The organism is Rhodococcus yunnanensis NBRC 103083 (assembly GCF_001895005.1).
GTDB classification, from domain to species: domain Bacteria; phylum Actinomycetota; class Actinomycetes; order Mycobacteriales; family Mycobacteriaceae; genus Rhodococcoides; species Rhodococcoides yunnanense.
The window spans coordinates 1-55,769 of record NZ_BCXH01000027.1 but is presented as its reverse complement, the minus strand read 5'-3'; the positions used below and the strand labels follow the sequence as shown (position 1 = coordinate 55,769).

Genomic DNA, 55,769 nt, shown 5'->3' with positions numbered 1-55,769 from the left:
CAGGCGATGGATCCGATCGTGCGATCCAGATCATCGGCCATCTGCGCCCACACACCTGTCAACCGTTCGACGATCCTGGCCACCTCGTCCTCGGTGACCATGTCGGTTCGGTACGAGCACCGCACGCGTATTCCGTCGGGCCCCGGATAGACGGCGAACGAGAGTGGATAATAGGTCGAGTCGTGCAGGTCGCCGTCGACGATCTCGATGTCGTCGCCGAGTCGGGTTCCTCCGTCCTCACCGTCGGTGCCGTGGTTCTGGATGATGAACAGCGTGTCGAACAACTGCGAGAGGCCTACCTCGCGCTGGATCTGCGCCAGCCCGATGTAGAACTCGTCGGCCACGGACGCCGAGCGCAGCTGGAACCGCGTCAGACTCGCTCCGACAGTCGAGCCGGAGTCGATGTCGACGACTACAGGAACCGTGTTGAACAACAGCCCGATGATGCGGTCGCTACCTGCGACGTCGGCGGGACGTCCGGAGACGGTCGTTCCGAAGATTGCCTTCGAGAAGCCGAGTGTGCGGCCGAGATACAGGCCCCATCCGAACTGAAGAAACGAGCCGATCGTCACCCCGGCTCGCTGCGCTGCGCCGTTCAGATCGCGCGCTGGCTGTCCTTGCACGTAGGACAAGTGATCGGCCGCGGGGGCAACGCTGTTCCGTTCCGCGTCGGCGTCCGCATCGAACAGCGTCGGTGACGCGTCCGTGGTGAGATACGACTTCCATTCGGCGAGCGCATGGGCCGCATCGCGGTTGCCCAGCCATTCGAGGTATCGCCAGTACGACACGGCCGGTCCGACGCGCTCGCCCGTATACAGTGCGAACAACTCCGACCACAACAGTCCGAGTGACCACCCGTCGATGACGATGTGCTCGTAGGTGAGTGCGAGCGTGGCGTAACCGCCCGGTTCGACGAGCACGGCCAATCGGATCAGCGGCGGGGACTCGGCGAAGAACGGCGCACCCGACAGCTCCTCCAGTATCGCGTCCACTCCACGGGAGCGAACTTCGTCGACCTCGAACACCTCGAACGGAAGCTCGAATCGATCGGGGACGAATTGCAGGATCCGATCGTCGACATCGGTGAATCCTGCTGTGAGATTGGGGTTTCGCGTCAGCAACTCACCGAAGGCGAGCCGCAACCGCTCTCGGTCGAGAGCACCGCGCAGTCGGGTCGTCGCCTGCGAGCAGTACATGTCGGCGACGCCGGACTCGTTGGCCATGCGGAAATGGAAGTAGAAGCCTTCCTGGAGTGGCGATACCGGCCACACTTCACGAATGAGCCGTCCAAGTCGCAACTCGGTCGCGGCCACAAGGTCGATTTCGGTTGTGGCCGGTTCGATGAACTCGACCGGCAGCACGAGGGACGGAACCCGCGCCAGAGTGTCCCCTGGATTGCCGAGTCCTGTGATCGACGCTGCCAAGTGGTCCGGGTCGATCTGTCCGATCGTCGACGACACCGTCAGCTCACACAGCGCGAACTCGCGCCCACCGGCCGCGCGCAGGTAAGTAAGTTGCACGACGAGTGGGACATCGCTCACTAACGCCCGGGCAGTGCCCGGCCACGTCGACGAATATTCGTCGACGACGACAAGGCCCACCGGATCAGGAAGCTCGTCGAAGACTCCCCTTGTCGCGGCCGAGATATTCTCGAGGAGCTGGTAATCGGCGCTGCCTGCCTCCGGTCCGAGCGCAGCGAACCACTCGGCATACGACGCTCCCGGTTCCGGCCGGTCGTCACGACCGACGAACACCGGGTACCGGTGCGCGAACGAGCCTGGGAACGAACCAGTTTCGGCGGGCCGAGTCGACTGCTGGATCAGTATTGCCGCGCCGTCACCGAGGTCGGCACTCTCGCCGGCGAACTGCGTGAGCCAGTCGACGACGATGCCCACGACCGCGTCGACGGATCTCTCCGTGCGTACGGGCCCGGTGCTCCAGCTGGTCGGTGCGCCGAGTTCGAACTGAATCGAGTCGATCCCCGAGTGGTCCTCGGCGAACTCGAACCAGTAAGGGTCCGCAAGGATTTCCTCGCCCTGCGCTCTGGCCGACAGCCGAGTGCGGAGCGCCACCGGGTCACCGACGTCGAATCGTGCTGTTGTCGCGCTCGGACGTCGAGCTGTCTCTCTGATGGAGGCGACGAGAACGTCGAAGCCGGTATCGTCGATTCCAGGGCCCGTGGTGACGTCGAGAGACGATCCGGAAGGTGCGTACCGCAGAACTCCGGCGACCGGCACAACGGCACTCGCGGCGCCCGAGCCACCTGCCGCCGACAGGGCACGGGCAACGATGTCTGCTGCGCCGAGTGTCGCGCCCGGACCGCTGCCGGACAGGTAACCGAGACTCGCTGCTGCCACGACGTACGCCCGCACCAGATGTACTGCCTCGTCGCGCGAAGCGATTCCGAATCGGTACGTGCGCGGTGTGAACACCGGCTCTTCGAACTCAGCCGAGAAATCCACCGGGCTCGGTGCGAGTACGAGCGCTTCGACGGTCTCGCGGAAGTCCTGAGTCTCCTCGGACGTCGACCGGATGCCGACCGCGCGGACCACCGCGCCGAAGAGGATCCGGTTCACGAGGTCGGTGACGTACGATTCGTCCAGTTCCGACGAGTAGCCCACGGCGATGTCGGCCGACCCAAGTCCGAGGGCAATGCCGCTTCCCACCGGGCCGGCGAGGTTCGTGCCGATGTGCAGCGACCACGGCTCGGTCGAAGTACCGTGACCGCCGATATCGTGGGTGCGTCCGTCTTCCGAGGACACCGTCCATCGCTGGCGGTCATCGCGTACAGCGTCGATCGCCGCGAAATGCAGATCCACAGGCAGCACCGCATCGAACGCTTCGAATCGCACTGTCAGTTCCGAGAACTCACCGGCGGCATCCCCGCGGATCCACGACGACGACGGCACGGCCGCTGCCGCGAGTGCGACACCCAGGTCGATGTCGTTGGGACCTTCGTCGTGGCGGCGGACCTCGTAGCGGACGGTGATGTCCTCCTCGCCGATCGATGCCGACACCCATACCGCTGTGGGGCGCCCGTCGAGTTCTCCGGCCGGCTCAGGGACGGAAGACGTGCCTCGATCGTCGGTCAGGCCGATCTCGATCCACGGAATGTCGGTGCCGGTCGCCCGGTGGACATCCGACCGAGTCAGGCCGCAGTGCTCGGCGGACGCGTCGATCTGAGTCAACACCGCTATCCCGAGTTCCTCGTCGGTGAAGCCGTACGGTTCCAGCACCACCGATCCGCTCGAACCGGTGAAATCGTGCACGTCGACGGAAACCGCAGCTGTCACAGCCGAATCGCCACACGCATGGAGGACCACCGAGCACAGACTTCCGAGGAAGGCCGAGGTGTCGATCGGTCCGTCCGTCCGGCGTGGCAATCGGACGGTGCCCGATCCTGGACGGACCTTCGCTGTCTGCGTGTCCGACACCCGTGCCAGTGTCTTCTCCCAGTAGCCGAGGTCGGCGATGGTACGAGCGACGCCGAGGCGCACGGCCTCCGGTTCCACGTCGAGAGCGACATCGGCATGCACACGGTCGAAGACGACCTGATACCAGGCATATGCATCGCGCAACGTCCCGAGATCGGTTGCTCGGCCGAACTGTTCGGTACCGATGAAGTCGGCCAACTCGGGAAGCTGACGGATGCCGAAGTATGCCGGTGTACCGACATCCCGACTCTCCTCGTCGAGATCCTTCGCCATGGGCTTGTCATCGACGATGTTCCGGAACTCCGACTCGAACAGCAGCGCACAGGATTCGCTGACGTCGAGCACGAGGCCTTCGAGGGTCGTTCCAGGCGCGATGTCGAATCTGCGTACCGCGAGGGTCTCACCGGTGTCGATGCCCGCATCGATCGTGTGCAGTGTGACGCCGAATTCCCTCTCTCCCCGCAGGAGTGCGAAGAGCGACACAGGAACAGGCATGCCTCGATGTTGCGGAAGCAACCCTCCGTGCACATTCACGATCCGAAGTCCGAGCCGAAGAATCTGCTGGCGTAGAACGAACGGGTTGCCGATCGACCAGACGATCCCGTCGGTCGTCGCTTCCGCGATTTCGGCTGCGTGATCGTTCGGGTCGACGACGTCACGATGAACGACGTCCGACGCCCAGGCCGGCACGTCCTCGGCCGGATGCAAGACCAGGTCGACCGTATCGCCCACATCGAGGACATACCGAACCGCCCGCCAGAGCAGTGAACCCGATCCGATGAATATCACTGCAAAATCCTCCATACCTGACGAGCCGAGTACGAGCCGATCCCGTGAGCAGGTTACATTAGCATTACCTAACTAGCTGCACGTGTTCATCGCAGTCACGCCGGAACGACCACCTCCGCCCCTGGCACGCCATCGGTCACGACGCTGACGATTAGGATAGCCTGGCCTGATCCGCAGATGGTAGCCGGCTCCGGCGCCCATCCATCACGTGAAGACACAGAACTGGAGTCAGCATGTTCCGAACACTGGTCAACGGAAAGATCCACCGCGCGCGGGTGACCCAAGCAGATCTGCACTACGTCGGGTCCATCACCATCGACGAAACTCTGATGCGCGCGGCAGATCTCGTCGAGGGAGAAAAGGTGCAGGTAGTCGACGTGACCAACGGTGCGCGCATCGAAACGTACGTGATCACCGGCGATGCCGACTCGGGGGTCATTTGTATCAACGGGGCAGCTGCCCACCTGGTCAACCCGGACGACCTGGTGATAATCATGTCGTACGTCCAGCTCGACAACGCCGAACTCGTCGTACACGAGCCCAAGGTGGTGCACGTCGACGCCGACAACAAGATCGTCGCCATCGGCAGCGATCCCGCCGAACCAGTACCTGGATCCACTGACCAGGTGCTGTCTCGACACGCCAATTCCAACTGACATTCTCTCGCCCGATCGGGCGTCGTCGTCGAGCAACACCGATTGTCCGACGACGACGTCCTGAGCGGGTGGGATCTAGCGGTGCAGACTCCATGCAGCCCACAGACGCGCGTACAGTCCGTTCCGCTCGACGAGCGCGTCGTGCGTCCCCTCTTCGACTATTCTTCCCTTCTCCATCAAGAGAATTCGATCGGCCGTCCGCGCCTGACTCAGCCGATGCGCGACGACGAGAGCAGCACGACCTTTCAGCGCCGCGGCCGCCGAGCGCTCGAGCAAGGACGCGCCTGCACTGCCTGCATCCGCTGTTGCCTCGTCCAAGATCGCGACCGGCGGATCGACGAGAACCAGCCGTGCCAGCGCGAGCTGTTGGGCCTGCATCGAGGTGAGGCGGTACCCCTCGTCGCCGACCTCCGTGTCCAATCCATCCGGTAGCAGATCGAACCATTCTCCTGCCAGCACTGCCCGAAGCGCGGCCTCCATCTGCGAATCGTCGGCATCGGGACAGGCGAGTGCCAGATCCTCGCGGAGCGATCCAGAGAAGACGTGAACTTCCTGGGTCACGAGCAAGATACGTTGCGCGCGCGCGGATTCGGGCGCCTTCGACAGTGGAACCGAGCCGAACAGCACCTCCCCTTCGTCTGGAGACCTCACCCCCGCCAGGACAGCGGCCAGAGTGGTTTTGCCTGCACCCGACGAACCGACCAATGCCACTGTCTCTCCTGGCCGGACGACAATGTCGACATCTCGCAACACAGGTCGACTCGGTGAGTAACCGAAGGTGATCCCCGACGCCGTCAGCGCCCCCTGCTGCGGCAGCTCCAACTCCTCGCTCTTGGACCGCTGGTCCACTGCCGCCTCACCCGCATCGATCACACCCACGATGCGAGCGAGAGATGCCAGAGCCGACTGCAGTTCGTCGATCACCATCAACAACTCGTCGACGGGGGCGAACAACCTGAGAAAGAAGAGCATGGCCGTCGTCGTGGCACCGACCGTCATCGCTTCGTTGCCGACGAGTACGTAGCCGATCACCAAAAGACCTGCCATACCGATCAATTGAGCTGCGGCCAATCGCCCGTAGAAGCGGTTCTGCACGATCCTCGCACGCATGACCCACCGGACGACGGCCCAGGAGTGTGTGCCGATTCCGGTGGACAGGGTTGGGGCCAGGTTGTAGGCGTGCACAGTTCGCAGACCTCGAACTGCACCGAGGACATGTTGCGCGCGCAACCCCATGGCCGCACGCTCCGCGGCATAGATACCTGGGGCATTCCGTAGGTACCAACGGACGGCGAACACGTAGATGGGGAGTATGACGACCAGCGCGCCGAGAAAGCGCCAGTCGAGTGCCGTCAACCCCGCCGCTGTCAACGCAACCGTGAACAGCGACGTCGAGAACGCCGGTACCACAGTGCCGATCGCAGAGGATACTTCGTCTACGTCGTCGGTGGCACGAGAGATCAGATCGCCGCTGCCCGACCGCTCGATACGCTCCAACGGCAACCCGAGACTCGACGTGAACATCCGCTCTCGCAGCCGTGCGAGCACAGTTTCGAACAACGACGACGACAGAACCACACCGAGTGCGGTGAATGCCGCACATGCAAGTGCGGCTACGACCATCGCGACTCCGAGCCTCCAGATTCGCCCGTTGCCGTCTCCGAGGATAACCGCGTCGACCATCGCTCCGAGTGCCCACGGAGCCACGAGACCGAGCGCCGAGCCGACGACCATCGCTGCGACCACGGCCAGCAGAAGCAGACCGTGCCCGCGAAGCGCTGTTCGAACCACCCGCCAGACCGCGGTCGAATCTGCAATCGGCAGAGTGTCGTTCGAACGGTCCGGCAGTGACGGCACAGTAGTGGTCACCGTAGCCTCTCCAGCATCCTCACGCTGTTCTCCAATTCGATATCGAGGGTGACGACCGACGACGCAGCAGCCAGCAACGCAGGTGAGGACGTGAAGACTACGGTCGTCCTACCTTCGCGCGCCCTCACGAGTCGCTCTGCGACAAGAGCTTCGGTCACCGAATCGACCGCCGTCGTCGGATCGAGAAGTACGAGGACTTGCGGGTCGGCAGCAATCGCGCGAGCGAGTGCAACTCGTTGTCGCTGACCGCCGGACAAGAACCGGCCCGCCTCACCGACATCGGATTGCAGTCCGGCCGGAAGCGATTCGACGACGTCCTCGCATGCCGCAGCGAATACAGCGCGCTCGACCGACGCAGCGTCGACAGAGTCGACCGATCCTGCGATGTTCTCGGCAATGGTGCCCTCGAACAGATCGCTCTCGTGCGGAACCACCAACAGAATTCGGCTTCGATCTTCAGGATTCAGCTCGTTCGCGCTCACGTTTCCGACGGTCGCCGTCCCGATCTCCGGTCTCGATCGTCCGCTCAAGATTTCGGTGAGAAGCGCCGTGGTCGCCGCGTCGGCGTCGACGGCGACGAACCGACCCGCTTCGACCTCCCAGTCGGGAATCGAACGTGTTCCGGAATCCTTTGTCATGGTCACCCGAAGTCCGAATTCGGTGGGGACTTCCGCGCTCGCTCCGCGCTCGATCACGGCACGCGCCTGCAGAACGCTGAGCACACGCTGGGCCGAGGCCATCGCCTCTGCCCACAGCTCACCGGACACCGTGAAGGCCTGTAGCGGACCCATGACGAACTGCGTGACGCCGACGACGGCGATCAACTGTCCGACGGTCACACTCCCGCTGAGCGCCATCATGCCCGCCGCAACCGCGACCCCGGCGATGAAGAGACCGGACACCGTTTCCATTGCCGCCAGATATCCGGCTCGAGCAACGTTTGCCTCGAGCGTCCCATTCAATGCGCGTTCGCTCGCAACGAGATAGCGTCTGCCGGCTCTTCCCTCGGCGCCGAGTCCCTTCACGATTCGGAAGCCGCCGACGAGATCGGCCGCGGTGCCTGCCGCCTCACCTGCGACCTGCTGCTGTTCCATACTGCGACGACGCAAGGGCGCCGCCGCGCGATCCATCACCCACAACATGACCGGTGTCGCCAAGAGAATCGCCAGGCCGAGTGGCCACGAGATGTAGAGAAGAATGAGCGCGGAGAACAACACGGCGAACAACTCGCCGACGGGATACACCACGATCGCGACAGCGGCAGCGAGTTGACGTGCATCGGACGTGGCGATACTCAGCAACATTCCGGGTTGGCGTTGCTCGCCGCCCAGTCCTTTCGGATCAAGTATTCGGTCGGTGACCTTGGTGCGAATCTGGTGCTGGACCGCATTCATCCCCAGGAATCCGACACGCGAGCCGAACCTGAACGCAAGCGTCATCACCGCGTAGTCGACTGCGAGCACACCGATCCACAGAACGAGTTCGCCCGCATCGTGCGCTGCGATCGCGCGATCGATCGCAATACCCATCACTAGGGGAACGAGCGCCGCACACAATTGGTAGACGATCAGCAGTGACCCACCCGGGACGGAATATCTCGTCGACGCGAACATCGTTCGAAGGGTCAATTGGCGAGCCGTCATCGAGTCTGTGATCTGAAAGGGCTTGCCGGTCATCGGTGTTGCAGGCGCCTCGAAGAAGACCGGCAACCGCATGTAGTACTCCTCAGTTCGTCAGTACGGCGTGGCGCATCGATCGTGTCACTACCGACTCGACGAGCTCACCGGAGCGTACGGCAATATTCGACAGCAATGACGAGGTCAGTCCGTGCGAATGCTCCGTCCCGCCTTGGAGATAGATCCCACCTTTCACCATGTGGTTCGTTCGCAGACGGTAGTCCCGCTCGACCTCGGGAGTACCGTCGGGTCGGAACACGCAGTCGTCCGCCAGGCCGCCGAGGATCGCGTGCAGATCGAGCGGGCGGAATCCGGTCGCGTACACCACTGCATCGCAGATCAGGCGCTCGCGCCGGCCAGTCGGCCGATGCAGTACCGACACCTCGACGCCACGGTCCGCTTCCAGCGGAGTGGACAGTTCGGACGCGCCGTGCACGAACAATCTGCGCTTGCCCGCCACTCGCTCACCGTACTCGCGGCTGTACAGCTCTTCGATGAGAGCAAGGTCGACAGCCGAGTAGTTCGTGCTTCGGTGATATGCGATCAGTTGCTCACGCAAACGCGGAGAGGACGAATAGAAGTCCTCGACGGCCTCCGGGTCGAAAACCCGGTTGGCATAGGGACTGTCGTCTGCCGGACTGTATCCGTATTTTCCGAATACGCCGTGTACTTCGGCATCGGGGTAACGCTGGTGCAAATGCGAGACCACTTCGGCGGCACTCTGGCCTGCTCCGACGACCACGAATTTGCCGTGTTGCGGCTCCGGTAGCGCCGCGAGGTGATCAAGAATTCGGTGATTGTGAAAAACGCGGTCGGTCGGCAGCACTCCGAGCGGCAAGGTCGGCGACAATCCTCCCGCGAGGACGATGTTACGTGCGCGCAGTGTCCGCCACGCCCCGTCGGCCGATGCTACGACGACCTCGAAGTAATCACCTTTCCACGCGATCTCTGTCGCGGTGTACCCGTACAGCACGTCGGCGTCGACCTTGTCGGCCGCCCAGGTCAAATAGTCGTGAAACTCGACTCGGGAGGGGAAGAAGGTTTGCAGGTTGATGAAGTGCGTGAGTCGCTCTTGCTGCGAAAGGTACTCGATGAACGTGTATTCGCTACGCGTGTTGCGTTGTGTTGCCAGGTCTTTCAGAAACGAGATCTGCATCGTGGCACCAGGCAACAGCATTCCAGGATGCCATCTGAACTCGGGCTGCTTCTCCACGAACACCGAAGTGATCCGGTCGTCGGCCGCAACACCTACGTTTCGCTCTTGCAACGCGATCGCAAGTCCTAGATTGGACGGTCCGTAGCCGACACCAAGGATGTCCACTATGTCGGCAACGTCGTTCACCTTTGGCACCAGCAGTCCCCTTGTCGGTTGGATTGAATGTAGCCTAACCTATCTCCGGTGCACAGCTAAGCAAAGCCCTACCTCTGACGGCAAGAGACCTCGAAGCGAAGGACACGATGATCACTCCCCAGCGCACGGCGTCGAACCTCGATGTCCCGGTGAACCTTCGAGAGCACGGTCGATTCGTACTGTCGCGTCCGCACGGCACGGTTTCGGCCATGGGCTCGCGTGCGCAGTACGAAGATTCGACCGAAGCCGCACACGCACTTCGCTCCGGTAGCGCGTCCACGGTTGTCGGCGCACTGCCGTTCGCCCTCGACGAGCGCTGCGCGCTCTACTCGCCCGACACCGTGAGCTTCTCGCCCAGTCACTGGACTCCCCCGCATGCGCCGATCGCTCTTCCCGACTTCGAGGTGTCTCTACCGCCGGACGCAGACCATGTGAACCGGGTGGCGGCAGCGGTGAACATCCTTCGCGACAGTCACTCCGAGCTACAGAAGGTGGTCATGGCACGGACAATCGAACTGTCCGCGCGCAAGGCGGTAGACCCGCTGTCGGTACTCGCTTCACTCGTTTCCGGAAACCCCTCGGGCGACGGCTACCACGTCGACCTGTCCGCAGCCGGGGGTTCGTACGTCGGGAAAACTTTGGTCGGTTCGAGTCCGGAAGTGTTGATTCGTCGACATGGACGCGCCGTGACCTGCTATCCGCTTGCAGGTTCGGCACCTCGTCACCCGGATGCGCAACAGGATCGGACGAACGGCAGGGTGCTGTCGGAGTCCGCGAAAGATCTTCGCGAGCACATGTTCGTCGTCGACGCGATACGGGAGGCACTCGAACCTCTGTGCGCAGTGCTCACCGTTCCGAACGCGCCTTCGCTGACCAGCACCCCTCAACTCTGGCACCTGGGAACTCCGATTCGCGGGGAACTGGCAAGCACGGAAACGACCGCGCTCGATCTTGCGCGCGCTCTGCATCCGACACCCGCCGTATGCGGTACACCCACCGCCACCGCGTATCGGACGATCGACGCACTCGAAGGCGAACGCGGCTTCTACGCAGGCACCGTCGGATGGTGCTCGTCCGACGGAGACGGCGAGTGGATAGTTGCGATCCGCTGTGTCGAGATCAGCGCGGACCGTCACCGAGTCACGGCGTATGCAGGCGGGGGGATCATTGCGGAATCGGACCCGGAAAGCGAGCTACGAGAGACGGTTGCGAAGTTCGGAACAGTTATCACCGCACTCCGTGCTTCACTGTGAGATCCGGCGCGATCGTTGTTCGCCGACTCACCTCCACAAGGCACAAGCTGCGAACCATCCCATGACGAAAGGCGTTACGTGTCGACACACAACGCAATCCTGATCGTTCATCCGGTCGCCACCCGAAACGGATTACTCTGTGTCCCGGGTAGAGTCGATCGATCCCCCGATGTGTACACCCGTCGAGCGCGGGGGCTAGCACGATGACCGCTCCCGTCGCACTCGTCGTCGGGGCAGGGAAAGGCATCGGACGTGCTGTCGCACACACACTTGCGCGTTCCGACCGCACGGTCGCCCTCGTCGACGCGGACGAAATCAGCTTGTCGCGAACCGCACAGGAGATCGATGGCTCGGTGTCGAGGGTTCTCGACGTTCGTGACGAACTCGAAGTAGCGCGCGTCGTAGCCGAAATCGAGTCCTCCGTCGGCCCCATCGAGAACCTGGCCTACGTGGCAGGCATTCTCCACACGGACGACGTTCTGGACTCGTCGACAGAAGACTGGCGAAACATGTTCGACGTCAATCTCTTCGGATTGTTGCACGTCGTGCGGTGTGTGGGATCTGCGATGCGTGAGCGCAGGTCCGGTTCGATCGTGACCGTGGGCTCGAACGCGGCCGGGATCCCTCGGATGTCGATGGGGGCATACGGTTCCTCGAAAGCCGCGTCGACGATGCTCACGCGCGTATTGGGACTCGAACTGGCGCAGTACGGCGTCCGGGTCAACGTCGTCGCGCCAGGATCGACCGACACCGACATGCAGAGGTCCCTGTGGCCGGACCCCACCGACGACGCAGGTGCGGGGTCCGCGATCGCAGGAGAGCTCTCGACATTCAAGACCGGGATTCCGCTGGGCCGGATAGCAACTCCGCAGGACATTGCCGACGCCGTCGAGTTTCTGTTGTCGGATCGCGCGCGGCACATCACGATGCAATCGCTGTACGTCGACGGCGGAGCAACCCTGCACACATGAGGAAGACCTATGAATCGTAAAGTGATCGAACGCGCCTCCCTCGTTCCGAGTCCGCGCATTCCCTCGGATTTCGCCGATCGGTATGTCGCGGCAGGCTACTGGACCGAAGAAACGTTCCAGCATTTCCTCGGTCGTCGCGCCGAGACATTTTCCGACTCCATCGCTGTGGTCGACGGCGATACTCGATTGAGCTACCGCGAGGTTTCCGATCGTGCCGACCGGTTCGCGGCGGGATTGGCCGAGCGCGGACTCCGCCCAGGCGATCGGGTCGTCGTCCAACTGCCGAATATCGCGGAATACGTAGTGGTGATCTTCGGAATCTTCCGACTCGGTGCTGTACCGGTGTTCGCACTCCCTGCCCACCGCCGAACCGAAATGAATCAGTTCGTCGACGCCGCAGATGCCTGCGCCTACGTCATCGCGGACATCGGCGGCGGGTTCGACTACCGCACACTGGCGCGGGAAGTGGTCGCAGCGTCGGATCGTCCGCCGCTTGTGATCGTGATCGGAGACCCCGAAGAATTCGTTGCGTTCGACGACGTTGCGTTCGACGACGTTGCGTCCGAAGCCGTCGACGTGCCCGATGTCGCAGCCGACAGCGTCGCGTTCCTTCAACTCTCCGGCGGGACAACCGGCGCTCCGAAACTCATTCCTCGCACACACGCCGACTACCTGTACTCGGTACGTGGATCAGCCGACATCTGTGAGTGTGACAAGAACACGAGAATACTCGTCGTACTGCCTGCTGCACACAACTTTCCGATGAGTTCACCGGGGATACTCGGGGTTCTGCACGCCGGTGGCACGGTGGTCATGGCTCCGGATCCGACACCGTCAACTGCCTTCGAGATCATCGAACGCGAGCGCATCACCATGGTTTCGCTCGTTCCACCGCTCGTGCTGGCATGGATGAACGCTCCGTCACGGCATGCTCACGATCTTTCCTCGTTGCAGGTCCTCCAAGCCGGCGGCGCCAAGTTCTCCTCCGAGGCTGCTCGCCGCGTCAGGACCGAACTCGGTTGCACCCTGCAACAGGTGTTCGGCATGGCCGAAGGTCTGGTCAACTACACCAGGCTCGACGATCCCGAGGACGTCATAGTCACCACACAGGGTCGACCGATCAGCCCGGACGACGAAATCCGGGTGGTCGACGACAACGGCGACGAGGTTTCTCCCGGCAGCACCGGTCATCTGCTCACGCGTGGACCGTACACAATCCGCGGATACTACAACGCACCCGAGCACAACGCGACCGCGTTCACACCCGACGGCTTCTATCGGACCGGGGACATCGTGCGAGTTGTCGAGGGCGGGTACATCATTGTCGAGGGCCGCGCCAAAGACCAGATCAACCGCGGCGGCGAGAAAGTTGCGGCCGAAGAAGTCGAAAACCATCTCCTGGCACACGAATCGGTCGTCGATGCGGCGGTCGTGTCGCAGCCGGACCAGTACATGGGCGAGCGCACGTGCGCGTTCGTGATCACACACGGCACCCGACCATCAAAGATCGCGCTGAAGAAGTTCGTGCGAGAGCGCGGGCTCGCGAGCTACAAGGTGCCCGATTCGATCGTATTCGTCGATGAATTCCCAGTGACCGGAGTCGGCAAGATCAGCAAGAACGCTCTTCGACGCGCACTCGAAAAGACATTGGTGGACTGAGGCTCGCGCACACCGGCACGAGGAATCACCGTCGCGCGCGCGGAATGACCAGTGGAGTATGCGATTCCGGATCCTCGATGATCCGGCACGGCAGCCCGAACACCGACTCGACCAGCTCGGCGGTGATGACCTCGCTCGGCTTGCCTTCTGTGACCACCTTTCCGTCCTTCATAGCGATGATGTGGTCGGCGTAGCGGCAGGCATGGTTCAGATCGTGGAGCACGGCGACCATCGTGCTGCCCTGCTCGCGGTTGAGCTGTGAACACAGCTCGAGCAGGTCGATCTGATGCGCGATGTCGAGGAACGTCGTCGGCTCGTCCAGCAGCATCAACGGCGTCTGCTGCGCGAGCACCATTGCCACCCACACGCGTTGACGCTGACCGCCGGACAACTCGTCGACCAACCGACCCGAGAGTTCGGTGACGCCGGTCGCGTTCAGTGCGAACACCACCGCGGCCTCGTCCTCTCTCGACCACTGTCTGATCAGCTTCTGATGCGGATAACGGCCACGCGCAACCAGATCGGCGACGGAAATGCCGTCCGGCGCTATCGAAGTCTGCGGCAACAGGCCGAGCCGACGAGCCACTTCTTTCGACGGGTAGGACGAGATCGCCTTGCCGTCGAGCAACACAGCGCCGACCTCCGGCTTCAGTAGCCGTGACAGCGCGCGCAGCAGAGTCGATTTTCCGCAGGCATTGGGCCCAACGATGACGGTGAACTTCCCGTCGGGAATCTCGACGGACAGCCCCTCGCTGATAATGCGCTTGTCGTAACCGATGGTCACGTTGTCTGCATGCAGACGCGACTTGGTCACCACGATCTCCGAAACCTGAGTCACTGCTTTCTACCTTCCCTTGCCAACAACCATACGAAATATGCGCCACCGATCGACACCGTCACCACCCCGACAGGCAATTGGGTGGGCGCGAACACCCGTTGCGCCACCCAATCGCTCACCACGAGCAAGAACGCACCCATGACCGCCGACGGGATCAACGCGACGCCCGCAGTCTTGGTCAACCGCCGCACCAACTGTGGTGCCGCGAGTGAAATGAACGAGATCGGTCCCGCCGCAGCGGTCACCAACGCCGTCAGCGCGACGCCGAGCACCATCAGAATCAACCGAGTCGGCTCGGCGCGGATGCCGAGTGCCTTGGCTGCGTCGTCGCCCATCTCCAACATCGGAAGCCGCTTGGCGACGACGGCAAGCATCGGCGTGATGACGACGAGGACGATCAACACGGGACCGACCTGCGCCCAACTCAATCCGTTGAGACTGCCCGCGCCCCACACCGCCGCAGCCATCGCGTCGGCCAGATCGGCCTTGATGATCAGCCATGTGTTCACCGACGCGAGGATGGCACTGATCGCAATGCCGACGATGATGAGCCGGAACCCCTGCACACCACGTTTGAACGCGAGCAGATACACCACTGCGGCAGTACAGATTCCGCCGATCAATGCACCGGCACCGGTCTGATAGTACCCACCACCGAGAGTCAGGATCACGATGAGCGCGCCGGTGTATGCACCGGTGTCGAAGCCGATTATGTCCGGGCTGCCCAACGGGTTTCGGGTCAGCGACTGAAAAATCGCACCCGAGACCCCCAACGCGGCACCGAGCAGCAACGCGAGCGCAACACGCGGGAAGCGCCACTCCATGACGACCAGTTCGGTGAACCTCGGTGCATCGGAGAACACCGCCTTCAGCACGTCGCCCGGCGGAATGTAGTAGTCACCGGTACCGAGCGCGATCACCGCCACGAACAGCGAGAGCACCACGAGAATCGTGCAGACCACCACGGTCCGAACATCGATCCGGCCGTTGATTCTGTCCTCGGCCAGACGGAGGATGCGAATCTTGCGCCCGAAGTCGACCTCCGAATCGCTCACGTTCGAATCACGCTCGTTCGAATCACGCTCGTTCGAATCACCCCGCATCGGATCCAACAGAGTCACAGCTCATCCCGATTCACTCCGCAGGCTGCGCTCACAGGCCCTCCCGATTCACTCCGCAGGCTGCGCTCACAGGCCACTCACTTTCTTACGGCGGACCAGCAGAATCAGCACGGGCGCACCGACGAAGGCGGTCACGATACCCACTTGCAGTTCACCGGGTCTGATCACGATGCGGCCGACGATGTCGGACAACAGCAACAAGCACGGTGCGGCGGCGACGGTGTACAGCAGAATCCATCGCTGATCCGGTCCGACGAACCAGCGGACCATATGCGGAATCATCAGCCCCACGAAGCCGATCGGGCCTGCCGCGGCAGTGGCAGCACCCGCCAGCAACGTGACCGCGACGACGCCGATAGCGCGCGTGTGCTTGACCTTCGCGCCGAGGGACTGCGCCAGATCGTCACCGAGCGCGATAGCGTTGAGTGGGCGGGCGATGACGATCGCAAGAATCAAGCCGGCGATAACGAATGGCGCGATGGCAAAGGAGATGTCGAGTCCGCGACCGGCCAGTGAACCAGCACCCCAGAATCGCATCTTGTCGAATGCTTCAGGATTGAGCAGCAGCATGCCCGAGGTGATGCCGCCGAGCACCGCGGCCAGCGCGATACCGGCCAAGGTCAATCGAATGGGCGTGGCACCTGCTCGCCCCATCGACCCGAGGACGTACACCGCGACGGTGGCCAGAACTGCACCGATGAATGCGAACCAGATGTAGGACCAGATTCCGGTGAATCCGAGCAGACCCACGGCGAGCGCAACGAAGAATGCGGCACCGGCGTTCACGCCGAGAATGCCCGGATCTGCGAGCGGGTTTCGGGTCATCGCTTGAATCAGAGCGCCGCTGACACCGAGTGCGATGCCCACGATCAGACCCAGAACCGTTCGGGGCACCCGCAGTTCACGGATGATGACCGCGTTGTTGGAATCGTCGTAGGCGAACAGTCCGTTCCACACCTCGCCCAGCGGTATGTACTTGGTCCCGACAGCGATGCTCAACAGGAATATCGCGGCCAACAGTCCGAGAAGGACCACCAGACCGAGCGTGCGACGAGCATTCGTCTCGGCCAGCCCACCCGGTGCTGCCGACCTCTCCGACCGATCGACCGCAGACTCGTCGAGAGCTGTGGCATCAGTTGGACCGTTCGCTACCGTCGTCACCCGTGTACTCCCGAAATCGAAGCTGGTCCGAGCAGTGCAGCTGCTCGAATTAGGTACACCTTACACAGGTAACCCTATGACGTTGACACACCCGGTCAGCGCACGACGGCGTCGCGGTATCGCTCGTCGGTTCGAGCGAAGAACTCGTGCTTACCCTCGGCGACGACCGATCCCTGGTCGAGAACGACGACGCGATTCACAACGCTGAGCAGAGACGGACTGCTGGTGACGATCACGGTGGTGTGATGCCGCCCGCTCCCGTGTCGGAGGTCCGCAATTCCCTGTGCGATTGCATGTTCGGTGACGGCGTCGACGGCTGTCGTCGGATCGTGCAACACCAGAACCGGAGGCTCGGCGGCCAACGCGCGCGCCAACGCCAGTCGCTGACGCTGTCCCCCGGACAGGCTCGCTCCGCGGTCGGTGACGGCGTGATCGAGGCCGCCGGGATGAGCGGCGACGACGTCGTCCGACGCCGAATGGCGCAGCGCCCGATCCACCAGCCCGCCCCGGTCCTCCGCTACTCCGATCGTGACGTTCGATCCGACGGTGCCTGCGAACAAGTCGTGCCTGTGCGGCTCCACCAACACCGCCGAACGAGCGCTGTTCAGATCGATGTCGCTGATGGGGACCCCATCGAGCAAGAACTCGCCCTCGTAGTCGGACGGTGACAACTGGCCGGAGATGATCTCGACGAGTGCGTCGCCGTCCTGCGGCGAGTAGGACACGACACCGACGAGTTCGCCGGGCTTGATCTCGAGGTCGAAGTCTCGAAGACTCCGATGGCCGATGCCACGCAGCGTCACGGTCGGCAGCGACGCGACCGCACTCTCTCCCGAACCGACCAGTACATCGGCGTCGAGCACGAGCGCGAGGCGGTCCGCCGAACCTCGGGCCATCGCGAGTGTCTTGGGCGCGAGTGCAAGGGAGCTCAGTGGCTCGATGATGAACTGCGACAGCCCGACCACCGCGATCAGTTCACCGATGGTGATGTCGCCGCGTAACGCCAGCCATCCTGCACCGCCCGCTACGGCGACGGCGAGCAGCGCGCTGAGCATCGTCGATCCGGTCTGGTAGAGGCCCATCGTCTTCGCGACACGGAGACTGTCCGACAGGGCTTTCCGACTCACCACGCGGTAACGCTCGGACGCTGCGTTCTCGGCTCCGATGCCGCGGAGTGGTCTGATGCCGCTGACGAGGTCGGTGGCCATGCCCGATGCCCGCGCAGTGGACGCCTGTGCCGCTTCGACTTTGCGCGCGATCAGCGGACCGGTCGTCTGAAGGACCGCGAGAATGACGGGAGTACCGACGAGGACTGCGAGACCGAGTGGAACGTCGATGACGAGAAGGGAAATTGCCGCCGTCGTGGTGGCGACGAGCGCACCGGCGACCCAGGGCACTATTTCGAGAGACACCGCGGCCTGATCGGCATCGGAGGTGGAGACGGTGAGGACCTCACCGGACCTGAGATCGGTTCTGATCCCACCCGGATGAAGCACCTTCGCCACCGTTTCCACCCGAAGCAGGTGCGCTTCCTGGAGAACGGATGCCTCGATGAGCCGCGCTCCGTGCCGCCACCCGACGGTGATGACGACGAAGACGCCCGCGAGAGAAAGCAGTGTCAACAACAACGAGTTCACGCTGCCCGTGGACACTGCCCGGTCGACGACAACACCGATCATGACCGGAACCATCGTCTCGGCGACCTGATAGAAGCCGTTCAGCACGGTGCCCGCGGCAAGGGTTCGGGAGTTCCGCCTCAGCGCACGTCGGATGAGCACGCTGCCGGTGCGTTTCGGATGGGACTTCCCGAACACTTCTTCCTCCAATGGATCGATGCACTATTTGCTCTGCGGGGGCTACTGCGCGGGAGGGGGTTGGCTACTGCGGGGCTGTGGATACGTGGCGTCCCTGCCACGCGTTCCATAGTTCTGCATACCGTCCACCAGAAGCGATCAGTTCGAGATGTGTTCCGTCTTCGAGGATCCGACCGTGCTCCAGGACCACGATTCGGTCTGCCGACGCCGCCTGGGTGAGGCGGTGCGCGACGACGAGTGCCGTACGTCCATCCATCGCAGCACGCGCAGACCGTTCCAGATCCCGCGCGCCCGCGCTGCCTGCCTCGGCCGTCGCCTCGTCCAGGATGACGACGGGCGGGTCGGCGAGCACGAGTCGGGCCAGTGCCAGTTGCTGACTCTGGGCCGCGGTGAGCGTCGTTCCGCCCTCACCGATGACGGTGTCGATACCCTCCGGAAGCAGTGACACCCAGCTCTCGGCGCCGACGACGCTCAATGCGGCCAGTGTTTCGTCCACCGTGGAGTCCGGCCTCGCCAGCCGAACGTCGTCGAGAAGAGTTCCGGCGAAGACGTGCACTTCCTGAGTCACGATCGCGATGTGACGGCGCAGGCTCGTCTCGTCGAGCTCGGACAAAGCGTGTTCACCGACGGATACTCGTCCGGCGGCGGGCCGGATCGAACCCGCTGCAATGGCGGCCAGTGTCGACTTCCCTGCTCCGGTAGAACCGACGAGTGCGACGGTATGGCCGGCATCGATGTGCAGATCGATGTCCTGCAGCACTGGAGTGAGGCCGTCGTAGCTGTGGCCGACGCCGTGCACGACGAGAGCGTGCCCCGTCGAACTCACCGGCACAGCCCTTTTCGACGCATCACCGGGCATCGTCACCACGCCGACCAACCTGGCGAGGGAGGCGCCTGCGGACTGCACCTCGTCGAAGGTGAACAGAATTGCCCCGAGCGGGTTGAACAACCGATGGAACAGCAGAGCTGCAGCCGTCGTCGCCCCGACGGTGACGGCATCGTTTCGCACCAGGACGAATCCGACGGCCAGAATCAGTGCAAGACCGAAGAACTCGGCACGATTCTCACGGCCGACGAACCTGGTGAAGAGCCTGAACACCGTCAGGCCGAGGTCACGCGCGCGGGCGGATGCTGCATCGATCTCGCCGACATGGCGGGATTCGAGACGGTAGGCCCGCACCGTGCGCGAGCCGTGCAGACTGCTGATCAGGGATTCGGCACGTTCGCCCATTGCCACTCGCTGTTCGGCGTAGAGCGGCGCGGAGCGCGGCAGATACCACCGCAATGCGACGACGTACAGCGGTAACGCCGCCAGTCCCGTAAGTCCGAGACGCCAGTCGAGCCCCGCCATCGCGAACAGACTGAGCACGACGAGTATCAACGCCGACACGATCTGCGGCACCACGTCGCTCACTGCCTTCGAGATGACCTCGACGTCGTCACCGACGCGCGAGAGCAGATCACCCTTGCCGACCTTCTCCAGCTTGGCCGTCGGCAAAAGCAGCGCACGCCGTACGGTCGCCTCCCGCAGATCCGCGAGGACGGTCTCGCCGAGACGTGAGATCAGTACCGTGGACAGACCGGTGAAGATCGAACCGACGACTGCCGCCGATGCGATCGCGGCGATCACCCAGACGATCGTCGAGACCGGCGCACCGTCCATCACTCGGTCGACAAGACTGCCGAGCACGTAGATGGGCACCAGCGCCATTGCGCCGCTGACCACTGCCGTCAGCACCGTCAGTGCCGTCGCACCTCTGCGTGTGCCCAACTCGCCGCGGAGCCATTGCCAGGTGCGCGACGCATCGGCGATGGGGAGAAGTTCAGGCTTCGACTCGGTTACAGGGGAGTTCACGTCGGTCATGCTATGCCCTGCCCCACACTGTGTTCGGCGCTCACGTCGGACGACGGGCGGTAACGAATCGCGCCGAGAGGACGAAAATCGCCCTCACTTCAGAATGCCCGCAATGAGGAAAGCCTGCCGGTCCAATTCCGACCGCGGCGGCGACGTCGGGCGACCCCGCAACCCGAACCCGTCCCCTGTCGTTCGAGGGATCACGTGCAGATGCACATGGAAGATCTCCTGCCCCGCGACCTCACCGTCGGCCAGGAAGAAATTCACTCCGGCCACGCGCGGATCACTCGCCCGCAGCGCGGCCGCCACCTTCTGCCCGACGACGAAAATCTGCGCGCCCGTCTCCGGATCGAGTTCGGCGAGACTGCGCGCCCGAAGCCTCGGAACGACGAGGACATGCCCCTGCGTGAACGGCCGAATGTCCATGAACGCAACCACTGACGCGTCCTCGTACACCATGCTCGATTCGGCGTTCCCGGCAATGATTTCGGCGAAGATCGTGTACGGATTCATATCGATCGAGTCTAGGACGACTGAAACTGCGGCGACGGTGAGCCGCGACTAGAGTTCTGCCATGGGAATGCTAGGCGGGGTTCTGTTCGACATCGACGGCGTTCTGGTCACGTCGTGGAAGCCCGTGCCAGGAGCCGCGGAGACGCTCGACTACCTCGACAGCAAGGACATCGCGCGCGCGTTCCTCACCAACACCACGTCGAAGACCCGAGCGCAGATCGCCGAGGCGCTCACGAATGTCGGAATGCCCGTGCACGCCGACGAGATCGTCACTGCGGCATCACTCACCGCGGACCATCTCCGCGAGACGTATCCCGGTGCCCGCACGGTGATCGTGAACAACGGTGACATCACCGTCGACATGCCCGGCATCGAGTTCGTCGACGAGGATGCAGGCGATCCGGACGTCGTCGTCGTCGGCGGGGCCGGCCCGGAGTTCACCCACGAACGCCTCAGCCGTGTCTACGACTGGCTGTGCCGCGGGATCCCCGTCGTTGCGATGCATCGCAGTCTCATGTGGACCACCGGCGCCGGTCTCCGAATCGACACCGGCATGTACCTGGCCGGCATGGAGAAAGCATCGGGGCACAGGGCCAAAGCCGTCGGGAAGCCTGCGCCGTTGGGTTTTCAGACGGCCGCCGAACGCATGGGCGTCGACCCGGTGGATGTCGTCATGGTCGGCGACGACCTGGACAACGACGTGCTCGCTGCCCAGGTCGTCGGGATGACGGGTGTGTTGGTGCGGACCGGAAAGTTCCAGCAGGACACCCTCGATCGTCGGGCGAAACAGGAGTTCGGTCTCCAGCCCAATCATGTGATCGCCTCGGTCGCCGACCTTCCGGATCTGCTGCGCTCACGCCCGTAGCCGGACTTACAGAATCGGCGACGGGGTGTACTTCGCTCCGGCGGGGAACTGACTGAGCAATGTCTCGACCTCGGCGACGACGGACGCGACCTGAGATTCGGCGGAACCGATGAACACCGACTTGTCGGCCAACGCGGCGTCGAGCCCGGCGCGGTCGAGCGGAATCCGGTCGTCGGCGGCGAGACGATCGAGCAGGTCGGGCTCCTGGCCCTTCTCCCGCATCGCGAGTGCGACGGCGACGGCGTGTTCCTTGATCGCCTCGTGTGCGGTCTCGCGCCCGACGCCTGCACGGACCGACGCCATCAGAACCTTCGTCGTCGCCAGGAACGGCAGGTACCGCTCCAGTTCCTTGGCGATGACGGCCGGGTACGCACCGAACTCGGCGAGCACGGTCAGGAACGTCTCGATCATGCCGTCGATGGCGAAGAACGCATCAGGCAACGCAACGCGCCGCACGACCGAGCAGAAGACGTCGCCCTCGTTCCACTGCGCGCCCGCGAGTTCCGCGCCCATCGACGCGTAGCCGCGCAGCACGACCTGCAGTCCGTTGACACGTTCGCAGGAGCGGGTGTTCATCTTGTGCGGCATGGCCGACGATCCGACCTGACCCGGCTGGAATCCCTCGGTGACGAGCTCGTGGCCCGCCATCAGACGGACGGTGTGCGCGAACGACGACGGTCCCGCTCCGACCTGAACCAGCGCGGACAGCACGTCGTGGTCGAGCGAGCGCGGGTAAACCTGGCCGACGCTGGTGAGCACGTGACGGAACCCGAGGTGGTCGGCGACGAGACGTTCGAGCGCGGTCAGCTTCGACGCATCACCGCCGAACAGGTCGAGCATGTCCTGCGAGGTTCCCATCGGGCCCTTGATGCCGCGCAGTGGGTACCGCGCGATGAGTTCCTGTACGCGCGTCAGTGCGATGAGCAGCTCGTCTGCGGCAGAGGCGAATCGCTTGCCGAGCGTGGTGGCCTGCGCGGCTACGTTGTGGCTGCGTCCTGCCATGACGATGGAGGAGTACTCGGCTGCACGCTCGGCCAGCCGCGCCGCGACTGCGACACCGTGCGAGTGCACGTGTTCGAGTGAGCGAAGTATCTGCAGCTGCTCGACGTTCTCGGTGAGGTCGCGACTCGTCAGGCCCTTGTGGATGTGCTCGTGGCCCGCGAGCGCATTGAACTCTTCGATGCGCGCTTTGACGTCGTGACGGGTGACGCGCTCACGGTCTGCGATGGACGCCAGATCGACCTGGTCGACGACGCGTTCGTAGTCGGCGATCGCGGCCGAGGGCACGTCGACGCCCAACGAGGACTGCGCTTTGAGAACGGCGATCCACAACTGCCGTTCGAGAACGATCTTGTGTTCCGGAGACCACAGGGCCACCAGTTCTGGACTTGCGTAACGGGTGGCGAGGACATTCGGAATGGTCACGGAGGCCCAGTCTACCGATGGCTCGTCACTGGCCCGCAGGCGCGACCACGTCGATGACCTCGAGGAGCATGCTGCGTGCCATGGCCCGCGGTTCGGGGTCGACCTCACCCAGCGCGCCGACGACGGCACCGTCGACGACCGCCACGAGGCGTCGCAGCTGCTGTTCGCGGACGACGCGGCCGGACCGTCGCAGTACGTCGGTCAGCAGATCGTCGATCTGTGCCCGCAGCCGCAACTGGACCTCGCGGAGTTCGGGGTGCCGGGCGGATGCGATGAATCGCTCGTACCGCGCGATCAACCGCTCGCGTCCCTCCTCGGCACCGTCCTCGGGACCGATGAGGAGATCGACGATGAGTTCCACGGTCGATTCGACACCGCAGTCCAGGTTGCCCAGTTCGCCGATCCGGCCACGCATCACTTCGAGTTCACGGTGTCCGAGCACTTCGACCGCACACGCGATCAGGTCGGCGAGGGACTGGAAGTAGTACGTCGTCGACGCCAGCGGCAGCCCTGCTCTCGTGGCGACGGCGCGGTGCCGGACCGCGTCGAACCCACCTTCGACGAGTAGGTCCGCAGCGGCACACGACAACGCGTGTCGGCGGCGCACTCCCTTCGGAGTCGCACCCGACACCCTGTGCGGCGTTCCGGCGGGTACTGCGGACATTCGAGTCATCGTGCCAGTCCGCGCTGTCGCGTTCGACTGAAACGCGGCATTCACGGTGTGGAATCGTGAAGATCATGCAACTTCGAACCATCGACCTCCGCTCGGACACCGTCACCCGCCCGGACGCTGCCATGCGAGCTGCCATGGCCGACGCAGAAGTCGGCGACGACGTGCTCGATCGGGACCCGACCATGGCCGCGCTCGAGGAACGTGTCGCGTCGATGTTGGGGTACGACGCGGCGCTGTGGGTGCCCAGTGGATCGATGTCGAACGTGATCGCGTTGATGCTTCATCTTCGGCGCGGTGACGCGTTTCTCGCACCCGATCATGCGCACGTCCTCGGCTCGGAACTCGGGACGGCGGCGTGGCTCGCGCAGGGAATGCCGCGGCCGCTCCCCCACGACGGCGGCCCCGGACGACCGTCGGCAACGGCGATCCGCGACGCGGCCGGAGCCCCCGGCCCGTACTTCACGTTGAACACGACGCTGCTGTGTCTGGAGAACACGCACAACTTCGCCGGCGGAACCGTGTTCGGCGTCGCCGAGTGGAACGAACTGCTCGGTGCCGCGCGGGAGAAGGGGCTGCTCGTCCATCTCGACGGCGCCCGGGTGTGGAATGCGGCAGCATCACTCGGCGTCGCGCCGGGCGAGCTCACCCGCGGCGCAGATACCGTCTCGGTCTGCCTGAGCAAAGGCCTCGGCGCACCCGTCGGATCGGTTCTGGTCTCGGATTCCGATCGCATCACCGAGGCCAGGCGTGTGCGCAAGATGCTCGGCGGCGGCGTCCGGCAGGGCGGGGTGCTGGCCGCGGCCGGCCTGCTCGCACTCGACAATGTCGACTCGCTGGCAAGCGATCACGCCACCGCACGTCTGCTGGCGGACGGCTTGCGCGAGCGCGGCTGGACCGTGGCGGAGCCGGAGACCAACATCGTCCTCGCCGACGGCCCTCTCGGGGTCGAGGAGTTGGCTCGTCTCGGAGTTGCGGCGGTCTCCGTCGTCGGCAAGGTGCGTTTCGTGACGCACCGCGACGTGTCCGAGACCGATGTGCGCGAGGTGTTGGCGCGCATGTGAGTCAGCGCTTCAACTCCGGCGCAAGGCGCTCGAGGGCCGCGTGCATGTCGGCGGTCGCACCGGCGAAGGAGAAGCGCACGGTGTGATGGCCGTGGACGGTGTCGAAGTCGACGCCGGGAGCAAGGGCGACACCGGTGGTCGCCAGGACCTGCTCGCACCACGCCCGTGAGTCCTGCGTCAGGTGCCCGATGTCGGCGTACGCATAGAACGCGCCGTCGGCGGGTGCCAGATCGGTGACGCCCAGATCGGCCAACCCGTCGAGCAGGATCCGGCGGTTGACGCCGTAGCGACGCACATGGCCGTCCAGCTCGGCGCGCGATTCTGCGGTGAATGCTGCGATCGCCGCTACCTGCGAGATCGCGGGCGGGCACACGGTCATGTTCGACGCCAGGCGTTCGACGGCGCGGTGCAGATATGCCGGCAGCAGCATCCAGCCGAGTCGCCAGCCCGTCATCGAGAAGTATTTCGACACCGACCCGATCACCACCGATTCACGCGAGGTCTCCCACGCGCTCGACGTGCGCACGTCGCCGTAGGAGATGCCGTGGTAGATCTCGTCGGAGATCAGCAGCGTGCCGTGCGACTCGCACCAGCGCGCGATGGCGGCGAGCTCGGCGGCGTCGATGATGGTGCCGGTCGGGTTGGCGGGGCTGGCGACGATCAGGCCTTTCGGGGCCTCGGGGAGAGCGTCGAGCATCGCCACCGTCGGCTGGAATCGAGACTCGGCTCCGCAATCGAGTTCGACGACGCGGCACCCCAGTGCGGTCAGGGTGTTCCGGTACGCCGGGTAGCCGGGTCGAGCCATGACGACGGTGTCGCCGACGTCGAAGGCTGCTAGAAACAGCAGCGTGAACGCGCCGGACGAGCCGGTGGTGACGACGACGTCGTCCGCATGGACCGGCACCGCGGCCTCGTGTGCGTGGTACGCCGCGATGGCTTCTCGCAGCGGGAGGATTCCGAGGGTCTCGGTGTATCCGAGCAGGTGCGCGTCGAGTGCATCCCGTGTCGCCTGCAGTACGGGGATCGGCGCCGACGTCGACGGCTGCCCTGCCGCGAGCGAGAGCACGTCACCGTGCGTCCGGGTCCGCACGGCAGCGGCTTTGAACACGTCCATCACGTGAAACGGCTCGATCTCGGATCTCTTGGATGCTGCCCTGCTCGGCTGTGTGACCACTCTCCGAGGTTATCCGGCGCGGAAGTGGCTGTATCCGACGACAGGTGGCCTGCAGCAGGAACGGGCCGCACCGGAGTCGACGGCACCACTCAGAGTGAAATGCGGCCCTCGAGCGCGGCAAGACCGATGTCGGTGCGGAAGTGACTGCCCGGCAGCCTGATTGCGTCGATTTTCGCGTAGGCATCCGAGCGAGCCGCCGCGAGATCCGCTCCGGTGCCGACGACGCTGAGTACGCGTCCGCCCGCCGATACGACGGCGCCGTCCTTCACCGCGGTACCTGCGTGCAGAACGCCGTCGGCGTCGGCACCGGTGATCGCGTCGCCGGTGCGCGGACGACCCGGGTAGTTCTCGGCGGCGAGAACGACGGTCACTGCGGCGCCGTCCTTCCACTGCAGCGGCGCCAACGATCCGAGTGTTCCGGTGGCGACCGCGTTCAGCGCCTCCCCGATCGGCGAATCGAGCAACGACAGCACGGCCTGCGTCTCGGGATCACCGAAGCGACAGTTGAATTCGACGACCGCGGGCCCGTCGGCGCCGATGGCCAACCCCGCGTACAGCAGACCCGAGAACGGGCAGCCGCGCGCGACCATCTCGGCCGCGACGGGCTCGACGACGTCGGAGACGATCTGCTGCACCACGTCGGCGGGGAGCCACGGCAACGGGGTGTAGGCACCCATGCCGCCGGTGTTCGGTCCGGTGTCGCCGTCGCCGACACGCTTGTGGTCCTGCGCGGGCAGCAGCGGCACGACGGTCGTGCCGTCGACGAGGCAGAACAGCGACACCTCGGGTCCGTCGAGGAACGATTCGAGCAGCACCGGGTGCCCGGTTTCGAGGAGTTCGGCCGCATGGTCGCGCGCGACGAGACGATCGGTGGTGACCACTACGCCCTTGCCCGCTGCGAGCCCGTCGTCCTTGACGACCCAGTTCGGGCCGAAACGATCGAGTGCTTCGTCGAGCCTGGCCGGCGAGTCCACGATCTCGCTGTGTGCGGTGCGCACACCGGCGGCTGCCATGACGTCCTTGGCGAATGCCTTGGAACCCTCGATGCGGGCGGCGGCAGCGGAGGGACCGAACGTCGCGATGCCTGCGGCGCGGAGTGTGTCGGCGACACCGAGCACGAGCGGAACCTCGGGTCCGATGACGACCAGGTCGGCGTGCACCGTGCGAGCGAGGTCGGTGACGGCCTCACCCGAGGCCACGTCGACGGCATGCTGCTCGGCGAGCTGTGCCGTGCCTGCGTTGCCCGGCGCGACCAGCAGCGCGCTGACGTTCGGGTCCTTGCTCAACGCAAGGAGGAGGGCGTGCTCACGAGCACCGGAACCTATGACGAGTACGCGCACAGTGCATCAGACTATCGGGTGCGGTCGCAGGCCCCCTCCTGGCCCGAGGTCCGCACGCGCGCCGAGGGTGTCGAAGCCCACATCTGGTACGACCGTCTTGGATTGCAGGTGTCATGACAGTTCATCCCGCGCGCGTGCGGTAACCGAACACGGCGGCGGCAGCGGCCAGTACGGCAGCAAGCGTCAGGCACAGTACCGGGAATCCTGCGGGTGCGAGGGCGGCTGCCAGCAGCGGTGCGGTGCAGGCGCCGATGCCGATCAGAAACCCGTACCCGGCCATGGCGACGCCGCGGTCCGAGTCGGCGGCAGCACTGACGGTCGCGACGACGGACGGCACGGCCAGCCCGAGGCCGATCATGAACACTGCCGACCACACCGCGACGGTGAGGACGGAGGTCGCTGTCGCCACGAGCGCGACGCCTGCGCTCGCGGTGGCCAGCGCGAGCAGTCCTACTCGCGCCGATCCCCACCGTCGGATCAACGGTCCCCCGAAGATGCCCAGCAGAATGCCGGGGATGCCGACCAAGCGCAGAAGGTAGAGATCGAGTAGATCCCCGGTACCGAGCACCTGTTCACTCGAAATGCTGATGCCCGAGTACAGGCCGACGAAAGCCAACAGCAGCGTCACCGCCGCCAGGTACGACGCCGATATCGCCGGAATTCGGACAAGCCGTGCCGCAGAACGCAGTTGCTCGGCCGACGAGCGCGCAGCGACGGTGTTCCTCGCCCGAGGCAGGCGAAGCACCAGCACGGCGACGACGACCAACGGCACGGCGGATGCGGTGAACACCACACCGATTCCGACGCTGCGTACCCCCGCGAGCCCGAGCCCCTGTCCTGCTATCCCGGCGAGGAGGAAGCAGCCGGAGACGATCGCGAGACCGATCGGGCGCAGGCGCGGCTCCAGCACCTCGCCGAGGTAGGCAAGCGCGACAGCCGCGAACGCCGCGGTGAAGAATCCGCCCACTCCCCTGGCCAGGAACAGCACCAGCGCCGAGCCCGCGTGTCCCGCGGTGAGCGCGGCACCTGCCGCACCGACGAGGCCCACAGCCATCACGGACCGGCGATCGCGTCGGTCCGAGTACGGCCCGAAGAACAGATTCCCGAGCCCGAATGCGAGCCCGAAGGTGGCCAGCATCCACGCGGTGGTGGCGTCGGACATGCCGTATCGCTCACGGAGCCGAGGCGACATCGGAATGACCAGGTACAGCTGCATCAACGCACTGACGGCGCCGCATGCCAGCACGACGATCAGCCCGATGCCGACGGCGGCTCGCGGTGGTGACGTCGTCTTCTCGGTCATCACGAGCGGTCCACCTCCGGCAATTCCACGACGACCTTTCCGAATACTCTCGCCTCGTGCGTCGCGGCGATCGCGGCGAGAGGGAACCGATGAGTGGGCAACACCGAGAGTTCCGCGGTGATCTTTTCTCGAATCGGGTCAGAAATCTGCCGCTGCCTTGCGCGCCAGGTCCTTGTGCTGAGCGAAGTCTTCTTCCGGTGTAGCGGTGAGGACGGTCGGGGCGAATCGCAGAACCGACACGTCGGTGATTCCGACGAACCGTAGCCAGTCGTCGAAGAAAGTGGTGGCGAAGTCCGCTCCGAACTCGATCGGAACACCGGGGGCGTACACGCCGCTGGTGTACGTGACGAAAGCTCGTTTGCCGGTGACGAGTCCCGAGTAGCCTGCGGCCGGGTCGAATCCGAACGCCCAACCCGGCTGTGTGACGATGTCGATCCACTGCTTGAGCACGTACGGAACGCCTGCGTTCCACATCGGAACGTTGAAGACGTACGCGTCGGCTGCCGCGAACCGGTCGAAGACGGCGCGCGCGGCATCCCATGCCTCGACCTGTTCCGGTGTCTGTTCCTGGCCCCCGAACACTGCCATCTTGGCTTCGGCTGCGACAGAGCCGAACTCGGGGAGCGTATCGGCGAACAGGTGCCACGTGTCGACCTCGACTGCCGGGTCACGCTCGGCGAGAGCACCCAGAAAGGTTTCGGCGATGGCCAATGATTGGGAGCCCGGCCGCGCGGATGCGTTCACATGCAGAAACTTGGTCATTGTTGCTCTCCTGACGTACGAATCGTGACGCGATAAGCTCGCACCACAAGAACTTGCTCGACTCGGGGTTCGGTTTCAATACGGCACTTTCGAGTGCCCAGGGAACCTCGAGGTGCCGGACATATCGGTTCCGGAACGGAATTCGACAACACCGAAGGACGCGAGAAACCATGACCATGACGGCGGATCAGTACCGTGAACAGGCAAAGAAGCAGTACAGCGTGTACCTGGAACAGTGCCCGGCGCACCAACTTCTCGACACGTTGTCCAACAAATGGGTCTCTCTCGTGCTCTGCGCGCTGTCCGACGGCGCTCACCGACACAGCGAGTTGCGTCGAGTCATCGCAGGCGTGAGCCAGAAGATGCTCACCGCGACCCTGCGCACCCTGGAGCGGGACGGCATCATCGATCGTCAGGTGCTCTCAGCGTTTCCCCAGCACGTGGAGTATCGGTTGACTCCGCTCGGCGCCAGTCTGCTGCCTGTGGTGTACGGGATGAAGAATTGGGCCGAACAGAACATGTCCGACGTCATCGAGCACCGAAACCGCTTCGACACCGACTCTTTCGGTCAGTGAGACTCTTTCGATCGGTAAGGCTGGTGGTCTCGGCAACGGGATACCGGGGCCCTGGTCAGCTTTGCCGCGGCGCCCGAGAGGAGGTACGGCGTCTCGTTGACCGAGCAGGAGATGGTGGAAGCCGAAACCTTCTCCCGCATAGCAACTCTGGTCAACGAGAGCGCCGATTCCCGATCGGTTACCCGGTGAGGTCGTACAGTGTGACGCCGTCGACCGTGGTGGCGGCGTAGTTCGCGGTGACCCATTCCGAGATCTCGGCCGAGGTGCCTGAATTGCTACCGCCCATTCCTCCGCTCGCGATGAAGTAGTGGATCCGGCCCTGCTCGACGTACTCCTGGAACTCCTCCAACGTCGGTGACGGATCGGTACCGTTGAATCCGCCGATGGCCATGACCGGCTCCTCGGTGGCGAGCTGGTAGCCCGATGCACTGTTCGATCCGATTGCCGCGGCCACCCACGTGTAGGACTCGGCGTCGGCGTCGAGCAGCGAGGTGATCTCCGCGGTCGGGGTGCTGCCACTGAGCAACCCGCCCGCTGCGCCGCCCATACCGTCCGTGCCGCCCATTCCGTCTGTACCGCGCGTGCCACCCTGACCACCTGCGCGGCCGTCGGAAGCCGGCATCTGACCGGCGCCGTCCCGCATGCCACCGGGCATGCCACCGCGGCCGCCGCCGAATCCGCCCATTCCGGTCGACGGGCCTGCCGTCACGATGGATCCGGTGTGCGGGGTGTCGATGGTGTTCACCGCGTATGCGGTCGGCCCGGCGAGGCCTGCGAACATCACGGCGAGAATCGACGCGGCAGCGAGCTTTCCACGAGTCATCGCAGGCACCAGCAGAAGCACTGCGCCGATCACGCCGACAACCAGGATCGCCCAGCGGAGCCACGGCACGAAGTCGGCGCTGCGGCCCAACAGAATCCACGCCATCGCCGTTGCGGCAAGGGTTGCGACCGCCAGGGCGATCCGGACTGGGAATCGGTCGCGGTGACGCCACGCCAGGACGCTTCCCGCGCCGACCAGTGCAGCGATCGCCGGCGCCAAGGCCACCGTGTAGTAGGAGTGGAAGATGCCTGCCATGAAGCTGAATGTCAGGCCGGTGACCAGCAGCCACAGTCCCCACACGCCGAGTGCGGCTCGCTGCGGATCGGTACGGCGCGCCCGGCCGCGGAGTACCGTTCCGAGCACGAGAAGAATCAGCGCCGACGGAATCAGCCAGGCGATCTGGCCGCCCTGGGACGAGTCGAACATGCGGGTGATGCCGGTTTCTCCCCACATGCCGCCGCCTGCGCCGCCTGCACCCGCACCTGCACCTGCACCTGCACCGCCCGGGGTGACGCTTCCGGTCTCGTCGCCGCTGAGTCGACCGAGCCCGTTGTAGCCGAGTGTGAGTTCCAGAATGGAGTTGTTCTGCGAGCCACCGATCCACGGCCGCGACGACGCAGGCCAGAGTTCGACGACCACCAGCCACCAGCCGGCGGAGACGATCGCCGCGCCGAGTGCGGCGATCAGTTGAAGGAACCGCTTGACGAACTTCGGCGGGCCGGCATACAGGTACATCAGCGCGATCGGCGGAATGACGAGCATGACCTGCAGCTGCTTGGTCAGGAACCCGAAGCCGACGAACACTCCGGTGAGTACCAGCCAGCGCGTGCGGCCGTCCTCGACCGCGCGCATCGAGGCCCAGACGGCCGCGATCATCAGCAGCACGAGGAGCGCATCGGGGTTGTTGAAGCGGAACATCAGTGCCGCGACGGGAGTGACGGCCAACGCGAGCCCGGCGAGGAGCCCTGCTGCCGAACCGAATTGACGCCTGATCGTCGCCCACAGCAACGCGACGGACCCGACGCCGAGCAGTGCCTGCGGTATCAGCATCGCCCATGAGCTGAGCCCGAATATCCGCACCGACAGCGACATCAGCCACAGCGACATCGGGGGCTTGTCCACCGTGATCGAGTTGGCGGCATCCGACGAGCCGAAGAAGAATGCCTTCCAGGACACCGAACCGGCTTGCACTGCAGCGGAATAGAACGAGTTGGCCCATCCGGAGGCGCCGACGCCCCAGATGTAGGCGACGGCGGTGCCGATCAGAAGTGCAGCGAGCCCGATCCATTCCCACCGCGTGCTGGTCTTCTCGATCGGTGCGTCGACGGGACGTTCCATCAATGTCGTCACTGCTGCACGTCCTCGGTGCTACGAAACACCCAGCGAAGGGCGACGAATCGGCAGACCGTGGCCACGAGGTTCGCGACCACGAGCACGGCGAGTTCGACGTGCCGGGACACATCGGGCGCCGCGGCATGCAGAATGGCGAGCGATCCACTGGTGAGCGCAAGCGCAACTCCGAAGACCACGAGCCCTTGCATCTGATGCTTGCCTGCGCCCTCGGACCCTCGCACACCGAAGGTGAACGCGCGGTTCGCCGCCGTGTTCAGCACTGCGGTGATGAGCAGACCCATGAAGTTGGCTGCCTGCGCACCGATCAGGGGATGCGCGATCAGATACAGCAGAGCGTAGGCCAGTGTGCTCGCGACTCCGATGATGCCGAATCGCATCATCTGTCCGACCATTCCGTGCGGCACTCCGGCCACGAGCGGCTCCCGTCCGAGGCTCTTACGGAGAGCCGCTACCGGCAGCGCGCCGGTGGCGAGCGCGCGACCGACGCGCCAGCACCCCTGTAGGTCCTTCACTGCGGTGTCGACGATGTTGACGCTGCTGTCAGGGTCGTCGACCCAGTCGACGGGGACCTCGTGGATACGAAGCCCGACTTTCTCGGCGATGACGAGGAGTTCGGTGTCGAAGAACCATCCGGTGTCCTGTACGAGCGGAAGAAGTTGACGGGCAACGTCGGTGCGCATTGCTTTGAAGCCGCACTGGGCGTCGGAGAATTTCGCGCGCAGCGAGGTACGCAGAATCAGATTGTAACTGCGCGAGATGAATTCACGCTTGGCTCCGCGCACGACACGGGATGCACGGTTGAGGCGCGAGCCGATCGCGAGATCGGAGTGTCCCGACAACAGCGGGGCGATCAGCGGCATCAGCGCATTCAGGTCCGTGGAGAGGTCGACGTCCATGTACGCGACGACGTCGGCATCGGAGGCGAGCCACACCGCTTTGAGTGCGCGTCCTCGGCCCTTCTCCTCCAGGTGGTGAACTCGCACACCGTCGATCTCGTCGGCCAGACGATGCGCGACGGCCAGTGTGCCGTCGGTGCTGGCGTTGTCGGCGATGGTGATCTGCGCCCGGAAAGGGATGTTCTCGTCGAGGTGCGCATGCAGGCGCCGGATGCACTGTTCGAGATCCGCCTCCTCGTTGTAGACGGGAATGACCACCTCGAGCGTGGCCGTCGCGCTGTTGCCCTGCCCCGAGCCGGGCTCACGGCCGTCTGCTCGTAGTAGCGAGTTCGATGTCATGTGTTCGAGATTCGACCCCTCCCCTGCGACCACCCTGCATCCGAGCTGGCAGTTTCCTGGGGGCCCTCTCGTGGGGCCTATTCTGGGGCGATGGCATCCGTGTTCAGCAAGATCATCAGCGGCGACATCCCGGGACGATTCGTGTGGGAGGACGACGACGTCGTGGCATTTCTGACCATCGCGCCGGTCACCCAGGGCCACACGCTGATCGTTCCGCGCGAGGAGATCGACCAGTGGCAGGACGTCGACGGCGCGGTTTTCGCGCAGCTGACGTCGGTGGCACAGAAGGTCGGCCAGGCTGTGATCAAAGGTTTCGACGCACCACGCGCCGGCTTCCTGATCGCGGGCCTGGAAGTGCCGCACCTGCACCTACACGTGTTCCCGGCGTACGAGATGGGCAACTTCGACATCTCCGGCGCCAATCCGAGCCCGTCGCCGGAGTCTCAGGACGAGGCGGCGTCGAAGATCAAGGCCGCGCTGACCGAACTGGGTTACGGCGCGAACGTTCCTACCTGATCGGCTCCAGCAGCCGCCGCGGCGAGCGCAGTGCCTTCGACACCAGATTCGGACGCACTGTCTCGCCGATTCCCGGCCCGGGTCGCATCAGCACGTCGTGCGCCGTGGGCGCATAACCACACTCGGCGCACATGCCGCCCACGGTCAGCAGGGTTCCGCACTTCTCGTGCAGGAATTCTCGACGCGGCCCACCCGGTGCCGGAGCGTGTCTGCCGCCCCACGTGCTCAGCGCGAAGATCGCGGGCCAGAGCTCGATCAGCGCATCCGTCGGCACGTACTCGTCGCGGCCTCCCCGTGGCTCACGGTGCAGGAGACCCTCGTCGACCAGGCTCGACAATCGCTGCGTCAGAACTGCCTTGGACATCTCCAGGTGGGCATGGAAGTCGGAGAATCGACGAACGCCGAACAGCGAGTCGCGGATGATGAGCAGGGTCCACCGCTCGCCGATCAGTTCGAGCGCACGCGCGAGCGAGCAGTCCTGCGCCGCGTAATCCACACCCAGTGCCATGTCCACACCCTACCCGAACGGTCTGTTGACCGAACCAATTCGGGGCGTTACAGTTCGGTCACCGAACCGAAGGGCTCCCATGACCATCACCGAACCCGCGCTTGCTCAGCGACGGGCGCTGACGATCGCAGCGCTCGGCACGCTCCTGACGCTCGTCGCGTTCACGGCACCGTTGGCCACGATCAACCCCACGGCTGCAACGCTCGGCAGTGACGCCGCCGGTAAGACATGGATTCTCAGCTCGATGAGCATCGGCCTCGCCGCCGCGTTGCTGACCACAGGAACCATCGCCGACGACTTCGGCAGGCGACGCACCTTCGTCGTCGGCGCCGTGATTCTGGCGCTCGGATCGGTTGCGTGTGCCGTCTCTCCGAACACACTGGTGTTCGTACTGGCCCGCGTCGTGCAGGGACTCGGCGGTGCCGCGGTTGTCGCGTCGAGCCTCGGCATCATCGCGCACACCCACCCCGCCGGTCCGTCCCGAGCCAGGGCCAGCGGCATCTGGGGTGCGAGCGTCGGCGCCGGAATCGCACTCGGCCCGCTGGTCGCCGCAGGTCTCGACCGGATCGCGACGTGGCGCGATGCCTACTGGCTCATGGCCGTGGCCACGGTGGTGTTGGCCGCAGTTGCGCACCGACGCGTCGAGGAATCGCGGATCGAGACCCCACGCGGTCTCGATCCGCTGGGCGCACTGCTGTTGGCGACCGGCGTCAGCGCACTGCTCGCCGCACTCGTGGAAGGCAGGCAAGGGTGGGTGCAGCCGGTTCCGATCACCCTGTTCGCCGTGTCGGCACTGCTGCTGGTGGCGTTCGGCGTCACCGAACTGCGCACTCGCTCGGCAATGCTCGATCTGCGTCTGCTCACCCAACCCGCGTTCGTCGCAGCGACCACAGCGGCATTGGCCGCAGGCGCGGGCATCATCGCACTGATGTCGTTCATGTCGGGGTTTCTGGGCAACGCCTTCGGCATCGATGCCCTGGGCGCTGCCGTGCTGTTGTTCGTCTGGTCCGGCAGTTCGGTCGTCACGGCGCTTCTCGCGCGGCACATCCCCGCACAGATGACGGGCAGCGTGCAGTTGGCCGTCGGGCTGATCGGCGTCGCTGTCGGGCAGCTGGGCCTGCTGGGTCTGTCCGAGACGTCGACGTGGGTCAGATTGGTGCCCGGCCTTCTGGTCGCCGGAATCGCCAGCGGGGTTCTCAACGCCGCATTGGGCCGAGAGGCCGTCGCGAGCGTCCCCGCAGGCCGAGCCGGCATGGGCAGCGGCGCCAACAACACAGCGCGCTACGTCGGCTCCGCGATCGGAGTGACGGTGGTGGCCGTCGTCGCGATCCCGACCGGAAGCCCGACGGACGCCGCTCTTGTCGCCGGCTGGAACACCGCGGTCCTGTTCACTGCGGCAGTATCGGTCGTCGGGGCTCTTGTGGTCCTCGCCTGCCGCACTCGAACCGCTAGAGGTTCCGCGGGAGTTCGACCCTGAAGGTCGCACCTTCGCCGGGGACGCTGTCGACCGTGACCGAGCCGCCGTGCGCGGCGACCAACGCGGCGACGATCGACAGCCCGAGTCCGCTGCCGCCGCTTTCGCGGGTACGCGAGGAATCCGCGCGGTAGAAACGTTCGAAGACGTGCTCGGATTCCTCCGCCGACAACCCGGGGCCGGTGTCTCGAACCTCCAGCAACACCGACGTGTCGGTGGTTCCGACGCAGATCACGATGGATGCGTCCGGTGGCGTGTGCCGAATTGCGTTGCCCACCAGGTTCCCCAGCACCTGCCGCAGCCTGGCGTCGTCGCCGAGCACTTCGGGTATACCGGGTCCCTGCCGCACCTCGAGCGAGATTTTACGTTCCGGGGCAACAGCGTTGGCGTCGTGCACGGCGTCGGCAGCGATGGCGAGCACATCGACGGACTTGGCTTCGAGGGGACGCTGCGCGTCGAGGCGTGCCAGCATCAGCAGGTCTTCGACCAGCAGGCCCATGCGCGCCGATTCACCTTCGATTCGGTTCATCAACAACGTGATGTCGGTCATCGCGCCCTGACGATAGAGCTCGGCGAACCCCCTGATGGTCGTCAGCGGCGTGCGCAGCTCGTGGCTGGCGTCGGCGACGAACCGTCGCATCTTGTTCTCCGACGCCCGTGCCGCCTCCTCGGACGCCTCGCTGGCTGCGAATGCGCGTTGAATCTGCGACAGCATGCCGTTCAACGCGGCCGAGAGTTTTCCCACTTCGGTGCGCTCGCTGCGTTCGGGGATTCGCTCGTGCAGATCACCGGCAGCGATGGCTGCGGCCGTCTCCTCGACCTGAACCAGCGGTCTCAGGCTACGGCGCACCACGAAATAGGTGAGTATCGCCAGAACGCCGAGAACCAGTGCACCGATGACCAATTGAAGAACGATCAGCTTGTCGACGGTGATCTCGGTCTGCGTCAGACTCTGCGCGACGACGGTGGTGCCATCGGAGTTGGTGACGATCAGTACCCGCCATCGGGTGTCTCCGCCGTCGACCGAGCCCACAGTGACAGGGCGCGAGCCGTCGACGCCGTCGACATCGGGCTCGTCCGAACCCGCGTCCTCCTCGAAATTGACCACGCCGGAGGCCTTCACGGATTTGACGTAGAAGTCGGTGGGCGGTCGCCGCGACTCGTTCGGCGGTGGCAGTGCCCCGTTCTTCGGCTCGGCCCACCCGTGCGAGGCGTCGATCAGGCTTCGATCGAGCCGCTGGACGAGCGAACTCTCGAGCGCCGACGTCACCGCGACTCCCGACGCGAGCAGTCCGGCAGCGACCAGTACGAGAAGCGCCGCGACGAGTGTGAACCGCAGCGGGACATCCCGAAGTCTTGGCAGGGCTTTCACCGTGGTTGGCGCATGACGTAACCGACACCCCGCAAGGTGTGAATGAGCCGGGTGTCTCCGGTGTCGACCTTCCGACGGAGATACGAGACGTAGGATTCCACGACGCCGACCTCACCGCCGAAATCGTAGTGCCAGACATGATCGAGGATCCGTGGTTTGCTCAGCACGGTTCCCGCGTTGACCATGAAGTAGCGGAGCAGCGTGAACTCGGTGGGCGACAGCGCTACCGGCTCGCCCGCCTTCCACACCTCGTGAGTGTCGTCGTCGAGTTCGATGTCCGCGAACGAAATTCGTGAGGGTGCGGTGTCCTCGGTCTTGCCCGATCGACGCAGGATGACGCGCAGGCGCGCCACGACTTCCTCGAGACTGAACGGCTTGGTGACGTAGTCGTCGGCGCCCAGTGTCAGGCCGGAGACCTTGTCCTCCACCGAATCACGCGCGGTGAGGAACAACGCGGGTGCATCGACGCCGTCGGCGCGCAGTCGTCGCAGGAGTCCGAAGCCGTCCATTCCCGGCATCATGACATCGAGAATCACTGCCTCGGGCCGGAACGTCCTGGCCTTGTCGAGGCCTTCGGGCCCGGACGACGCCGTCTGCACCTCGAAGCCCTGGAAACGCAGGCTGACCGACAGGAGTTCGAGAATGGTCGGCTCGTCGTCGACTACCAATACGCGTGCCTCAGGAGTTTCGCTCACCGATACATCATGTACCGGGCACCTGCTTGCTTGCTGCACTCTTGCTGTGAGGTTCCTGGGAACGGTAAGTGGTACCCTGGTACCAGTCTCCATGACTAGCGGACGAGCGCACCGTACCCGGCCAGCGACAAGACGGTGCATGGGAGTGTTTTCTCATGGCGTGGGTCATTCTTGTCATCTCCGGCGTTCTCGAAGCAATCTGGGCCACTGCGCTCGGTAAATCCGAGGGTTTCTCGCGCCCGATCCCGACGATCGTCTTCGGCGTCGCTCTCGTCGCCAGCATGGGCGGGCTGGCGTATGCGATGCGCTCACTCCCCACCGGCACGGCATACGCGGTCTGGGTCGGCATCGGCGCCGCACTCACCGTCACCTACGCGATGGTCACCGGGGACGAGCCGGCGTCGTGGATCAAGGTCGCCCTGCTCATGGGCATCGTCGGCTGCGTGGTCGGATTGAAGGTGCTGCACTGAACTGCTCGGCGCAGGCAGGACCCCAGCGGTTAGAGTGAGACCATGAACTGGGTGTCCGCGATCACACTGCCGGTGCGCGTCGGGATCGCCGCGGCGGAAACGGCGCTCTCGGTCACCGAGATCGCGCTGTCCACGACGCGTCTGGCGCTGGATTCGGGTGCCGCCAATCCCCGCGGCGGCACGCTGCAGCTGCTCACGCAGCTCGGGCAGCTGACGTCGGACGACCGGGCACTCGGCAACGCCCTGCGCGAGGGAGGGCCGCTCGACCGGCTGCTCGCACCGGGTGGACCCGTCGACCGCATCACCGCCACCGATGGCCCCCTCGACCGACTGCTCGCCGAGGACGGCCCACTCGAACGACTACTGGCCGAGGGCGGTTTGCTCGACCGCATCACCGCCGTCGACGGCCCGCTCGAACGGCTCACGGCCACCGACGGGCCGCTCGAGCTTCTGACCCGCAAGGACGGGATCATCGAACGCGCCATCGAGGAGGGTGGCCTGCTCGAGCAGTTGCTGTCCGAGGGCGGCGCGATCGAACGACTCACGGCCAAGGGCGGCCCGCTGGATCAGCTGGTCAGCTTGTCCGAGACGCTGTCGTCACTTGCACCGAACCTGGAACGGATGGGTGTCAGCATCGACATCCTGCAGGACACCGTCGAAATACTCGCTGCCGCGGTCAATCCGCTGGGCGAGCTCGTCGGCCGCCTGCCCAATCGTTGGCTCAAAGGGAAGCAGACGGTCCACGAGCTTCACTGAGGTGTTCGCCGAAGAAGTCGAACACTCTCCCGAAGGCATCCTCGGCTTGTTCACCGCGCCAGCCCATGCCGGTGACGCGAACGAAGGCCCCTTTTGCCCCCGAGGGAACCGCATTGGCAAAACCATGGCTTGCCCCGGCATAGGTCTTCACGTCGTGCGGAATCCCTTTGTCGGACAGCACCTGCTCGATCTTCTTGCCAGCACCGATCAGCATGGGGTCGCTCTTACCGTAGGACGCGACGATCGGGCACGCACCCTCGAGCACCTCGTCGACGCGCTTGGGAGTGATTCCGTAGAACGGCGCGCTGGCATCGAACCCCTTGGGCGAGAGCAACAGTGCGAACCCGCCGCCCATGCAGAAGCCGACGATGCCGACCTTCCCCGTCACGTTGTCCTGCCGCGCCAGGAAGTCACGTGCGGCAAGCAGATCGTCGATCGCGACGCCGCTCTGACCTGCAAGCGATCGGAACACGCCGATGACGCATTTGCTGCCTCCGCGGGAGTACAGATCCGGTGCCAGCGCCACGTATCCCTTGGCGGCGAACCGTCGAGCGATGGCACGTGTGTCGTCACTGAGCCCGAAGGCGTCGTGCACGATGACCACACCCGGCCCCGATCCGTCCGGGGATTCCAGTACTGCATCGATCGGTCCAGTGGGCGTGTCCACCTGAATGTCGGCCATGGCCGATCACCTTAGACCAGTAATCCCCGATCGGCGAGGCTCCGGAACAGGTCGGAGACGCCGTAGGTCCACGGCTCGCAATCGTCGCTCGTACGTACCCGGTTGACGAGTCCGCCGAGTCGGGGCGAGCTGATGACCACCAGATCATCGGGCCGATGGGTGAAGCCGTGCCCGGGTTCGCCGCGGTCCTGAACCGGAGCGAACATCGTGCCGAGGAAGAGCACGGCGCCGTCCGGGTACTGGTGATGCGTACCCATCAGCTGCGCCACCAGGTCCACGGGGTCACGGCTGATCTCGGACATGGACGACGCGGCCGTCAGTTCGAAACCGTCGGTTCCGCTGACGTGCAGGTCGACCGTCAGCGCCCGCACCGAGTCCAGGTCGAACGTCGAGTCGAACAGACGGATGAACGGTCCGATCGCCGCGGAGGCATTGTTGTCCTTGGCCTTGGTCAGCAGCAGCGCCGACCGACCCTCGAAGTCACGGAGATTGACGTCGTTGCCGAGGCAGGCCCCCACGATCCGAGCGGTCGACGAGATGAGCAGTACCACCTCGGGCTCGGGGTTGTTCCACTTCGAACGCGGATGAAGGCCGACGTCGACCGCGGTACCGACCGATGCCATCGGGGAGGTCTTGGTGAATATCTCCGCGTCCGGTCCGAGGCCGACTTCCAGATATTGACTCCACGCCCCCTTCGCGAGCAGCAACTCCTTGAGGCGCACGGTGTCCGGCGACCCCGGTACCAGCGCGGACAGGTCGGTGCCGATCCGGTCGGCCAACACTGCGCGAAAGTGCGCCGCCTCGGTGGCGTCGCCGCCGCACTGTTCCTCGATGACGCGCTCGATCATCGAGACCGCGAACGTGACACCGGCTGCTTTGACGGCTTGCACGTCGATGGGGCTCAGCAGCCACGGGATGGTGGTGTCGCGATTCTCGGGTGGCGTATTGGCCAGAATCGCGGCGAGTGAACCGAGATCGACTCCCTCGCAGAACGAGACGAAGCGGGCCGGGTCGGCAGTCTCTGCCAGATCCCGCACCGTGGGTACGTCGTGCGTGATGTCGATGACGCGTTCGTCACGGACGGTCACCACGCACGGGCCCGTCGAGGTCATGACACGGCCGACCAGGATGGCCTGCTCATGGTCGTCGGGCAGCACGTCGTCGACGGTGGGTGGCCACGTGACAGTCATCGGGACAGCTCCATTTTCGAGACAGATTTCGAGGCGGTGAAGTGGGCGTTGATATCTCGGGTAAGTCGTTCGGTGTCTCGATGGCCGAACAGGCACGCGCGGACAGCATCGGCCGCATCGTGCTGGAACGCGATGGCGTTGTCGTGCCGTGGGCGAATCCAGGCATCGTTCATGGTGGCGCGAGTGTTGCGGAAGAACCCGTGCGACGACGCGTCGACCGGTTCACTGTCCCACGCGTCGATGTGGGCCGGCTGGCCTGCATTGTCGAAGACGAAGCCTTGCTGGGTCACCGAATTCATGAACCACCGGACGTGATCGAGTAGTTCGGCCGAGGGGGTGCGCCTGCTGCTGAAGGCGATGCCGGTGCCGCCGAGTACGGATCCGCGCCTGCCTGCCCTGCCCGCAGGTGCATCGCCGAACAGCAACGGACGCACAGTCTTCGAGTAGTTCACGTATCCGTAGATGTGCGGGCAGTACTGCGGTCCGCCGTCCTGCGCCATCTGCTCGAGTACGGTGATCGGATTGTGAGTCTCCGTGGTGCCACGGCCATCCGGCACGAAGTGGCGCAGAATCTCCACCGCGTTGTCGACGTCCTCGGCGCCCAGAAACCCTCCTGCCGCCGCGTGCCCTGGATCTGCACCCTCCGACAACGCGATACCGCACAGTGTGAGAAACAAGTGCGGTCCCGACGTCGGGAGCGTGCACTCGACGTCCGCCGAGAGCGCTACTGCGTCGATCCACGTGTCGGGCAGCTCGATTCCCTTGTCCTTGCGCACGGACACCTGGGTCGCCGCATCGAGCGGAAGCGCCCACGTCCGACCGTTCATGACGTACGACGCCGCGGTCGGTCCGACGGCGTCGGAACTCCAGCGCCGGAGTTCTTCGGCGTCGTACAGATCGTCGAGCGGACGCAGCGCGCCGTGCGCGAGTGCCTCACCGATGTGCGGATGATCGAGAACGACGAGGTCGTACTGCTCGGCGGTTCGACCGATGGGCGCGGCCTCGAACCCTTCGAGAGACTGGATCTCCCACACCAGGTCGCACCCGGGAGCGTCGTCACTGTCGAGTGCGGCACGCAGCGCCTGATATCCGCGGGGATGATCCCAGGTCAGCCCCGTCCATGTCGTCACTGCATCAGCTCCTGTGGAAGCGACGTCACCGGCATGTTCTGGTACGCGATCGGCCGGACGAAACGTGATGCAGCTGCGGTTCCGACGGATGTGGTCGTCGGCGCGGTCGTTGCAGGCCAGGGGCCGCCGTGCTGCTGCGCGTCACTGACCGTCACTCCTGTGGGCCACTGGTTCCAGATGACGCGTCCGGCTATCCGGCCGAGGACATCGACTGCGTCGGTGGCGAACTCGTCCAACTGTTCCCCGCCCTGCACTGTGGCGGTGAGCACGCCGTCGAAGAGCCGGAGAACGTCGAGTGCTTGGGCGGAATCGCGATATTCCACCACCACGGATGCAGGACCGAACATCTCGGTGGTGACGATGCGGGAATTGCCGAGCACATCTTCGGCACTGCAGGTGAGCACGTGCGCGGACGGGGCGTCGTCACCGGCCGGTCCGACGGCGGCGACCGTGACCTCGGGATGTCCCGACACCTCACGGACAGCGCGTTCATAACCGTCGGCGATGCGTTCGTTGAGCATCGGATCGACCGCGGGGACGGTGAGCCGAGCCACGAAGTCGGCCGCGTCGGGAACCAGGATCACACCCGGTTGGGTGCAGAACTGGCCGGACCCCATCGTGAACGATGCCGCGAACCCCGTGGCGATGTCGTCGGCTCGCGCTGCCCAACCGGCTTCGGTGACGACAACGGGATTCGTGCTGCCCAGTTCACCGTAGAACGGGATGGGATCGGGACGCGCGACCGCGAGGTCGAACAATGCCCGTCCCCCGGCTTCGGACCCGGTGAATCCCACCGCCTTGATTCGACGGTCCTGCACCGCAGCCGTTCCGGCGTCCTGGCCCTCGATCGAGGTGAAGAGCCCGTCGGGGGCGCCTGCGTCGTGCAACTGCTGCACGACGATCTCGGCTGTCCGCCTGGATAATTCGAGGTGTCCGCTGTGCGCTTTGACGACCACCGAGCACCCGGCGGCGAGAGCGCTGACGGTGTCGCCGCCCACGGTGGAGAAGGCGAACGGGAAGTTGCTCGCGGCGAATACCAGAACCGGACCGATCGGGACGTATCCGCGCCGAATGTCGGGCCGCGCGCCCATGGGCCACGCCGGATCCTCCAGGTCGATTCGGGTGTCGAACAGCGTGCCGTCGTCGAGCCTGTCCGCGAACAACCGCGCTTGGAAGCTGGTTCGCACCAGTTCGTTTCGCAGTCGTCCTTCGGTCAGGTGAGTTTCACGACGGGCGATCGCAACCAGTTCGTCGGCGGCACCATCCAACCCGTCGGCGATCGCTCGCAGCCATGCTGCCCGTTGTGCCGGTGTCGCGGTGCGGCTGCGCTCGAAAGCGTGGTGGGACGCGGCAAGCGCTGTCTCGACTGGATCGTGGATATCGGACACTAGAGTGTGGCTCCTTCGGTCGACAGCGATAGTGTGTCTGCAGGCAAGAACTGTCGCGCCTGACGCGTCGAATCCGGTGTACTGCTTGGTCACCAAACCGATGTCGCGCCGTCGATGTTCGGACAGTTCGACCACCTCGGACCTCGCTCGGATCGTGGTACCCGCCGATACGGGGCGGGGAAACCGGATTCGGTCGTACCCGTATGCGACGGCTCTGCGGTTGTACTCCACCGTGAGCCCGACGACGACACCGAAGGTCAACACACCGTGTGCGATGACTCCGCCGAACAACGGCGTCGCGAAATCTGCGTCGGTGTGGGCCGGATGGTGATCACCGGTCAGGTGCGCGAAGGTATCGATGTCCTCGGCCGTGATGGTTCTCGTGCCGGATTCTGCTATTTCACCGACCTGGTACTCCTCGAAGTAACGGTCGAACAACCGTATCGGCTCGTCTGCGGTCTCTGTCATGTCACCCTGCCTTCAGCACAGTGGGATCGGCGGAATCGGCACCGAGGGCCGTGAGGTGGTTGAAGCGATCGTCGTTCGCCTGATCCGAGTCGATTCGGTAGTTCTTCGACAGATACACCGACACGAAGGCGACGACGGCCATCACCACCATCCAGAGGGCAACCGGCCACCACGTGCCTGTCCCCACGTACATCGCCGTGGCGATGAGCGGCGCCGTTCCGCCGAGGAGCGCACCACTGACCTCACGTGCGAACGCCACTCCCGAGTAGCGGGTCGAGGGCGGAAACAGTTCGGTGAGAAATGCTGCCTGTGAGGCGTAGCAGGTCGCAACCGCGCCGACGAAGCACACGACGAGAGCGAAGATGATCAAGGCTGGATTGCCGGTGCTGATCAGCAAGAACATCGGGAAGGCCCAGACCATCCCGAAGGCGGAACCGAACATGAACAGTTTTCGACGCCCGATCCTGTCCCCGAGACGACCGAACAGCGGCATGAAGGCAGCCCCGCTCACGAGTACGACGACGTTGATACCGAGAGCCACCATCGCCGCCATGCCGAGATTGTTGGTCAGGTAGCTCAGCGCCCAGACCTGGGGGATGTACGAGAAACCGGACAGCATGAAGTTCGAGCCGAGGGCCACCGCAAGGCGCCCCTTGTCCGTCTTGAACAGTTCGAGGAGAGGAATCTTCTTCTCGTCGTCCTTCGCCTTCTCGAAGCTCTCGGTTTCCTCGACCTGACGACGGATGTACAGGCTGATGACAAGCATGACCAGGCTCAGCAGGAACGGTATACGCCAACCCCAGTCCAAGAAGTGGTCACCGGTGAGCCACAGGGCGGCTTGGAAAGTGGCCAGGCCCATCGCGGAGCCGATCCACACTCCCGCGCCCGACCAGGAGGCGTAGAAACCTCGGTGTCCACTCGGCGCGGACTCGGAGGACAACACGATAGCGCCCGCGTACTCGGCGCCGGCGCCGAGACCCTGCACGATTCTCAGCAGCACGAGCAGCATGGGCGCCACGATTCCGATGGAGTCGTAGCTCGGTAGCAGGCCGATCAGGGCGGTGGAGACACCCATGATTCCCAGTGTCACGATCATGACGGGTTTACGGCCGATCTTGTCACCGAGATGGCCGAAGACGACGCCACCGAACGGCCGCGCCGCATAACCGACGGCGAAGGTGGCGAACGACGCCATCAATCCTGTCGAGGCGTCGCCGTCGACGAAGAAGTACTTGTTGAAGACGAGGGCCGCGGCCGCGCCGTACAGCGCGAAGTCGTACCACTCGACGAGACTGCCGATGGCGGCTGCGGCTGCAGCGCGCCTGGCTTTCGGCGCGCCATTCACCTGTGTTGCACTCATGTCCTGGATTCTCTCTGTCCTGGAATCTATCGAGGGAGTTGTGGTGCTCGGGATCGAGCAGGTCTAGCCGGCGAGGCTCCGATTGCAGTACACTGCGCCGTTCGATTCGAGCTCGTCGATCTCGGTCGTGCTCAGACCCAGCTCGGCGAGGATCTCCACCGAGTGCTGACCGTTCAGAGGCGCAGGCCGGTAGACCTCCTGCGGCTGAGTCGCCATCCGGAAGGCGAAGCCGGGTGTGGTGACCCGACCTTCGGTCGGGTGGTCGTATTCGACGAACGAGTCGTTGTGCTGCACCTGGGGATCGGCACGGAGCTGCTCGTAGTCGTAGACCGGTCCGACCCAGACGCCGACGGCCGCCAATGCCTCCAACCAGTGCGCTGTGGTGTTCGTCGCCAGATGACCGGTGACGAGTGCCGAGATCTCGTTGCGGTGCGTGAATCCGTCGCGTTCGGCATCGAAGGCGAGGAAGCTGTCGTCTTCGAACACCTTCGCCAGAGCATCCATCTCGGCAAAGGAGAGCGCGATGTAGTCGTCGCTCGTCGGGAAAACACCATACGGTGCGCGAATGTAGCTGTGCGCGTGGATCTCCCGGCTCGGGGTCTGCGGTACGCCGCCCACGGTCGAGACGCTCAGCTCCTGCATCTGCGCGGCGATGATCGAATCCAACATGTTCACCTCGACCAGTTGGCCTTCACCGGTGCGCTGACGGTGGAACAGTGCGGCGAGCGCACCCTCGAACGCCGAGTATGCGGCAAACGCGTCGACCAGGAAGAACGGCGCCGGACGGGGCGCCTCCCCCTCGCGGCGCGAGCTGGCGAGACCTCCGCTCATGGCCTGGAGAATCACGTCCTGCCCCGGCCTGGTCGCGTACGGTCCGGTCTCGCCGTACCCGGACATGGATACGTAGATCAGATCCGGTTTGATGGCACGCAACGTCTCGTAATCGACACCGAGCCGTCCTGCCACTCCGGGTCGATAGTTCTGCAATACGACGTCCGCAGTCTCGACCAACCGCTCGAGCACCTCGCGCCCCTGGGGGGACTTCAGATCGAGTGACAGCGACCGCTTGTTCCGGTTCAGCGACAGAAAGGATGCGTTGACCTGGTTGCCGGTCGCACCACCTGCGGCAACGTGGCGGTGCCACTCGCCGGTGACGGGTTCGACCTTGATCACGTCTGCGCCGAGGTCTGCCAACTTCTGACTGGCGAACGGCCCGGCCATCGCAATCGAGACGTCGACAACCCGAATTCCTTCCAGCACCTTCATGTGGCTCATTCCAATCTGTTGCACCCGTTACGAATGGGGCGGTATGTGACTCAGGCAACGTTTCAGCGTTCCGGAGCCGATGTTAGCGCTATCGGTAGCGCTAACGCAACAGTCGTGAACACACAGTCATGAACACACAGTCGAGCTCACGAGCGGGTCCGGCTTGTAGGTAAGCTTGCGCAACATCGGAGCACGGAAGGGAATGACCAGGTTGACCACGGACGGGCGCTCTCGACGTACCCGAGCTCGATCCGCAACGCGTTCGGTGACGATGCAGGACGTCGGCGTCGTTGCCGGAGTGTCCGCACAGACGGTCTCGCGTGCGCTCAGCTCCCCCGAGCAGGTGTCGAAGGAGACGCTCGAGCGAGTGCTGGAGGCGGTCAAGAGCACCGGTTACCTACCGAACCTGGCAGCCAGCCATCTTGCGTCCAATCGCAGTCGCACGATTGCGGCGATCCTGCCCGTGATCTCGACTTCGGTGTTCTCCGATACGCTGCGCGCCGCGTCGACCAAACTCGACCCGGCCGGGTTCCAACTCATCGTCGGGTACACCGATTACAGCGAGAACCGCGAGGAAGAACTCATTCGCGGGTTCATTCAACGACGTCCCGACGCGTTCTTGATCGTCGGCACACTGCACACACCCGAGACCTTGAGGCTGCTTCGCGCGTACGGCGCACCGGTCGTCGAAACATGGGACTGGAACGACGAACCCATCGACACCCTGGTCGGATTCTCCAACCGCCGTGCCGCCCATGACCTCGTCGGCTACCTGGTGGACAAGGGACACCGGAGGATCGTGTTCGCGGGGGTGATCACGCCGGGCGACTCACGCGCGGTCGAACGACTCGAGGGCTTCACCGACGCAGTGCGCGAGCTGCTCGCCGACGAACCGGTCAGAACCGTCGACCTGCCCGGCCATCCGATCGAGATGGACACGGGCACAGAGCTTCTCGATCTGGCTCTGCACAGGTACCCCGAGGCGACCGCCATCATGTTCACCACCGACGTCTTCGCCGCCGCAGCGGTACTCGCAGCTCATCGCCGCGGCGTGGACGTACCGGGGTCGTTGGCGATCACCGGATTCGGTGACTTCGAGATGTCCCGACACCTGAACCCGTCGCTCACCACGGTCAACATCGACAACGAGGCAATCGGGGCCTGCGCAGGCGAGCTACTGCTGAATCGCCTGGCAGGAAACCCGATCGCCGAACGGACCGTGGATGTGGGCTACAAGATAGTTGCGCGTCAGAGCGCGTAGCCGATCTCAGGCCTTGCGCAGACTCCGCGCAATCACGAGTCGCTGAATCTGGTTGGTGCCTTCGAAGATCTGCGTGATCTTGGCGTCGCGCATGTACCGCTCGACCCGGAAGTCGCGGGTGTAGCCGTAACCGCCGAAGACCTGGACGGCGTCGGTGGTCACCTTCATCGCGGCATCGGTGGCAACCAGTTTGGCGACCGATGCGTTGCGCGAGTAGTCGAGGCCGAGATCACGCCTGCGCGCGGCGTCGATGTAGGTAGCGCGTGCGGAATCCACCGCGGCAGCCATGTCGGCGAGCAGGAATCCGAGACCCTGGTGATCGACGATCTTCTTGCCGAACGTCGTGCGCTCGTTCGCATAGGCGACCGCGTCGTCGAGCGCAGCCTGGGCGATACCGACCGCAACGGCCGCGATGCCGAGCCGACCCGAATCGAGTGCACTGAACGCGATCTGCAGGCCCTGGCCTTCGGTGCCGAGGCGGCGCTCGGCGGAGACGAATGCGTTGTCGTAGTTCGCCGATGTGGTGGGAACGGCGTGCAGCCCCATCTTCTCCTCGGGCTTGCCGAACGACAGACCCTCCTGATCCTTGGGCACCAGGAAGCAGGAGATACCTTTCGACCCCTCGCCGGTTCGGGCGAACAAGTTGTAGAAATCGGCGATACCGCCGTGCGTGATCCAGGCTTTCGCACCGTTGACGACGTAACCGTCGTCCTTGGGTGTCGCTTTGCAGCTCAGCGCTGCGGCGTCGGATCCGGCCTGCGGTTCGGACAGGCTGTATGCCCCGATCAGGCTGCCACCGAGCATGTCGGGGAGCCATCGCTGCTTCTGCTCCTCGGTACCGAACGCGAGCAGCGGCGAGCACGCGAGGCTGTGGACGCTGACGGCGACCGCCACAGCGGCCCACCTGGACGCCAGTTCTTCGAGAACCTGCAGGTACACCTCGTACGGCTGTCCGCCGCCGCCCCATTCCTCGGGGAACGGCAGGCTCAGCAGACCTGCCTCACCGAGAGTGCCGAAGACACCGTCGGGATACTTCTCGGCCTTCTCGTGCTCGTCGACGATCGGGTCGAGCACCTTGTCCGCGACGTCGCGGGTGAGCTGGATGAGGTCACGAGCTTCTTCGGTGGGAAGCAAACGATCGACTGGCACTTCGGACTCCTCGCAGTACTGGCGGACTCTTTACAGTACTATTACACGAATGACCGCAGCTCACGCCACGGCCCGTCGCGCCCAACTGTTCGACCAACTCGTCGACCTGTTCCTGTCCGAGGGTTTTGCACACCTGACCCTCGACGACATCGCTGCGCGGCTGCGGTGCAGCAAGTCCACCCTGTACACGTTGGCCGGCAGCAAGGAACAGTTGGTGCGATCGGCCACCGTGCACTTCTTCCGCGGTGCGACCGACCGCGTCGAGGAATCCATCGACGGTGTTCACGGTTTCGCCGAACGTCTCACCGCCTACCTGTCCGCGGTCGGCGTCGCGCTTGCCCCGGCGTCGCGTCGGTTCATGGACGACCTGGCCGCGTTCGCCCCAGCCCGCGAGGTGTACGAGCAGAACACCGCATTCGCGGCCAAGCGCGTACAACAACTGATCGACGACGGCACCTCCACCGGTGAGGTTCGCAGCCTCCACGCAGCATTCGCCGCCGATGTCGCCGCGTCGACGATGGCACGAATCCAGAGCAGGGAGGTCGCGCAGCGCACCGGCCTCGACGATTCCCAGGCCTACGCCGAACTGGCGGCGCTGTTGACCGCTGGTATCACCGGCGCGCAATCCTCAGCTGCAGCTCGATCAACACTCGGTCGTCGGGATCTCCCAGATTCGTCCCGAGAATATCCTCGACCCGTTTGATTCTGTACCGCAACGTGTTCGGATGTACCCGAAGGTCGGCGGCCGCTGCTCGGACATCGCCGAAGTGCGCCAGGTACGCCTCCAGACTCTCCGTCATCACGCCATCGTTCTTGGCGTCGTAACGTTGCAGAAGCGCAATCCGCGGGTCGATCAACTGCTCGTGATTGCCGACGAGTTCGACGATCTCACCGAGGAGCACCGACGTCCGCGACTCGGCGAGGGTGGTCACACGGTTCTCACCCGTCGTGCGATCCAGAACTCGGTCGACCTCGAAACGCGCTGCAGCAGTGTCGGACAACGTCCTGATCGAGGCGGCCACGGCGGCTCGAAGAGCAATGCCCGTCCCACTCTCGACGCGTGTGATCACCTCACGTGTCCAGGATTCGACGGCGTTCCCCGAGGACGAACCAGGAAACAGTACATACACTCGGTCGCCGATCGTCGTCGCCAGTGACGATCTGTGAAATGCACTGGCGTGCAATCGAAGAGACGACGACAGCCCCACGATCACACGATCGCCGATCGCTGCGAACCCGACGACGGCCACGGGGCCCGACGCCGAGATCGACAGCGATGCAGCCAACGACGGCACGTCCACCCCGCCCCCGCGCGCCCCGAGGAGACGTTGAATCTGTACTGCCTCGTTGTTCGGGGCATCACGGATACGTTTGACGAGCCTCGCCGCAACCGCTGCAGCGCCGCGAAGCACCCGATCCGCGTCGGGCGAAATCGGTTGTTGCCCTTGCTGTATCCAGATGGACCCGACCGTCGTCGCAGCCCCGGTATCGTCGGGAATGGTCCTGATGCCGACGACGAGCCGCCGTCGGATTCCCAGATCGTCGTCGGCAGGCACTTCGACGACGTCGTCGCTTCGTCGGATACGGTCGAAAACGCCCCACTCGCGCAGACGATCGAGATACTCACGCGGGCCTTCGCGCCCGAGAATCGACAGGGTGCGCAGTTCGTCGGCAGAGTCGTCGGAGGCCGAATACGCCAGCACGTGCGACCACTCGTCCTCGATGCTGACCATCCCCTTGGTCAACGACGCGACGGTGTGGGCGAGACCGTACAGATCGGTGTCCTCACCAGCGGGTTCAGGATCGAGCTGCTGTTTCGAGTGGTCGAGCACGCTGCGGATCATCGACAGCAGCCGCTCCCACCGCGCTTGGGCGTGCACCGACAACAAAGCGATCCCACTCTGCCTGGCCGCATGCTGCATCGCCGACGATGTGTCCGCCCATTTGGCCATCACCGCTCGCGGCCGATTCTCGACGCTGCGCAGCGCCAGCGCTTCCAGCCACGCCACGATCTCGGATTCCGGAACCCCCACCACGAGACACAGGTCCGCGTCCGGTGCGGCATACGCGGCAAGGTCGTCGGAGTCGATCAACGTGACGGACCGGATCCGCACGGGGAACGCAGGGACCACGACCAACTCGACAAAGGCGCCGTGCAGCGCGGCATGAATTGCCGAGAGCGCCACACCTTCGTTCATCCGAACAAGTAGAGCACAGATTCTTTGGCCGATAGGAAGAATACTCATTCCTTCCATCCGACTTGACTGGACAGCACTGGAACGCGGCTGAAAAAGGAGGATCACCATGGACGCCATCACCTCGGTACCTGCCCCGACCAACGAAACCGTCAACACATACGCCCCCGGCAGCCCCGAGAGGGCACGCCTGCGGCTCCAGCTCGACGCACTGCAGTCCACACCGACCGAGATCCAGCAGGTCATCGGTGGCGTGCACCGGTCGGGTTCAGGTCCTCGGGAGAATGTCGTCGAGCCGCACCGTCACTCGTCGGTGATCGGTAGTTTCGCCGCTGCGACGCACGACGACGTTCGCGCTGCCATCGATGCCGCATCTGCTGCTGCTCCCGGGTGGCGGGACCTGTCGTTCGACGACCGAGCTGCGGTCTTTCTGCGTGCCGCCGACCTGCTGTCGGGGCCGTGGCGCGAGAAGATCGCTGCCGCCACGATGCTCGGCCAGTCGAAGTCGGTGTATCAGGCCGAGATCGATGCGCCGTGCGAACTCATCGACTTCTGGCGCTTCAATGTCTCGTTCGCGCGTCAGATCCTCGGAGACCAGCCGGTCTCGTCCCCCGGCGTCTGGAACCGCGTCGAGTATCGGCCACTCGAAGGGTTCGTCTACGCGATCACTCCGTTCAACTTCACCGCCATCGCAGGCAACCTCCCCACCGCGCCTGCTTTGATGGGCAACACTGTTCTGTGGAAGCCGTCGCCGACACAGTCCGTCGCGGCCTATCTGACGCTGCAACTTCTCGAAGCGGCAGGTCTGCCGCCCGGCGTCATCAATCTTGTGTTGGGCGACGGTCCAGTCGTGTCCGAGGTCGCGCTGGCCGACAGGCGTTTGGCGGGAATACATTTCACCGGTTCGACGGCCACCTTCCAGCGTCTGTGGCGTGAGGTCGGCAACAACATCTCCGGTTACGACGCCTATCCACGGCTCGTCGGCGAGACCGGTGGCAAGGACTTCGTCGTCGCCCACAGTTCGGCTGATCCTGAGGTGCTGACAACGGCGATGATCCGCGGAGCCTTCGACTATCAAGGCCAGAAATGTTCGGCGGCGTCGCGCGCGTTCGTCCCGAAATCTGTGTGGGCCAAGATGGGTGACAGTTTCATCGAGCAGGTATCGGAGCTGAAATACGGCGACGTGACCGACCTGTCCAACTACGGCGGTGCCGTCATCGACCGTCGCGCCTTCGACCGCAATGCGGCTGCGCTCGATCGCGCCAAGTCGACCCCGTCCCTCACCATCGCCACCGGTGGGTCCTGCGACGACTCCGAGGGCTACTTCGTTTCCCCCACAGTTCTTCTCGGCGACGACCCGACCGACGAGGCCTTCGGCACGGAGTACTTCGGCCCCATCCTCGCCGTGCACGTGTACGACGACTCGGCGATTGGCTCCTACTCGGACATTCTGCACCGGATCGACACCGGGTCACAGTATGCGCTGACCGGTGCGGTCATCGCCGACGACCGGGCGGCTGTGGACCAGGCCCACAGGGCGCTGCGGTTCGCGGCGGGCAACTTCTACGTCAACGACAAGCCCAGCGGTGCCGTCGTCGGGCAGCAGCCGTTCGGCGGAGCCCGGGCTTCGGGAACCAACGACAAGGCCGGTTCCCCGCAGAACCTGTTGCGGTGGGCGTCGACTCGTACCGTCAAGGAGACGTTCGTGCCTCCGACGTCGCATCGGTACCCGCACCAGGACGGCGAGGGTACGCAGTGATGCGTCCTGCGTTGCTGGCGGCCGCGCGGTCACCTCGGTTGGAGGCGACCGTGAGCAGGATGCGGATCACCAGGCAGCTGGTCGATCGTTTCGTCGCAGGAGAATCCGAGCCCGACGCCGTGGCCGCGGTGCGCGGGTTGCTGGAATCCGGGCGCTTCGTTTCGGTCGATTATCTCGGTGAGGACACCACGGACGTAGCACGGGCGACGGCAACGGTCGATGCGTATCTGTCTCTGCTGCAGGCGTATACGGGGATTTCTTCGGTACCACATTCGCTGGAAGTGTCGGTGAAGTTGTCGGCACTGGGCCAGGGCATCGATCAGGCGTTGGCCCTGGAGAATGCGCGAACCATTTGCGCCGCCGCCGAGAAGGCAGGTGTGTGGGTCACGGTCGACGCCGAGGATCATACGACGACCGGTTCCACGCTGGCGATCGTCCGTGAGTTGCGCCAGGAGTTTCCGGACCTGGGTACGGTACTGCAGGCTTACCTGAGGCGGACCGAGGACGATTGCAGGGAATTCTCCGGACCCCGATCGCGAATTCGATTGTGCAAGGGGGCATACAGCGAACCGGCATCGGTGGCGTTTCAGAAGCCGGCGGATGTGTCGGATTCCTATGTCCGCTGCCTCCGTGTCCTCATGGAGGGTGAGGGGTATCCGATGGTCGCATCTCACGATCCCGACATGATCGATGCGGCGAGGCGTTTCGCCGAGGCCACGGGTCGGGATGTGGACAGTTACGAGTTCCAGATGCTGTATGGGATACGCGACCGGGAACAAATTCGGCTTGTCGGCAGCGGCGTGCACGTACGCGTCTATGTGCCCTACGGCAGTCAGTGGTACGGCTATTTCATGCGCCGCCTCGCGGAACGCCCGGCGAATCTGATGTTCTTCGTTCGATCACTCGTATCGAGGAGTTGATCGGGTGCCTCCCTGATGTTGTTCCGCTAGAACGGTGGTTTCTCGTTGCGGGCGCGGTGCCAGCGGGCGAGGTTGTGTTCCCGGAACCGGCGCCGGATGATCCGCACCTTCGTGCGGGCAGCCTCGGACGCGGCGGCATGCATATCCGCCAGTGTCGGGGATTCGGCCTCGGTGGGCATGTTCTTCTCCCACCACGTCGGCGCGTCCCACCACTCAGGTGTCTCCGAGGCTGATGTCTCGGGGGCTGGTGTGTCCGACGCAGTTGCCTCCGGGTCGGTCGTGTCCGACGCAGCAGTGTCCGAGGCAGTCCCGTCCGACGCAGTTGTATCCGGGTCTGGTGCGTCCGGAACAGTCGCGTCAGAGGCGGCTGTATCCGGGGCAGCCGTGCCAGAAGCAGTCGTTCCCGAGACAGTCGTGTCCGATGTGTCCGGGGCAGTCCTGTCCGACGTGTCCGGGGCAGCAGTGTCCGACACTGTTGTGTCCGGGGTCGATGCGGTCTCTCGGGTACGGCGTCCGCGTCTACGTTTACGCGGTGGTCTCGGGCACCCCAGATCGGGAAGCGTGATCGTCCGCAACCCGGACCGACTCGTCCACACGATCGCACCACCAGCCAACATCGCCACCGCCCACGCCTGCGCCGTCTTGAACCGATGATGACTCGTGCACGAGGGCTGCAGATTCGACTCGATACTCCACCCACCCCGCACGGGATCCTGGTGATCGAACGGAACAATATGATCGAGTTCGCACTGCGTCGAGGGCACACTGCAATCGTGATGCGTGCACGTGGAATACGTCATCCGCACCCGCGCCGCCACCTCAGCAGACGGACGATACGTCAACGCGCCCGGCGGCGGCACCCGATACCCACCATGACCATCAGGAAACACCCCCAACGCCAGAGCCGGATCAGCAGCAATCGCAGCCAACAACTCAGAGACCACCTGCGCCCGCAACGCCTCATCGGTAGCCCCCAACCCACCCGAAAAACACCCAGACCCCAACCCCAACCCCGATCCTGTGGGCGCCGGAGTTGTGGGTGCCGGGACCGCCCCGGCCGACCGAATCCGGCCCCGCGCAATCAACCGCGGCACCAACACAGCCCCATACCCAGACCCAGCCGCAGACCCAGACGTAGACCCAGATGCAGAGCCAGACGTAGTGTCCGAAACGGGCACCCCAGAATCGCCGGGTACTCCAGAGTCACCGGGCGGTTCGTCGGATGCTGCTGCAACACAATCGGACTCGGACTCGGACTCGGACTCCGGATCCTCCACGACCCCACCCGACTCCTCGGGCTTACCGGTCGCTTCAGTCTTGATCGTCTTATCGGGCGTGCTGGACTTTTCGGATGTACTGGCGTCTGAGGAAGTACTGGGCTCCTCGGAATCACTGGCCGCGTCGGGCTCGCCGGACTCGCCGGTGGAGGTGGAGGCGGCGGCCCTGCCGGCATGAACGGTCATCATCTCCGTCAACATCGCCTGCCACACCGCATCACCCGCAATCACCCGCGCCACATCCGCATCCAACGCCGACCCATCCGGCAACACCGCAGGCTCGGACGTCAACCCCAACAACGTCTGCACATCGAACAGAATCTGCACCAACGGACCCCGCCGACCATCCGGCAGATCCGCCACCCCGAACTGCGCACACTCCTG

At 64.6% G+C, this 55,769-nt stretch carries 45 protein-coding genes and 1 riboswitch; of the genes, 15 read left to right on the top strand and 30 right to left on the bottom strand.

The genetic code is table 11. The features are described from left to right. Positions 1-4,223: condensation domain-containing protein (locus RY1_RS27755; RefSeq protein ID WP_218019867.1), on the bottom strand; the 4,223-nt coding region annotated here is incomplete at its 3' end. Positions 4,224-4,456: 233 nt separating this feature from the next. On the opposite strand from RY1_RS27755, the gene panD reads away from it, so the two are divergent. Continuing rightward, positions 4,457-4,879, top strand: a complete 423-nt coding sequence (panD, locus tag RY1_RS27750; protein ID WP_072807267.1) for an aspartate 1-decarboxylase — start codon at positions 4,457-4,459, stop codon at positions 4,877-4,879. Between the two features lie 75 nt (positions 4,880-4,954). On the opposite strand, the gene RY1_RS27745 is transcribed toward panD, so the two are convergent. Genes RY1_RS27745 through RY1_RS27735 form a run of 3 tightly spaced genes read right to left on the bottom strand, consistent with a single transcriptional unit; the run spans position 4,955 to position 9,775 of the window. Beyond that, positions 4,955-6,748, bottom strand: coding sequence for an ABC transporter ATP-binding protein (locus tag RY1_RS27745; RefSeq protein WP_218019866.1), 1,794 nt, complete (start codon positions 6,746-6,748; stop codon positions 4,955-4,957). Beyond that, positions 6,745-8,463 (bottom strand): ABC transporter ATP-binding protein, encoded by a 1,719-nt coding sequence (locus tag RY1_RS30795; protein ID WP_072807266.1) that lies wholly within the window; start codon positions 8,461-8,463, stop codon positions 6,745-6,747. Before RY1_RS30795 ends, RY1_RS27745 begins: the two co-directional genes overlap by 4 nt. Before the next feature lie 10 nt (positions 8,464-8,473). Next, on the bottom strand, positions 8,474-9,775 hold the full coding sequence (locus tag RY1_RS27735; RefSeq protein WP_072807265.1) for a lysine N(6)-hydroxylase/L-ornithine N(5)-oxygenase family protein: 1,302 nt from the start codon (positions 9,773-9,775) through the stop codon (positions 8,474-8,476). Positions 9,776-9,882: 107 nt separating this feature from the next. Here RY1_RS27735 and RY1_RS27730 point away from each other — a divergent pair, with 107 nt between their 5' ends. The 3 genes from RY1_RS27730 to RY1_RS27720 all read left to right on the top strand — a co-directional run bounded on the left by RY1_RS27730 (position 9,883) and on the right by RY1_RS27720 (position 13,658). Beyond that, the gene (locus tag RY1_RS27730; protein WP_084727935.1) at positions 9,883-11,028 is read left to right on the top strand and encodes an isochorismate synthase; all 1,146 of its coding nucleotides are present in this window, start codon (positions 9,883-9,885) and stop codon (positions 11,026-11,028) included. A 203-nt stretch (positions 11,029-11,231) separates the two neighbouring features. Further along, positions 11,232-11,999, top strand: a complete 768-nt coding sequence (locus RY1_RS27725) for a 2,3-dihydro-2,3-dihydroxybenzoate dehydrogenase (RefSeq protein WP_072807264.1) — start codon at positions 11,232-11,234, stop codon at positions 11,997-11,999. Positions 12,000-12,008: 9 nt separating this feature from the next. Next, positions 12,009-13,658: a (2,3-dihydroxybenzoyl)adenylate synthase gene (locus tag RY1_RS27720; RefSeq protein ID WP_072807263.1), complete on the top strand. Its 1,650-nt coding sequence runs from the start codon at positions 12,009-12,011 to the stop codon at positions 13,656-13,658. Between the two features lie 25 nt (positions 13,659-13,683). Here the strand turns inward: RY1_RS27720 and RY1_RS27715 are convergent, their stop codons facing one another. The 6 genes from RY1_RS27715 to RY1_RS27690 form a co-directional block, all read right to left on the bottom strand. Next, on the bottom strand, positions 13,684-14,475 hold the full coding sequence (locus RY1_RS27715; RefSeq protein ID WP_139280005.1) for an ABC transporter ATP-binding protein: 792 nt from the start codon (positions 14,473-14,475) through the stop codon (positions 13,684-13,686). Positions 14,476-14,492: 17 nt separating this feature from the next. Continuing rightward, positions 14,493-15,599, bottom strand: coding sequence for a FecCD family ABC transporter permease (locus RY1_RS27710; protein ID WP_084727938.1), 1,107 nt, complete (start codon positions 15,597-15,599; stop codon positions 14,493-14,495). 84 nt (positions 15,600-15,683) lie between these two features. Continuing rightward, positions 15,684-16,778 carry a FecCD family ABC transporter permease gene (locus RY1_RS27705; protein ID WP_072807261.1) on the bottom strand — a complete coding sequence of 365 codons (1,095 nt, stop codon included), beginning with the start codon at positions 16,776-16,778 and terminating at the stop codon, positions 15,684-15,686. Between the two features lie 95 nt (positions 16,779-16,873). Continuing rightward, positions 16,874-18,592 carry an ABC transporter ATP-binding protein gene (locus RY1_RS27700; RefSeq protein WP_072807260.1) on the bottom strand — a complete coding sequence of 573 codons (1,719 nt, stop codon included), beginning with the start codon at positions 18,590-18,592 and terminating at the stop codon, positions 16,874-16,876. 64 nt (positions 18,593-18,656) lie between these two features. Then, positions 18,657-20,456, bottom strand: coding sequence for an ABC transporter ATP-binding protein (locus tag RY1_RS27695; RefSeq protein WP_072807259.1), 1,800 nt, complete (start codon positions 20,454-20,456; stop codon positions 18,657-18,659). An 84-nt stretch (positions 20,457-20,540) separates the two neighbouring features. Continuing rightward, on the bottom strand, positions 20,541-20,960 hold the full coding sequence (locus tag RY1_RS27690; RefSeq protein WP_072807258.1) for an HIT family protein: 420 nt from the start codon (positions 20,958-20,960) through the stop codon (positions 20,541-20,543). A gap of 61 nt (positions 20,961-21,021) precedes the next feature. Between RY1_RS27690 and RY1_RS27685 the strand changes: the two genes are divergently transcribed. Continuing rightward, on the top strand, positions 21,022-21,825 hold the full coding sequence (locus RY1_RS27685) for an HAD-IIA family hydrolase (RefSeq protein ID WP_072807257.1): 804 nt from the start codon (positions 21,022-21,024) through the stop codon (positions 21,823-21,825). 6 nt (positions 21,826-21,831) lie between these two features. Here RY1_RS27685 and purB read toward each other — a convergent pair whose 3' ends face one another. Together purB and RY1_RS27675 are read right to left on the bottom strand one after the other, a co-directional pair. Further along, the gene (gene purB, locus RY1_RS27680; protein WP_072807256.1) at positions 21,832-23,250 is read right to left on the bottom strand and encodes an adenylosuccinate lyase; all 1,419 of its coding nucleotides are present in this window, start codon (positions 23,248-23,250) and stop codon (positions 21,832-21,834) included. Between the two features lie 25 nt (positions 23,251-23,275). After that, positions 23,276-23,923 (bottom strand): TetR/AcrR family transcriptional regulator, encoded by a 648-nt coding sequence (locus RY1_RS27675; protein ID WP_072807272.1) that lies wholly within the window; start codon positions 23,921-23,923, stop codon positions 23,276-23,278. Between the two features lie 65 nt (positions 23,924-23,988). On the opposite strand from RY1_RS27675, the gene RY1_RS27670 reads away from it, so the two are divergent. After that, positions 23,989-24,984 carry a threonine aldolase family protein gene (locus tag RY1_RS27670; RefSeq protein ID WP_072807270.1) on the top strand — a complete coding sequence of 332 codons (996 nt, stop codon included), beginning with the start codon at positions 23,989-23,991 and terminating at the stop codon, positions 24,982-24,984. A gap of 1 nt (position 24,985) precedes the next feature. Here RY1_RS27670 and RY1_RS27665 read toward each other — a convergent pair whose 3' ends face one another. From RY1_RS27665 to RY1_RS27650, 4 genes are all read right to left on the bottom strand, one after another. Further along, on the bottom strand, positions 24,986-26,098 hold the full coding sequence (locus RY1_RS27665) for a pyridoxal phosphate-dependent aminotransferase (RefSeq protein ID WP_072807271.1): 1,113 nt from the start codon (positions 26,096-26,098) through the stop codon (positions 24,986-24,988). Between the two features lie 149 nt (positions 26,099-26,247). Next, on the bottom strand, positions 26,248-27,498 hold the full coding sequence (gene purD, locus RY1_RS27660) for a phosphoribosylamine--glycine ligase (protein ID WP_072807255.1): 1,251 nt from the start codon (positions 27,496-27,498) through the stop codon (positions 26,248-26,250). 121 nt (positions 27,499-27,619) lie between these two features. Next, a complete protein-coding gene (locus RY1_RS27655) occupies positions 27,620-28,801 on the bottom strand; it encodes an MFS transporter (RefSeq protein WP_072807254.1) in 1,182 nt (393 codons plus the stop codon). Positions 28,802-28,939: 138 nt separating this feature from the next. Then, positions 28,940-29,563, bottom strand: a complete 624-nt coding sequence (locus RY1_RS27650) for an FMN-dependent NADH-azoreductase (protein ID WP_072807253.1) — start codon at positions 29,561-29,563, stop codon at positions 28,940-28,942. A 170-nt stretch (positions 29,564-29,733) separates the two neighbouring features. On the opposite strand from RY1_RS27650, the gene RY1_RS27645 reads away from it, so the two are divergent. Continuing rightward, entirely contained in the window at positions 29,734-30,138 is a 405-nt protein-coding gene (locus tag RY1_RS27645; RefSeq protein ID WP_072807252.1) for a winged helix-turn-helix transcriptional regulator, read from the top strand. 178 nt (positions 30,139-30,316) lie between these two features. Here the strand turns inward: RY1_RS27645 and RY1_RS27640 are convergent, their stop codons facing one another. Together RY1_RS27640 and RY1_RS27635 are read right to left on the bottom strand one after the other, a co-directional pair. Then, entirely contained in the window at positions 30,317-32,311 is a 1,995-nt protein-coding gene (locus RY1_RS27640; protein WP_072807251.1) for a glycosyltransferase family 39 protein, read from the bottom strand. Continuing rightward, positions 32,308-33,549 carry a bifunctional glycosyltransferase family 2/GtrA family protein gene (locus RY1_RS27635; RefSeq protein WP_072807250.1) on the bottom strand — a complete coding sequence of 414 codons (1,242 nt, stop codon included), beginning with the start codon at positions 33,547-33,549 and terminating at the stop codon, positions 32,308-32,310. The genes RY1_RS27640 and RY1_RS27635 overlap by 4 nt, the downstream gene beginning before the upstream one ends. Positions 33,550-33,639: 90 nt before the next feature. Here RY1_RS27635 and RY1_RS27630 point away from each other — a divergent pair, with 90 nt between their 5' ends. Then, positions 33,640-34,065, top strand: a complete 426-nt coding sequence (locus RY1_RS27630) for an HIT family protein (protein ID WP_072807249.1) — start codon at positions 33,640-33,642, stop codon at positions 34,063-34,065. Here RY1_RS27630 and RY1_RS27625 read toward each other — a convergent pair. After that, a complete protein-coding gene (locus RY1_RS27625) occupies positions 34,058-34,573 on the bottom strand; it encodes a winged helix-turn-helix transcriptional regulator (RefSeq protein ID WP_072807269.1) in 516 nt (171 codons plus the stop codon). The genes RY1_RS27630 and RY1_RS27625 overlap by 8 nt on opposite strands. Positions 34,574-34,652: 79 nt before the next feature. On the opposite strand from RY1_RS27625, the gene RY1_RS27620 reads away from it, so the two are divergent. Beyond that, positions 34,653-36,050, top strand: coding sequence for an MFS transporter (locus RY1_RS27620; protein ID WP_072807248.1), 1,398 nt, complete (start codon positions 34,653-34,655; stop codon positions 36,048-36,050). Here the strand turns inward: RY1_RS27620 and RY1_RS27615 are convergent. Then, entirely contained in the window at positions 36,022-37,410 is a 1,389-nt protein-coding gene (locus RY1_RS27615; RefSeq protein WP_174565490.1) for a sensor histidine kinase, read from the bottom strand. The two genes, RY1_RS27620 and RY1_RS27615, sit on opposite strands and share 29 nt — an antisense overlap. A 5-nt stretch (positions 37,411-37,415) precedes the next feature. Next, positions 37,416-38,114, bottom strand: a complete 699-nt coding sequence (locus tag RY1_RS27610; protein ID WP_072807246.1) for a response regulator transcription factor — start codon at positions 38,112-38,114, stop codon at positions 37,416-37,418. Positions 38,115-38,194: 80 nt separating this feature from the next. Continuing rightward, a riboswitch (guanidine-III (ykkC-III) riboswitch) is annotated at positions 38,195-38,256 on the top strand. A 13-nt stretch (positions 38,257-38,269) separates the two neighbouring features. Here RY1_RS27610 and RY1_RS27605 point away from each other — a divergent pair. Both RY1_RS27605 and RY1_RS27600 read left to right on the top strand, forming a co-directional pair. After that, the gene (locus tag RY1_RS27605; RefSeq protein ID WP_072807245.1) at positions 38,270-38,584 is read left to right on the top strand and encodes a DMT family transporter; all 315 of its coding nucleotides are present in this window, start codon (positions 38,270-38,272) and stop codon (positions 38,582-38,584) included. Positions 38,585-38,626: 42 nt separating this feature from the next. Continuing rightward, a complete protein-coding gene (locus RY1_RS27600) occupies positions 38,627-39,340 on the top strand; it encodes an ABC transporter (protein WP_072807244.1) in 714 nt (237 codons plus the stop codon). Here RY1_RS27600 and RY1_RS27595 read toward each other — a convergent pair. The 6 genes from RY1_RS27595 to RY1_RS27565 all read right to left on the bottom strand — a co-directional run bounded on the left by RY1_RS27595 (position 39,306) and on the right by RY1_RS27565 (position 46,824). Then, positions 39,306-40,022: a dienelactone hydrolase family protein gene (locus RY1_RS27595; protein WP_072807243.1), complete on the bottom strand. Its 717-nt coding sequence runs from the start codon at positions 40,020-40,022 to the stop codon at positions 39,306-39,308. The genes RY1_RS27600 and RY1_RS27595 overlap by 35 nt on opposite strands. Positions 40,023-40,033: 11 nt before the next feature. Further along, positions 40,034-41,212: a fumarylacetoacetate hydrolase family protein gene (locus tag RY1_RS27590; protein ID WP_072807242.1), complete on the bottom strand. Its 1,179-nt coding sequence runs from the start codon at positions 41,210-41,212 to the stop codon at positions 40,034-40,036. Continuing rightward, positions 41,209-42,342, bottom strand: a complete 1,134-nt coding sequence (locus tag RY1_RS27585) for a type 2 periplasmic-binding domain-containing protein (RefSeq protein WP_072807241.1) — start codon at positions 42,340-42,342, stop codon at positions 41,209-41,211. The genes RY1_RS27590 and RY1_RS27585 overlap by 4 nt, the downstream gene beginning before the upstream one ends. Further along, positions 42,339-44,198 (bottom strand): aldehyde dehydrogenase family protein, encoded by a 1,860-nt coding sequence (locus RY1_RS27580; protein WP_084727934.1) that lies wholly within the window; start codon positions 44,196-44,198, stop codon positions 42,339-42,341. The genes RY1_RS27585 and RY1_RS27580 overlap by 4 nt, the downstream gene beginning before the upstream one ends. 1 nt (position 44,199) lies before the next feature. After that, on the bottom strand, positions 44,200-45,558 hold the full coding sequence (locus tag RY1_RS27570) for an MFS transporter (protein ID WP_072807240.1): 1,359 nt from the start codon (positions 45,556-45,558) through the stop codon (positions 44,200-44,202). Between the two features lie 63 nt (positions 45,559-45,621). Continuing rightward, complete coding sequence (locus tag RY1_RS27565) at positions 45,622-46,824, bottom strand: CaiB/BaiF CoA transferase family protein (RefSeq protein WP_072807239.1); 1,203 nt, start codon at positions 46,822-46,824, stop codon at positions 45,622-45,624. A 202-nt stretch (positions 46,825-47,026) separates the two neighbouring features. On the opposite strand from RY1_RS27565, the gene RY1_RS27560 reads away from it, so the two are divergent. Then, complete coding sequence (locus RY1_RS27560) at positions 47,027-48,085, top strand: LacI family DNA-binding transcriptional regulator (protein WP_072807238.1); 1,059 nt, start codon at positions 47,027-47,029, stop codon at positions 48,083-48,085. Between the two features lie 6 nt (positions 48,086-48,091). Here the strand turns inward: RY1_RS27560 and RY1_RS27555 are convergent, their stop codons facing one another. Beyond that, positions 48,092-49,234 (bottom strand): acyl-CoA dehydrogenase family protein, encoded by a 1,143-nt coding sequence (locus RY1_RS27555; protein ID WP_072807237.1) that lies wholly within the window; start codon positions 49,232-49,234, stop codon positions 48,092-48,094. A 49-nt stretch (positions 49,235-49,283) separates the two neighbouring features. Between RY1_RS27555 and RY1_RS27550 the strand changes: the two genes are divergently transcribed. Continuing rightward, positions 49,284-49,937: a TetR/AcrR family transcriptional regulator gene (locus tag RY1_RS27550; protein WP_084727933.1), complete on the top strand. Its 654-nt coding sequence runs from the start codon at positions 49,284-49,286 to the stop codon at positions 49,935-49,937. On the opposite strand, the gene RY1_RS27545 is transcribed toward RY1_RS27550, so the two are convergent. Then, positions 49,846-51,432 (bottom strand): PucR family transcriptional regulator, encoded by a 1,587-nt coding sequence (locus tag RY1_RS27545; RefSeq protein ID WP_072807236.1) that lies wholly within the window; start codon positions 51,430-51,432, stop codon positions 49,846-49,848. The two genes, RY1_RS27550 and RY1_RS27545, sit on opposite strands and share 92 nt — an antisense overlap. Positions 51,433-51,538: 106 nt before the next feature. Here RY1_RS27545 and pruA point away from each other — a divergent pair, with 106 nt between their 5' ends. Together pruA and RY1_RS27535 are read left to right on the top strand one after the other, a co-directional pair. Beyond that, positions 51,539-53,188, top strand: coding sequence for an L-glutamate gamma-semialdehyde dehydrogenase (gene pruA, locus RY1_RS27540; protein WP_072807235.1), 1,650 nt, complete (start codon positions 51,539-51,541; stop codon positions 53,186-53,188). Next, complete coding sequence (locus RY1_RS27535; protein ID WP_072807234.1) at positions 53,188-54,108, top strand: proline dehydrogenase family protein; 921 nt, start codon at positions 53,188-53,190, stop codon at positions 54,106-54,108. The genes pruA and RY1_RS27535 overlap by 1 nt, the downstream gene beginning before the upstream one ends. 26 nt (positions 54,109-54,134) lie before the next feature. On the opposite strand, the gene RY1_RS30390 is transcribed toward RY1_RS27535, so the two are convergent. Beyond that, a partial coding sequence (locus tag RY1_RS30390) for an HNH endonuclease (protein ID WP_503629808.1) occupies positions 54,135-55,769 on the bottom strand: 1,635 nt, incomplete at its 5' end.

Bases quoted from the DNA above. Each gene is read 5' to 3' on its own strand.
- RY1_RS27600 (WP_072807244.1), top strand. From the start codon at position 38,627: ATGAACTGGGTGTCCGCGATCACACTGCCGGTGCGCGTCGGGATCGCC.
- RY1_RS27635 (WP_072807250.1), bottom strand. From the start codon at position 33,549: ATGACATCGAACTCGCTACTACGAGCAGACGGCCGTGAGCCCGGCTCG.
- RY1_RS27650 (WP_072807253.1), bottom strand. From the start codon at position 29,563: ATGACCAAGTTTCTGCATGTGAACGCATCCGCGCGGCCGGGCTCCCAA.
- RY1_RS27645 (WP_072807252.1), top strand. From the start codon at position 29,734: ATGACCATGACGGCGGATCAGTACCGTGAACAGGCAAAGAAGCAGTAC.
- RY1_RS27710 (WP_084727938.1), bottom strand. From the start codon at position 15,599: ATGCGGGGTGATTCGAACGAGCGTGATTCGAACGAGCGTGATTCGAAC.
- RY1_RS27535 (WP_072807234.1), top strand. From the start codon at position 53,188: ATGCGTCCTGCGTTGCTGGCGGCCGCGCGGTCACCTCGGTTGGAGGCG.
- RY1_RS27720 (WP_072807263.1), top strand. From the start codon at position 12,009: ATGAATCGTAAAGTGATCGAACGCGCCTCCCTCGTTCCGAGTCCGCGC.
- RY1_RS27620 (WP_072807248.1), top strand. From the start codon at position 34,653: ATGACCATCACCGAACCCGCGCTTGCTCAGCGACGGGCGCTGACGATC.
- RY1_RS27560 (WP_072807238.1), top strand. From the start codon at position 47,027: ATGACCAGGTTGACCACGGACGGGCGCTCTCGACGTACCCGAGCTCGA.
- panD (WP_072807267.1), top strand. From the start codon at position 4,457: ATGTTCCGAACACTGGTCAACGGAAAGATCCACCGCGCGCGGGTGACC.
- RY1_RS27685 (WP_072807257.1), top strand. From the start codon at position 21,022: ATGGGAATGCTAGGCGGGGTTCTGTTCGACATCGACGGCGTTCTGGTC.
- RY1_RS27580 (WP_084727934.1), bottom strand. From the start codon at position 44,198: ATGACAGAGACCGCAGACGAGCCGATACGGTTGTTCGACCGTTACTTC.
- RY1_RS27670 (WP_072807270.1), top strand. From the start codon at position 23,989: ATGCAACTTCGAACCATCGACCTCCGCTCGGACACCGTCACCCGCCCG.
- RY1_RS27590 (WP_072807242.1), bottom strand. From the start codon at position 41,212: ATGACTGTCACGTGGCCACCCACCGTCGACGACGTGCTGCCCGACGAC.
- RY1_RS27545 (WP_072807236.1), bottom strand. From the start codon at position 51,432: ATGAACGAAGGTGTGGCGCTCTCGGCAATTCATGCCGCGCTGCACGGC.
- RY1_RS27675 (WP_072807272.1), bottom strand. From the start codon at position 23,923: ATGACTCGAATGTCCGCAGTACCCGCCGGAACGCCGCACAGGGTGTCG.
- RY1_RS27695 (WP_072807259.1), bottom strand. From the start codon at position 20,456: ATGACCGACGTGAACTCCCCTGTAACCGAGTCGAAGCCTGAACTTCTC.
- pruA (WP_072807235.1), top strand. From the start codon at position 51,539: ATGGACGCCATCACCTCGGTACCTGCCCCGACCAACGAAACCGTCAAC.
- RY1_RS27550 (WP_084727933.1), top strand. From the start codon at position 49,284: ATGACCGCAGCTCACGCCACGGCCCGTCGCGCCCAACTGTTCGACCAA.
- RY1_RS27730 (WP_084727935.1), top strand. From the start codon at position 9,883: ATGATCACTCCCCAGCGCACGGCGTCGAACCTCGATGTCCCGGTGAAC.
- RY1_RS27565 (WP_072807239.1), bottom strand. From the start codon at position 46,824: ATGAAGGTGCTGGAAGGAATTCGGGTTGTCGACGTCTCGATTGCGATG.
- RY1_RS27605 (WP_072807245.1), top strand. From the start codon at position 38,270: ATGGCGTGGGTCATTCTTGTCATCTCCGGCGTTCTCGAAGCAATCTGG.
- RY1_RS27570 (WP_072807240.1), bottom strand. From the start codon at position 45,558: ATGAGTGCAACACAGGTGAATGGCGCGCCGAAAGCCAGGCGCGCTGCA.
- RY1_RS27625 (WP_072807269.1), bottom strand. From the start codon at position 34,573: ATGGCACTGGGTGTGGATTACGCGGCGCAGGACTGCTCGCTCGCGCGT.
- RY1_RS30795 (WP_072807266.1), bottom strand. From the start codon at position 8,463: ATGCGGTTGCCGGTCTTCTTCGAGGCGCCTGCAACACCGATGACCGGC.
- RY1_RS27655 (WP_072807254.1), bottom strand. From the start codon at position 28,801: ATGACCGAGAAGACGACGTCACCACCGCGAGCCGCCGTCGGCATCGGG.
- RY1_RS27690 (WP_072807258.1), bottom strand. From the start codon at position 20,960: ATGAATCCGTACACGATCTTCGCCGAAATCATTGCCGGGAACGCCGAA.
- RY1_RS27725 (WP_072807264.1), top strand. From the start codon at position 11,232: ATGACCGCTCCCGTCGCACTCGTCGTCGGGGCAGGGAAAGGCATCGGA.
- RY1_RS27630 (WP_072807249.1), top strand. From the start codon at position 33,640: ATGGCATCCGTGTTCAGCAAGATCATCAGCGGCGACATCCCGGGACGA.
- RY1_RS27665 (WP_072807271.1), bottom strand. From the start codon at position 26,098: ATGGACGTGTTCAAAGCCGCTGCCGTGCGGACCCGGACGCACGGTGAC.
- RY1_RS27595 (WP_072807243.1), bottom strand. From the start codon at position 40,022: ATGGCCGACATTCAGGTGGACACGCCCACTGGACCGATCGATGCAGTA.